Genomic DNA, 57,671 nt, shown 5'->3' on the forward strand with positions numbered 1-57,671 from the left:
GCGGTCACCGTTCCCCCTGCCGGGTTCGTCCTCTGATAGGCATGGCAGGTGTCCTCCATCGTCACGGTCGCCGATTGCGAACGGGTCCAGGCCAGTTGGTACCGGACGCGCACCGAGATCCTGGGTGGCAGCTTGTGGGACGACGGGCCGTTGACCTGGATGAGCGGGGCCGACGGCATGCACCTGATGTTCCCGAGCGAGTTGCCGCGGGCCGCGCTGGCACGAGGTGTCGAACGGGCCCGCGATCTCGGCGTCGACATCGGGGTCTGGCTCAACTCGGCGGTGGACGCGTTCTCGCTGGCGAATGCAGGGTTCGAACGCGGCTGGTCGCCGTGGTGGATGACCGCGCCGATCGCCGACATCGGGCCGGCCGGCGACCCCCGCATCGAGTTGCAGGACGACTCCGCCGACTACACCGGGGAACACGCCGACTACCGCGCCGAACTCGCCCTGGCACGCGCCCGGCCCCGGCACTCCTGGTATGCCGCCGCCTATACCCGCCCTGCCGGCCGGTTCGCCGGGCGAGCTTGGTCGCACCGGTCCGGCAACCTGGCCGGCGTGTTCGACATGGCGGTCTGGCCCCCGTTCCGTCGCCGTGGCCTGGGCACCGGACTGCTGCGTGCCGTGTGCGCCGCGGCCGGCGCGGCCGGGGCCACCCACGCGGTGCTCAACGCGACTCCCGAGGGACGACTGCTCTATCAGCGACACGGCTTCGTCCACATCGGCGAGGGCATCACCTGGTGGCTCCACCCCGAACCCTGAGCCCGGCCATCGGGCCCTTGGCCGCTTCCTGCCCGTAACCGACCCACGCTCCCCGGGGCACGGCCGACATCTGCCCTGGTGGGCGGGTACGGAGGATACGAGATTCGAACTCGTGAGGGGTTGCCCCCGACACGCTTTCCAACTGCTCGCCGCTGCGAACAGGGTGGGGCGAGGCGTTCTGACCTGGGGCGGAGTGGGTGGTGGTGGACGTCTCGGACAGGGCCGGACAGGGCCGGACAGGGCTGAACGAGACCAGAACCGAGACCACGGCGCCGGGTCATACCTTCTTGACGACGATGACGTCGGGGAGGAGTTTCTCCAGGTCGTCCACGTCCGAGGTGAAGACGGTGACCTGCCCCTTCTGCTGGCGTGCGATGACAGCGAGCGTGCCATCGATCGCGTACTCGTGGCCGTCCAGCTTGGCGTCAGCGAGGAGGCGCCGGGCTGCTGCCGCGCGCTCGTCCCCGGTGACCGGGCCGTGTTCCTCCTGCAGCCAGTCGACCAGCTCCAGCAGTCGGTCCCGGTCCCGCTTGAAACGTAGTGCTTCGGCTACATACGCCGAAAGTCCCCGCTCAGCCGCCTCGGCGCGGATCTCGTCCAGGAGATCCTCGGGGATCGTCACTGTCACTTTCTTGGTCGCCATATACAACACCATTCTTTTGGTGCAAGGGCCCGTACCGGCGGGCCGCCGGGCCGACGATTCGGTGGTCAGGCGGCGATGCCGGGGCGGGGGGTGCCGTGGAAGACCTGCGTGGTGTGCCAGGTGCGGTGGGCCGCGGCGACGGGGGCGGCACCCGGCTGGGGGCCGATGAGGGGGCGGCCGGCCAGCGCGACGACGTGCTCGCGGGCAGCGGCACTGTGGCCGACGAAGCGCTGCGACACCAGGACGCGGTCGCCGTCGCCTATGCCGAGGACGCCTTTGTCGAAGAGCTTGTGGTGCAGGGAGCACAGGCACAGGCCGTTGTCGACGTCGTCCGGGCCGCCGAAGGCCCACCAGCGCACGTGCGCGGCCTCAAGCCCGACCGGCACCGCGCCGATCCTGCCGTCGTACCCGCAGAAGGCGCACCGGTACTCGTAGGCGGTCAGGACCAGTTCCCGCATGTGCGGGTCCCGCGGCCTGCGGACGGGCGTGAACTGTCCGGTTTCGGCCGGCTCCAGCTCCAGGCCGACCGCTTCGCACAGTTCCCCGTGGAGCGAGGGCGCGAAGTGCTGGTCCAGCAGGACTCGCGCCATCCGGCCGAGCAGTTCGGGTTCGCGGCGCAGCGCCGCACGCAGTCCGGGAGCCAGCCGCCCCGCCGCGCCCGTGGCCCGCAGTTCCCGTACGCCGCTGCCCGGGCTGCCGGGGCCCCGGTCGGTGCTGACCTCCCAGACCCCGTCACTGACCAGGTGATGAAACGGATAGGCGGGCGTCGTCCTGCGGGGCGGACCGTACTCCGCCAGCAGCCGCTGCAGGTCCGCCTCGACGGCGCTGTACCGCAGTTCGGCCTCGGTGTCCCGCTGGAACCGGCCAAGGGCGTAGAGGAGCAGCAGCGGTTTGTGCGGAGCGCGCGTCCCGCTCCTGCTCCACTGCCGCAACGTCGCCGCCCGCTCCAGCCAGTCCATGGCCGACGAGCGTAACGCCCGGGTACCGGCTCGTACGCGGCGATCGCAGGAACAGCGGCCGGAGCAACCCCCGCTGCTCCGGCTTGGTGCCGCCATCCATCAGGGAACACACGACCGTCTTCAGCGCGGTGGAGCGTCCCCGTCAGGCTGGTCCGACGATGGTGCCTGGGCGTAGAGGGTGGCCAAATCGATCAACCGGATGGCGGGCCGGTTCCCGTATCCCCAAGGACGGCGCCGGCCACCGGAGGCGTTGCCGCCGGCAGAGTTGCGGGCCCCGGCTGCGCAGTGCCGCAGCCGCACGGCTCCGCCTCCGAAAGGCGGGCCGCCCCCTCCGCCGGACCCCGTCCGGCCTGCGACGCCGCGGGCCGCAACGGGGTCCGCGAGGCGTGGACGGATGCGTCCGTGGCCGTATCCGTCCAGCTGATCCCACTTCCGACTCATGTGACCGGTGGCGATGCTGCATGACGTCAGCAGACGCACCTATCAATGGAGTTGTCGATGCGGAAGTTCTCCGGAGTCCGCCGCGCGGTCACCGGCCTGGTGGCCGCCGGCGCCCTCGCGGCCGGCCTGTTCACCGCGAGTACCGGTACCGCCCAGGCGGACACCACCTGCAGCGGGAGCGTCTCCGTCTACGGCGTCCTGTCCGACGGACAGCTGACGTACTCGGCCATCGACCCGTCCAACGGGGACCGGCTCAAGACGCTCATCGGGCCCGCTCTCGGCTTCACACCGAAGGCGATGGCCACCCTGAACTTCAACACCGTTCTGGTCACCTCGACCTCGGGTGACCTCTACCGCGTCGACATCCAGACGAACGTCAACGCCCTCACCCTGGCGGGGGTGACGAAGATCTGGGACGGCGGCTGGACCTTCGACAAGCTCGCCTACGACGGCCGCGGCCACCTCTTCGGCACGGTCAACGGCACCCTGATGCAGTACCTCGTCTCCGAGGACAAGCCGGCCGGCGCCGCCCACATAGGCCAGCGGACCGTCATCGGCGACGGATTCGTCCTCAAGACCCTCACCACCACCGGGCAGGACCGGCTGCTGGCCACCAGCTCCGACGGACGCCTCCTCGACTACGCCGTCGACAGCACGTCCACCACCAAATGGGTGGCCCACACGCTCAAGTCCGACGGCTGGTCCGGCTTCAACCAGCTCCTGTCGCCCGGCGGTGGCCTGTACTACGGCCGGACCTCGGCCGGAGGCATGTACTGGTACAAGGACGCCAACCCGCTCGACGGCAGCGGCAGCGACATCGCCTACCACAACGACGACCCGGTGGACGCGTCCGGCTGGACGCAGACGCTCCTGTCCGCCATGCCCAACAGCTACTCCTGCACCAGCGTCCTCGACCGGGACAACATCACCGAGGTCAAGGCCGTCGGCCGTCAGATGATGAACGACTTCAAGTCGAGCTGGGCCACCACTTCTCAGTGGTCCTGCCTGGAAACCCTCTGGGACCACGAGAGCGGCTGGCGCTGGAACGCCGACAACCCGACCTCCTCCGCGTACGGAATCCCGCAGGCCCTGCCCGGTTCCAAGATGCAGTCCGCGGGAGCGGACTGGCTGACGAACCCCGTCACGCAGATCGCCTGGGGCCTCGACTACATCAACCAGGTCTACGGCTCCCCCTGCGCGGCGTGGAGCGCCTGGCAGAGCCGCGACCCCCACTGGTACTAGGCCGTGTCCGACGGCACGTCACAGCCGGGAAGGCTCCCGGCTGCCCAAAACAAGGAGTTCTTCATGAACCTCAATCGCGTCCGTAAGTCACTGACCGGCGCCCTGGCCGCCGCCGCCATGTCCGCGGGCTTCCTCACGGTCTCCGCCGGCGCGGCCCACGCCCTGGCGTCCTGCGGCGGCGACGTATCGGTGTACGGCGTGCTGTCCGACGGCAGACTCACGTACACGGCCATCGCCCCCGATACAGGCGACCGGGTACGGACCCTGATCGGACCGGCCCTCGGCTTCACGCCGAAGGCGATGGCCACCTTGAACTTCAACACCGTCCTCGTCACCTCCACCACGGGCGACCTGTACCGGGTGGACATCCAGACCAACGTCAGCGCCCTCACCCTGGCGGGGGTGACGAAGATCTGGGACGGCGGCTGGACCTTCGACAAGCTCACCTACGACGGCCACGGGCACCTGTACGGCACGGTCGACGGCCAACTGCACCAGTACGTCGTCTCCGAGGACAAGCCCTCGGGTCCCGCGCACATCGGCCAGCACGCGATCATCGGCACCGGGTTCGTCCTGAAGACGCTGGCGGCCGCGGGGGACGACCAGCTCATCGCCTCCACCAGCGACGGCCGTCTGCTCAGCTACAAGATCAACGGCGTGAACGACTGGGACCGCGGGGTCCTGGCGGCGAGCGGCTGGTCCGCGGTCGACTCCCTCACCTCCCCAGGCGGCGGCCTCTACTACGGCCGGACCAACGGCGGCATGTACTGGTACACCGACGCGGACCCGTTCGACAACGACGGCGGGGACCTGACGTACCACTCCAGCGACCCCGTCGACACCTCCGGCTGGACGCAGACGATTCTCTCGGCGTCGGGCGGCAACTGCGCTTACGTACCCGATACCCCGCCCACCTCGACGCTGGGCGGCTCCATCGCCCGCAGCGAGGTCCTCACCCGGGCCAAGGACTGGTACGACCGGGACGTGCCGTATGACAAGTACTCCTACGCTTGGGACCTGATCCATTCCAGGGAGTACCGGGAGGACTGCTCCGGGTTCGTCTCCATGGCCTGGCACCTCACCGATTCCTACTCGACCTCGACCCTTTACCAGGTCAGCTCCACGATCTCCAAGGGCTCCCTGCGTCCCGGCGACGCCCTGAACTACGCGGGCACGCACACCGTCCTGTTCATCGGGTGGAAGGACCAGGACGCCGGGACCTTCTACTACTACTCCGAGTCCAACCCGTCCGCGGACATGGAGTACGGCACGGCGAACGTCTACAGCGGCAACATCGCCGGCTGGCCCGCGACGTCCTACGCGGCCATCCGGTACGACAAGATCGCCTGACCCCGCGGCAGGCGCACCCCCGGTACGACCTCGGCCCCACCGCCCGCCGCGGGCGATGGGGCCGAGGCGTCGCTCCCGTACGGCGCCCGCTCCCGTACACCGCGGGTGGGCCCCGGGACGTGACCGGCCGTCAGCCGGCCGGCAGCCAGCCCTGCTGCGCGGCGCGGACTCCGGCCTGGAAGCGGCTGCGGGCGCCGAGGCGTTCGATCAGGTCGGTGGTGACGCGGCGGGCCGTACGCGGCGAGACACCGAGGCGGCGGGCGATCGCCTCGTCGGTGTGTCCTTCGGCGAGCAGCGACAGCGCCGCCTGCTCCTGGGGGGTGAGCCCGTGGGCATCGCGCACGGGCGCCTCGCCCAGCGGCCGGCCGGCCGCCCAGGTGCTTTCGAACAGGGCGCACAGCGCGGTCACCGTGCCCTGACCGGTCAGAATGACGGCGCCGGCCGCGGTGTCGTCACTGCGGACCGGGATGACGGCGCTCGCCTGGTCGAGGATGATCATCCGGGTCGGCAGGGTGGGCACGGTACGGACCTGCCCGCCGTGCTCGGCCAGCCATTCGGCATGGGCGACGGTGGGTGCGTTGTTGCGGATGCTGTCGAGGTAGAGCGTGCGGATGCGGACACCGCGCTCCAGTAGCTGCAGGTCCAGCGGGCGGGCGGCGGCCATGCCCTCCTCTGTCTGTGCGCTGCTGGGGTTGAAGCCCATGACCTCCGTCTTGACCTGCCGGGTCAACGTGGCCAGGCGGTCGCGTATCCGGTCCAGGCCCGTGAGCTGCTCGACCCCTGGGCTCGGCGCCCCGGACCGCAGCTCGGCGTATTCCGCGATGAGCTGGGCGGCGCTGGCCCGGGACGCCTCCAGGTGCTGCTGCCGGCGGGCCAGTTCGTGCTGCTGACGGGCCAGCAGCAGTTCCAGGCCCAGGTCGGGTGAGACGGCGCGCAGCGAGCCCTCGCGTTCGTAGGAAGGACGGACCAGCGCCAGACCGCTCAACGTGTCCAGCGCGGCGCGGACCTGGTCCTCGCCCAGGCCCAGGGCCTCGCCGATGGCCGTGACTCCGTCCCGCGGCCGGGCGAGCATCGCCCGGTAGACCGCCTCGGCGTCGGCGTCGAGCCCAAGTGTGGTGAGCATGAGTGGTTTCCCCCCGCGTGAAGACCTTCTGCTGACCTCCTTGCTGTGCGCAGATACTCTCAGGATCGGGGTCCGGATGTGACGACTTCGCACTGCCCGGGCTCTGGCCTGTTCCGTCCACGGCCGGAAATTGCCCGGGGACTGCATTGGCCGCCCGGCGGCGGGATTGCGACGGTGATCGCATGTACCTCGTGCACCTGCACCTGCGCCCCACCGACGATTCCCCGTTCAGCGCCCTGCCCGACCGGATCTGCACCGGGCTCCGTGCGGCGGCAAGAGCGGAGGACGGCGTGGAACACGTGGTCCTCCACGGTGATGCCCGTCCGTACCCGGTACTGGGCGTGTATGTGGTCGCGGACCGCCTTGAGGACGCGGAGGCCAACGCCGCCCGCGCATGGGAACGCGCGCTGACGGCATACCCCGAACTCGGTGGGTGGGACATGGTGGAGGCCCGCACACCGCTCATCGCGTCCTTCTACGAGGAGGGTTCCACGAGGGGTTGTCCGGCGCCCCCGCGGAGCCGGGCCGAAAACGGCCAGGACCGGTTCCGGCCACCGGAGCTTCCTTTCCAGCCGGACGATCGGCAGGGATGGTGAACCTGCCGGAAAGGACCCGGAAAGGACACCGCTCCGACAGCGACCAGAGCAGGGAGCCGCATCGGCGACGATCCGGAGCAGACCGGCCACCCTCCCTCAGATCCCTGCATCCCCTCAGGTTCCCTCAGATCCGCGCAGAACAGGACCCGCCATGCTTCGCATCCGACTCGCTTCGACCGCCGCCCTGCTCCTCGCCCTCTCGGCCGGCACCGGTCTCGCCCTCCAGTCCGCGGTGGCTTCCTCCTCCACCTCGGACACGGTCGCCCAGAGCGCCCAGCCCCGGACCACCAAGACGCCGCCGCCCTCCGGCGGCGACATGTACTGGGACCCGATCCACCCCTGACCCGACGCGAGAACGGTGGCCCCCGCACGTGACCGACCCCACGCCCGAGGAGGCCGCCCGGAAGATCGAAAGGGCGATCCGGGGAGGCCCCGCGACCACCCCTGTGGACAAAGACCAGGACAACGCGGTCTGCGATAGCAAGGAAGGGGCTCCGCTGGTGACCAGCGGAGCCCCTTCGTCGCGCCTGTTCAGGCGGGCTGCGGAGGATACGAGATTCGAACTCGTGAGGGGTTGCCCCCAACACGCTTTCCAAGCGTGCGCCCTAGGCCTCTAGGCGAATCCTCCGCCGCAAAGAGTACAGGTTGTGGAGGGGTGGGTGCGAACTCGATCGGGGGTGGGTGGTGGGGTAGGGTTGGCCGCAGCCCCTCACGTGGCGCTATCTCGCTGAACCCCCCCAGGGCCGGAAGGCAGCAAGGGTAGGTGAGCTCTGGCGGGTGCGTGAGGGGTCTTTGCCGTTCGGGGGGAGTGGCGGCGGCGGGCGGGGCGCGGTGTCGGTGGGCGCGGATAGGCTCGTAGGCGTGTCCCTCGCTCTGTATCGCCGCTACCGGCCCGAGACCTTCGCAGAGGTCATCGGGCAGGAGCACGTCACCGACCCGCTGCAGCAGGCGCTGCGGAACAACCGGGTCAATCACGCGTACCTGTTCAGCGGGCCGCGGGGGTGCGGGAAGACGACCAGCGCCCGGATTCTGGCCCGGTGCTTGAACTGCGAGCAGGGGCCGACCCCGACGCCGTGCGGGGAGTGCCGCTCGTGCCGGGACCTGGCCAGGAACGGACCGGGGTCGATCGACGTCATCGAGATCGACGCGGCCTCGCACGGCGGTGTGGACGATGCCCGTGACCTGCGGGAGAAGGCGTTCTTCGGGCCCGCGGGCAGCCGCTACAAGATCTACATCATCGACGAGGCCCACATGGTCACCTCGGCCGGGTTCAACGCCCTGCTGAAGGTGGTCGAGGAGCCGCCGGAGCATCTGAAGTTCATCTTCGCGACCACCGAGCCCGAGAAGGTCATCGGCACGATCCGGTCGCGCACGCACCACTACCCGTTCCGGCTGGTGCCCCCCGGCACCCTGCGCGAGTACCTGTCCGAGGTGTGCGAGCGCGAGGGGATCCAGGTCGAGGACGGGGTGTACCCGCTGGTGGTGCGGGCCGGCGCCGGCTCGGTGCGCGACTCGATGTCGGTCATGGACCAGCTGCTCGCCGGCGCCGGGGCGGACGGAGTGACGTACGCCATGGCCACCGCCCTGCTCGGCTACACCGACGCGGCGCTGCTCGACGACGTGGTGGACGGCTTCGCCGCCGGAGACGGCGCGGCGGTCTACGAGATCGTCGACCGCGTGATCGAGGGCGGCCACGACCCGCGCCGCTTCGTCGCCGACCTGCTGGAGCGCCTGCGCGACCTGGTGATCCTCGCCGCGGTGCCCGACGCGGTCGACAAGGGGCTCCTCGACGCGCCGCGCGACGTGGTCGAGCGGATGCAGGCCCAGGCGTCGGTATTCGGGGCGGCCGAGCTGAGCCGCGCCGCCGATCTCGTCAATACGGGGCTGACGGAGATGCGCGGCGCGACCTCGCCCCGGTTGCAGCTCGAACTGATCTGTGCCCGCGTGCTGCTGCCCGCCGCGTACGCCGACGAGCGGTCCGTACAGGCCCGGCTCGAACGGCTGGAGCGCGGAGCCGCCTTCCAAGGCGGTCCGGTGCAGGGCGGGTACGCCGGCGCGGGGGCGCCCGGTCCCGCCGGTCCCGCCGCCGCGCGCGCCGCCCTGGGACGTACGGGCCCGGACGCGCCCTCCCCGGACGCCCCGGCACCCGCGCCGGCACCTGTGTCCGCCCCCTCCGCGGCCCCGGCGCAGGAACCGGCGCCCGCCCCTTCCCAGGCCGCCCAACCGTCCGCGGACACTCCCGCACGGCCGTCCCCGCCTCCGTCGCCCGGCGACGGGGGGCCGGCGCGTCCGGGGGCCTGGCCGGTTGCGCAAGGGGGCGCGGGCGGTGCGGGCGCGCCGGGCGGCGGTACGTACGGGGGTGCGCCCGCGGGTGCGCCCGCGGGCGGTGGCGGGGGCGGAGGTGCCGCGCAGGCGCCGCGCCCGGGTGCCTGGCCGACGGCCGCGGTGCCCGGGGCCCCCGGGACCCCCGGGACCGTGAGCCCGCCCGTACCGCCCGCGCAGGGTCGTCCCCAGGCCCCGGCGGCCCCGGCACCGCAGCAGTCCGCCGGGCCGGCGGGCGCGGGGGCCGGTGGCGGCGGATCCATCGGAGACCCCTCGCGGGTGCGGCAGATGTGGCCGCAGATCCTGGAGGCGGTCAAGAGCCGCCGCCGGCTGACCTGGATGCTGCTGTTCAACAACGCGCAGGTCAGCGGCTTCGACGGCGAGACGCTGCAGATCGGGTTCGACAACCCCGGGGCCCGCAACAGCTTCGTCAACAACGGCAGCGAGGACATCCTCAAGCAGGCGATCAGCGACGCGCTGGGCGCCCAGTGGCGCATCGAGGCGATCGTCGATCCGTCCGGTGGCGGCGGCGGGTCGGCCGGCGGCCAAGCGGGCGGCCCCGGCGGCTTCGGCGGCCCCGGCACGGGCTTCGGTCCCGGGCCCGGTACGGGTTCGGGTTCGGGTTCCGGTCCGGGCTCCGGCGGTTTCGGTTACGGCGGGGCCGGCGGCGGCGGATCCCGGCCCCCCGGCTCCCCGCAGTCACCCGCGGGCCCGTCCTCGTACGGGCAGCAGGCGCAGGGCGTGGCGTACGGGCAGGCGGGCGGGCCGGGGCCCGCCGGCGGGCAGGGGCTCGGACAGGGCGTCGTCGCAGGTCAGGAGCGTTCGCTGGCCGGTGCGGCCCAGGCGGCCGTCCGGCAGGGGGATCGCGCGGCCGGCGGCAGCGGCGGCGCGCGTGCCGCCCACCTGACGGCGTCCGCACCTCCCGTCAACGACTATCCGCCGCCGCCGGAAGAGGACATTCCGGAGGACGACGACCCCGACCTGGTCGACTCCGCCCTCAGCGGCCACGATCTGTTCATAAGGGAGCTGGGCGCCACGGTGATCGAGGAGATCAAGCACGACTGACAGGGGCGCGCGGCCCCGGGCGGCGCGTCGCGGACGCGGCCGCGCGCCATCGTCCCTCTCGTACGCGCACGCCTCCTGAGCTGCGTAAACGCCGGGAGGAGGCCCATGGGCTACTCCCGGCGGAGTGCGCGGCGCGCCGATCCTCCGTACGGCGTAGGGCGCTGCGCCGTACGAGCACGTAGGCTCGCCCTGTCAGGCGAAAAAAGTGCGGCAGAGGCAGGAGCGATTCCGTGATCCCCGGTGGTCAGCCGAACATGCAGGCACTGCTCCAGCAGGCTCAGAAGATGCAGCAGGACCTGGCCGCGGCGCAGGAGGAACTCGCCGCGACCGAGGTGGAGGGCACCGCGGGCGGCGGGCTGGTCAAGGCGACGGTGACCGGCGCGGGCGAACTGCGTGCGCTGCAGATCGACCCGAAGGCCGTCGACCCGGACGACACCGAGACGCTGGCCGACCTGATCGTCGCCGCCGTCCACAACGCGAACGAGTCGGCGCAGGCGCTGCAGCAGGCCAAACTCGGCCCGCTTGCCCAGGGGCTGGGTGGAATGCCTGGTATGCCGTTCTAGCGGGTTCTTCTTGTCGCGGTGAGTGGCCGGAACCGTCCGTTCACACCCATGTGGGAGGAAAAACGATTCGGACCGGTCGTCACCCGGCGGCCCCGACGGCCCTGACGGACCCGACGGGCCCGGAAGACGCGGCAGATGCGGAAGACGCGGCAGACCAGCAAGTGAAGGCAGCAGACGAAGGAAGGCGTCCGGCGTGTACGAAGGCGTGGTTCAGGACCTGATCGACGAACTGGGCAGGCTGCCCGGCGTGGGTCCCAAGAGCGCGCAGCGGATCGCCTTCCACATCCTGCAGGCCGATCCGGCGGATGTGCGCAGGCTCGCTCACGCGCTGTCCGAGGTGAAGGCGAAGGTACGTTTCTGCGCGGTCTGCGGCAACGTCGCGCAGGACGAGCAGTGCCGGGTGTGCCGCGACCCGCGCCGCGACCCCTCGGTCATCTGCGTGGTCGAGGAGCCCAAGGACGTGGTGGCGATCGAGCGTACCCGCGAGTTCCGGGGGAAGTACCACGTACTGGGCGGGGCCATCAGCCCCATCGAAGGCGTGGGTCCTGACGATCTGCGGATCCGGGAGCTGCTGACGCGGCTCGCGGACGGGACGGTCACCGAGCTGATCCTGGCGACGGACCCCAACCTGGAGGGAGAGGCCACGGCCACGTACCTGGCCCGGATGGTGAAAGCCATGGGGCTTCGGGTGACGCGGCTGGCCAGCGGGCTCCCCGTGGGTGGCGACTTGGAGTACGCGGACGAGGTCACGCTGGGGCGGGCCTTCGAAGGGAGGCGGTTGCTGGATGTCTGAGACCGAGACGGTGACGAACAGGCCGGGGGGCGGCCGCTGGGGCGGCGGTCCCGGTAACGGTCCCGCTTCCGGTTCGGGTTCGGGTTCGGGTTCGGGTTCCGGTTCCGGGCGGGTCGTGGAGGCGTTGGCAGGGGTGGCGCCCGCGATGGCCGAGGTGGCAGCGGGGGCCGAGCCGGACGAGTTCGCGGTGCAGATCGCCGACCAGATCGAGAGCTTCATCCTCTCGATGCGCGAGATCGCCAAGGGCGACGACCCGGACAGCGCGGTGCCGTACCTGCTGCTCGAGGTATCGCAGTTGCTGCTGGCCGGCGGGCGGCTGGGCGCGCACGAGGACATCGTTCCCGACGAGCGGTACGAGCCGGACGTCGGCCCGGAGCCCGACGAGGACGACCTCCGGCAGCGGCTCGCGGCCCTGCTGGAGCCGATCGACGTCTACTCGGAGGTCTTCGACCCGTATGTGCCGAGGTCCACGCCTGTGGCGTGCCGGATCTCGGACGACATGGCCGACGTGGTGGCCGACCTCACCCATGGGCTCGCGCACTTCAAGGCGGGGCGGGTGTCCGAGGCGCTGTGGTGGTGGCAGTTCTCGTACCTGTCCAACTGGGGTCCGACCGTGAGCGCCTCGCTCCGGGCGCTGCAGTCGCTGGTCGCGCACGTACGGCTGGACAGCCCGCTGGACGAGCTCGACGGGCTCGACACCGGGGCCGACGGGGACGACGACGAGCAGCTCGCCAAGGAGGCGGGGCGCGTGATGGAGGCCGAGCTGGGGACGATCGGGCTGCGGCGGCGCGGGCGGTAGGCGCGTCAGGGGGCCGGGCGGGCGCCGCGGGCGGGGCGGCTGCCCTGGACGAGCCGTAGCCACGGGGGGCCGGGGCCACGGACGAGCCGGGGCCGTGCCGGACGGGGGCGTACGCTGGCGCGTACCGCATGATCACGTGGTGAACCGTACGTCTCAGCATGCGATACGACCGGGGCGGATCGGTCCTGCTCGTTAAACTGGGGTGACCGCACTAACCCTGAGCGAGGAGCGCACGTGGGTCTTGTCGTGCAGAAGTACGGCGGCTCCTCCGTCGCGGATGCCGAGGGCATCAAGCGCGTCGCCCGACGGATCGTGGACACCAAGAAGGCCGGCCACCGGGTGGTCGTCGTGGTGTCGGCGATGGGCGATACGACGGACGAGCTGATCGATCTCGCGGAGCAGGTGTCGCCGATCCCGTCCGGCCGAGAGTTCGACATGCTCTTGACCGCCGGAGAGCGCATTTCCATGGCGTTGCTGGCCATGGCGATCAAAAACCTGGGGCACGAGGCGCAGTCGTTCACGGGCAGCCAGGCCGGGGTGATCACCGACTCGGTGCACAACAAGGCGCGCATCATCGACGTGACGCCGGGCCGGATCCGTACCGCGCTGGACGAGGGCAACATCGCGATCGTGGCCGGGTTCCAGGGGGTGTCGCAGGACAAGAAGGACATCACCACGCTGGGACGGGGCGGTTCCGACACCACGGCGGTGGCGCTCGCCGCGGCGCTGGACGCCGAGGTGTGCGAGATCTACACGGACGTCGACGGTGTGTTCACCGCCGACCCGCGGGTCGTGAAGAAGGCCCGCAAGATGGACTGGATCGCGTTCGAGGACATGCTGGAGCTGGCCAGCTCGGGGTCGAAGGTGCTGCTGCACCGCTGCGTGGAGTACGCGCGCCGGTACAACATCCCGATCCACGTACGGTCCTCGTTCTCCGGACTTCCGGGCACCTGGGTCAGCAACGAACCACCAGAGGGAGACAGGCCGATGGAGCAGGCGATCATCTCCGGCGTGTCGCACGACACGTCCGAGGCGAAGATCACGGTCGTCGGGGTGCCGGACAAGCCGGGCGAGGCGGCCACGATCTTCCGCACCATCGCCGACGCCGAGATCAACATCGACATGGTGGTGCAGAACGTGTCGGCCGCCGCCACCGCCCTCACCGACATTTCCTTCACGCTGCCCAAGTCCGAGGGGCACAAGGCCATGGAGGCGCTGACCAAGGCGCAGCCGGTCATCGGCTTCGACTCGCTGCGCTACGACGACCAGATCGGCAAGATCTCGCTGGTCGGGGCCGGGATGAAGACCAACCCCGGGGTCACGGCGACCTTCTTCGAGGCCCTGTCCAACGCCGGCGTCAACATCGAGCTCATCTCGACGTCCGAGATCCGCATCTCGGTGGTGACCCGGATCGACGACGTGAAGCCGGCCGTGCAGGCGGTCCACTCGGCGTTCGGCCTCGACAGCGACACGGACGAGGCGGTCGTGTACGGGGGGACCGGGCGCTGAGGCATTTCCGCTGAGGCGCTTGTGCTGAGGCGCTTGCGCCGCCGGTGCAGGGACTTCCCGGGACGCCCGCACATCCGGTGCGGGCGTCCCGCAGGTCCGTCGGTGTGTGTGCGTGCGCGTACGTCCGCCGTTCGCTTTGCCTAACGTCCGCCGTGTGTGCCTGCGGGTGCCCGCATGTTGCCTACGGGTGCCGCGCATGTGCCCGCGGGTGCCCGCGTGTGTCTGCGCGTGTGCGCTGCGGCTCGGTGCCGGTGGGTGCGGGAGGCGTCATCAGCCTTGCCCGCGCCGGGAATTCATAGAACTGGTGGTATGGACCACTTGAACCAGCCCGCCCACGCGGTGGACAATCTTCCTTTCCCTCGGCTGCAACCGACGCTTGTGGGGGAGCGTCTTTGTGTCAGCGCACTGCCCTAGGGTGCTCAGGGTGCTGCCGCTCGGCGGCACGTTCCGGGGGAAGCATCGGGCGCAAAAGGGGCGTTGAGGAAGAGCTGGTACGCATGGGGATATCTGACGCTCCGTCGGGCGGTGTGTCATGCGCGTACAACCCTGGCGGGGGGATGCGTGTCCAATTGGCGTGGCGGAGGCACTGGGCATCGAGACATCATTCGGGCGGTCGGGCAGTGTCGTCGTGCCGCCGCGCATCCCGCGCCCTCGCCCGGCGCGCGGTGCCGCGGGCGGTATCCCGGTGATCGCGCCCTGGCCGGTACGCGTGGCCAACGGCCCGGGAAGCCCCGCCGGTCCCGGCGGACCCGGCGGATCGAGCGGCTCCGGCGGCGCCGAGGTTCTGGACGGCTCCGCCCGGCCCGGCGGTCCGGGCGGCTCCACGGACGCCGTCGCCGGGGGCGCTGACTCCGCGATGGCCGTCGGCACCACGGTCGACCACCTCACCGAGACCTACCGCGCGCACTACCGCTCCCTGCTCGGCCTGGCCGCGCTCCTGCTGGACGACACCGCCTCGTGCGAGGACGTGGTCCAGGAGGCCTTCATACGGGTGCACTCGGCCCGCAGCCGGGTCCGGGACCCGGAGAAGACCCTCGCTTACCTCCGCCAGACCGTCGTCAACCTCTCCCGTTCGGCGCTTCGTCGGCGCATCCTCGGCCTCAAGCTGCTGTCCAAGCCCATGCCGGACATGGCCAGCGCCGAAGAGGGCGCGTACGAGCTCTTGGAACGCGATCAGCTCAAGGCCGCCATGCGCTCCCTGCAACGCAGGCAACGCGAGGTGCTCGTGCTGCGCTACTTCGCCGACATGACCGAGGCGCAGGTCGCCGAGACCCTGGGGATATCCCTGGGCTCGGTGAAGGCTTACGGTTCGCGAGGCATCGCGGCGCTGCGCGTCGCGATGGAGGCAACGGCATGACCAGCCCCAACGCTCCCGATGACGCTCACGCCATGGATCAGCCCAACTCACCCGATTCTCCCTTCCGGAGCTTCAAGAGCTACCGCAGCTCCCAGCGCGACGGGTCGCGGCCCGGCCAACCGCACGCACAGCCCTCCCCCGACCCGGACGCGGAACTGGGCCCGGACTCGGGCTCGGGCTCGGACCTGGGGGCGAGCCCGGAGGCGGAACCGCGCCTGGGCCTTGAGCACGGCACCCTTTCCCCCGGACCGGACGGGGAACCCCGCCGGTCGGCCCCGGACGACCGGGGCACGGCGGACGGCCCGGCTGTGGCGGACCGGGGGGAGCCGGACGGGCCGGGTGAGTGGAGCGGGGCCGCGGCGAGCGCGGGCCCGCTGGAGGAGCCGCAGAGTTCGGACGGCCGTGGCGAGCCGGCGGTCGGTGGGCTCGGCGAGACCTCCGACGAGGAACTCCTGCGCATGTGGATGCGCAACGCCGTCCAGGGCATGGAGGGGTCCCCCCATGCGCTGGACCACCTGCGACGCGCCATTCCGGCACGCCGCAGGCACCGGCGCCAGGCCCTGGCGGGCAGCGTCGCCGCCATCCTCCTGGCGGGCATGGCCATCCCCGCGCTGCTGCGGGCCACCGACACCACCCATAGTGACGACGCCGCTTCTCAGAACGTCGCCAGCTCCCACGCGGCCGCCCCCGGCGAGGACGGGCACACCAGCACCTGGCCCGGCTCCGACGGCCCGTCGGGACGAACCAGTACCGTGCCCGGCGCCGAACCGAGCAAGCAGCAGCCGAACGTCGGCCCCGGCGTGCCCTCCGCCCTGGTCAGCACCCCCTCCCAGTCCGAGACCCCGGTGGTTCCGGACTGCTCCAGCGCCCAGCTCGGCCAGGGGACCGGCCAGGCCGGAGCCCCGGACGCCGACGGCCGCGTCTACGGCTGGTTCCGCGTCGCCAACGTCTCCACCACCGCCTGCACCGTGCCGGGCCCGGGCCTGGTGCACGCCGCTGCCGTGGGCGCCGCCGACGCGGAGCGCATCCAGGTCGTGAACCACAGCGCGGGCGATCCGGCCGCGGGCCTCCCGGCCACCACCACAGCCGGCCCCTTCGTCCTCGATCCGGGCGAGGACTACGAGGTCGACTTCGCCTGGGTGCCCGCCTCCGACGGCCCGGGCGGCTGTGCCGCTCCCAGCACGCCGTCCGCCTCACCCACGCCGACGCCCACCCCGACCGACTCCAGCAGCCCGGCCGCCGCCGCTCCCGACGCGGCCTCCGACGGCAACAGCCCGCAGTCCGGCGCCGACGCTTCACCCTCACCGGCGCCGGGAAGCGTCGCCCTCAGCCACACCCCCGCCGCCGGCGCCCCCGTCGTCACCGGCCCGGTCATCCAGAACGCCTGCGCCGGCACCGTCTACACGACCCCCGCGACGCCCGCGCCGACCAGCACGCCCTCGCCGGGCTCCTGAGCCGGAGCTTTGAGCCGGGCTTTTGCGCCAGGGTCCCGAGCCGGGCTCCTGAGCCGGAGCCTTGAGCCGGAGTCCCGGTCCGGGGCACCTGGACCGGCGTCCGGTGTCCTGGGCCGCTCCTGAGCCGGAGTCCTCGCCCGGATCATGGGAGGGCGTCTGGACCGCGGCCTTGAGCGAACAGCGGGGACTCGGCCTCCCGGCAACCGGCTCCCCGAGCACGCGCACCCGCGGGGCCGGGTGCGGGGGCCGGGTGCCGAGCCCGTACCGTTGAAGGCGTGTACCGGTTCCTGTTCAGTCCGCGCTGGCTGGCGGTCAGTGTTCTCGCGCTGCTCGCCGTGCCGTTCTGCGTGTTCATGGGCAGCTGGCAGCTGAGCCGGTTCGAGGTGCGGGTCGATCAGCACAAGTCGGCCAAGCACGACCGCGGCCGACTCGCCGCCGAGGCACCGGTACCGCTGGCGAGCGTACTGGCCAACCCCCGCGCCGCGGTCTCCGGCGACGACTCCGGCCGGGTGGTGAGCGCCACCGGCCGGTATGACACCGGTCACCAATTCCTCGTCCCCGACCGCACACTCGACGGTCACGACGGTTTCTACGTTCTCACCCCTCTCCGGGTCGGCGGCGGCGCCGCGCTCCCCGTCGTCCGTGGCTGGCTGCCCGGCGACGCTTCCGCCGCCGAGCGCTCCCGTTCCGTTCCCGCCGCGCCGACCGGACAGGTCACTGTCACCGGGGCCCTGCAGTACCCCGAGAGCGCCGACAGCAGCGGGGTCTCCGCGGGTGAGGCGCTGCCTTCCGGTCAGCTCGGCTTCATCAATGCGGCTTCCTTGGTCAATGTCCTCCCTTATTCCGTGTACAGCGGCTGGATCACCGCCACCCGTCCGCCCGCCCCGCTGAAGGCGGTGCCCCCGGCGGCACCGCCCAACAGCGGGCTGGACCTGAAGGCGTTCCAGAACCTCGGCTACACCGGGCAGTGGTTCGTCTTCGCCGGCTTCGTGATCTTCATGTGGTTCCGGCTCGTCCGGCGGGAGGCCGAGGCACGGGCGGATGTCGCGCTCGGCCTCGTACCGGACGGGGACGAGGACGGGGACGACCGGGCTGGCCGGACGGCGGACGAGGGCTCAGCCGCCCACGTGGCGTAGGGCGAAGGCCAGCTCCAGCCGGACCTGCTTGATCCGTTCCTCCACGACGAGGGAGCCGTGGCCCGCGTCGTACCGGTACACCTCGTGCGGCTTGTCCAGGACGCGCAGCCGCTCGACGTAGTTGTCGATCTGGCGTATCGGGCAGCGCGGGTCGTTCATGCCCGCGCTGATGTAGACGGGGGCGGCGACCTGGTCGACGTAGGTGAGCGGGGACGACGCCCGGTACCGCTCCGGGACCTCCTGCGGGGAGCCGCCGAAGAAGGTGCGGTCCAGTGACTTCAGCGCCTCCATCTCGTCCTCGTACGCCGTGACGTAGTCCGCGACCGGGACCGCGGCTATGCCCACCGTCCAGGACTCCGGCTGGGTTCCCAGGCCCAGGAGGGTCAGATAGCCGCCCCATGATCCGCCGGTGAGGACGAGTCGGGACGGGTCGGCCAGTCCCGAGGACACGGCCCACTCGCGCACCGCCGCGATGTCCTCGAGCTCTATCAGGCCGACCCGGTGCTTGAGGGCGTCGGTCCACTCCCGGCCGTATCCGGTCGACCCGCGGTAGTTGACCCGTATCACCGCGAAGCCGTGGTCGAGCCAGGCGGCGGGGCCGGCGGCGAAGGAGTCCGAGTCGTGCCAGGTCGGACCGCCGTGGATCTCGAAGACCGTCGGGAAGGGGCCGTTGCCGCCTGCCGGGGGGCGCTGGACGAGCGCGTGGATCCCCCCGCCGGGACCGTCCACCCACACGTCCTCCACCGGCACCGATTCCGGTGCCCGCAATCCCGGGGCCTCCAGGACCACGGTGCCGTCGGTGGACCGGACGGACGGCGGGCACTCGGCCGACGACCACAGGTACTCCACCGTGCCGTCGGGCCGGGCCGTCGCACCGCTGACCGAGCCGGGCGGGGATTCGAGAGGCGCCAGGGAGCCGGTCGCCAGGTCGTACCGGAACATCTGGCTGCGGGCGTGGAAGTCGTGCACCACCAGCAGTGCGGAGCCGTCCGGGTACCACTCGGCGTGGACGTCGCCGGGCAGGTCAATGGCCAGGGGGGTCTCCTCGCCGGTGGCGATGTCCCAAATCATGGGCATCCAGCGGTCGGTGCGCTGGTGGCCGACCAGGAGGCGGGTGTCCCCGGCGACCGGCGCGAAGCCCAGACAGTCAAGGCCGAGCGCGTGACGCCCGCCGTCGGTGTCGTCCAGTTCGGCCACCTTCGATCCGTCCGCGACCCGGACGACCCGAAGGGCGCTGTGCATGGCGTCACCGTGCTCGGTGTGCTCTATGACGACGAGTGTGCCGTCCTCGGACAGGTCGCCGACGCCCGCCGACTCCGCATGCCGGTAGATCTCACGAGGTTCGGCGTCGGGAAGCACCACGTGGACGGAGGTGCCCTCGTCGTCCGTCGAACGGCCGATCACGGCGAGTCCGCCCACGCCCAGCGCGAGGCCGGCCGGGTACGAGGGGGCGAGGCCGGGGGCCGCGGGGATGTCCTCGCCGCCGCCGAACGGCTGCTTCATCCACACGCCGAACTCGTCGCCGTCGGTGTCCGAGAACCACCACACCCACGCGCCGTCGCGGCTCAGTGAGCCGTCCGTCGTGCCGTTCGGCCGGTCGGTGACCTGTCGCCGCCCGCCCGTTGTCCGGTCCCAGGCGTACAACTCGTACGTACCCGTCACGTTGGACACGAACAGGCTGCGGTGCGGGGCGTCCTCCGCCCACTCGGGGAGTCCGACGCGCGGCGCGCGAAACCGCTTCTCCCACTCCGGCATGGAGCCGGCAGTCGGCTTGGACCCGATGGCGGATCCGGTGATCTCGTTCATGCACCCATCATGCTCCGCCGCGACCGGCTCCCGGCAGACGGCCTTCCACGGCCTGTGGAAAACTCCACCGCACTCACAGCCTGTGGATAACTTTTTCGCGAGTCGAGCCGGGCCTGCCATGATCGATCCATGGATTCGACGGATTCGGTTGGGATGGAAGAAATGCTCGAAAAGTTCGGCGAGTGCGGAAAGTGTGACAGATATGAGAAGTATGGAAAGTCGGGAGCGAGTCGGAACCATCAGTCACGCGGGATCGAGCCGTGGACCGGCGGCGAGCGATACGCGCGAGGAGACACAAGGAAAGGAGGAGATGTAGGGACAGGGGGAATGGAAGGGCGAATGGAGAGACCCGAGGATTCAGGCGGCTGGTCCCGCCTGGCCGCGCACCACGACGACCGGGCAGGGGGCGTGCACGGTCACCGAGTGGCTGACGGAGCCGAGCAGGGTCGAGCGGAAAGTGCCGAGGCCGCGAGCGCCCACCACGACGAGGTCGGCACCCTCCGCCCGGTCGAGGACGGCCTGGGCCGCGTTGCCCATCACCACGGTACGGGTGACGCCCCTGGCCTGGTCGGGCGGGAGCGCCGAGTCCACCGCTTCGTCCAGCGCGCGGGTGGCGGGTCCTTCGAAGTCGTAATCGTCCGGGACGGGAAGGCCGGCCCAGCCGTAGGCGCCGGGCAGTTCCCAAGCGATCACGGCTTCGAGGTTCGCCCCGGTCAAGGAAGCCTGGTGAGCCGCCCAGCGCAGTGCCTTGAGCGAGGGTTGGGATCCGTCGACGCCGACGACGATCCTGCCGTGTCCAACGGCGGATTCGCTGGTCGGAGCGGCCGCCGGTTCGCCGGCCGTGTCCACTTGGGGGCCGCCCGCGGGTTCCGGCGTCGGCTCGCCAATCGGTTCGACCATGACCGTCTCCTTACGTGTCGCGTCCCAGGTGCGCGATGAGTAGGGGGTCGGGATGCCCGCCGAGACGCATCGCAAAGCCAAGGCAAGCGGGGGAAAGCGTACTTTTCCCGGCGGCGCGCCGAGGGGTTCCGGCGAACGAGGACCGTCGTTCGCGGGCCCGCCCGGATGCGGTCGGGGACGCTCGGGGCGCTCGGGCCGGACCCCTGCGCCGCACCGTGAGGGGATCCATGCCCCGGTCGCCCTCAAAGCGCTCGGCAATGGCCCGCGGCGGACCGTCGACATGGCGGTGGAGTTCGTGGCATGGATCGGTGCGGTTGCCGGCCTGGTCGGGGTGCTGCTGGGCAGGGTCCTGCACCGCGTCGTCCCCCTGCCGGTCATGCGCCGCGCCGCGGACACCCGGATCCCAGCCGCGGGTATGTCTGCCCTTTGCCTGCCGCGGATGCTCTCCCTGATCGTCGACGGGCTGGTCATCCCCTCGGCCGGGACGCCGCTCCCGGCCAGTTGGGCGGCGCGGATACGGGCGGCGCGGATAGGCGCGGGGTGGATAGGCGCGGATACGGACGGGGTGGATACGGACGGCGGCGGCGCTGCGTACGGAATAGGGTGCGGGGGAGTTCGGGGCGGCGCGGCCCACGGGACGCGCGGGCAGGCGGGTTGACGGCGCGTCGGGTCCGGAAGGCGATGCCGGAGCGCGTGTGCGCGGCATCCGTCCCCGCGCCCGAACGGACATACAAGTCGAACGAGCAGGGGAAGGGAGCGCGGAATGGGCGTGCCCATACGCAGGGCGGGCGAGGCCGACAGGGAGGCGTTGGTCGGGGTGCTGGACGCGGGGTTCTTCCACGACCCCGTGAGCAGTTGGATCTTCCCGCAGGAGGAGTACCGGCGGCGTACGCACAAGGTACTCATGGGCGCCTTCCTCGACATGGCGCTCGGCGAGGGATACGTGGACATGACGGAAGACGCGTCGGCGGTCGCGCTGTGGATGCCCGTGGACGGCCACGATGCCGGCGAGGCGGCGCCGGCCGAGGCCGCGGCGTCCGGAAGCGACGACGCGGCCGCCATGCGGGAGGCGATCGACCCGGCCAACGAACGCATCGAGCAGATCGCCCGTATCACCGGCGCGGCCCATCCCGTGCACGCCCCGCACGACTACCTCATGCTCATCGCGGTCATGCCCGCCCATACCGGCCGCGGCTTGGGCACCGCCCTGCTCACCACCGCCCTCGACCGCCTCGACCGGGCCTCCCGCCCCGCCTATCTCGAAGCCAGTTCCACCCGCAGCCGGGCCCTGTACGAACGCCTCGGCTTCCAACCCATCGGCAGCACCATCCAGCTCCCCGCCGGGCCCCCGATGCACCCCCTTTGGCGGCCCCCGCAGCCGGCCTGACACCGCTGAGGGGAAGCGTCCCTCGGCTCCGGGGCCGACCGTCGCGGCCCCGGGACACGTCACCCGAATCAGGGCCGCGCCGCTCGAATCGGGCGCCGTTACTCCTGGGTGTCCAGATGGCTGTCCTGCTGGCCCGTGTCCTGCTGGCTCGTGTCCTGCTCGTCCGTGTCCTGTCCGTCCGTGCCAGGCGGGGAGGAGTGCCAGCGGAGGGTGACGTCGAGGTGGGTGCCGGCGGTGGTGCTGGCGAGGACACCGCCGAGTTTGGCGTCCAGGACGACGCCGAAGGTGACTTCGATCTCGTCGGGGCGGTGGGCGAGGGCGCGGAAGCCGTCGATCACCTCGGAGGCCGCGGAGGTGACGGGGGACAACGCCTCGCGCAGCGTCTGCTGGGCGGACTCCAGCCGGCCGCCGAGGCCGACCGGCCCGACGCCCGAACGGGCGGGCGGCGCCACGAGGACAGCGGTTCCGTCGGAGAGGGTGAACTGGACGGCATCCGACATGAGGTCCTCCGGGGCGGTGGCGGCAGGGTTCCGTACGTGCGGATCGGGGCGGCCGTCATCCCGGCGAGGCGCACAGGTTGCCGGGCGGCACCGGGGGGCCCTGGCGCTGCGCGTGCTGCACGGCGTCGAGGCCTTTGAGCAGGGCCCCCACCTGGGCGCCGGTGGCGTAGTCGAGGACGGCGCGGTAGAAGGCGGCGGAGACGTCGGGTTGCATCGCGTCGGCGGCACTGAAGCACAGGGTGCGGCCCGAGTGCGGCCGGAGCATCGCCGCGATCTGGCTCTGGGCTGGGGTGCGGTAGTCGGCGGCCGAGACGCGGCTGTCCGCCGAGATGGCGAAGCTCCTGGCCGCGCCCACCCAGGCGCGCTGGCCGTCGGCGCTCGACAGCCAGGCGATGAGCTTGGTGGCGGCCGGGTTGTCCGTGAAGCGCCCGACGAAGTCCGCGGAGACCTCCAGCGGCCGGCCGCGGTCCGGAGCCACGAAGTCGTACGGCTTCTTCGGGTCCGCGGTGGGCGGGAATCCTATGGCGCCCAGGGCGCCATGCGCGAGGGAGCAGGTCGCGGGCGACGTGAACATGCCGGCGGCCGCGCCGGTGAAGTCCTGTTCGGCCGCCGAACGCAGACTGCCCGCCATGAGCGACTGCCATGTCGTCCACGCCTTGCGGATCCGCGGCGACTGCCAGCCCCCCGGCAAGGCCCCGGCGACCCAGTTCGTGTAGTCCGTGCTGTCCTGTTCCAGCAGGATGTCGGCGATCCAGTCGGCCCCCGGCCAGCCGGAGGTCGGACCGGACGCCAGCCCGAGGCACCACGTGCGGGACGACGGACCGGACAGGGCCGCGAGGTCGGTCAGTGTGTCCCGCGGCCTGGAGGTGGTGACCGCGGGGTCGTACCAGAGCAGGCTCTTGACGTCGGCCTTGACGGGGACGGCGTAGACCTTGCCGCCGACGGTGCCGAGGCCGCGGAAGGGCTGTGCGTAGTCCTTCGTCATGGCGGGGTCGAGCGGCCGCAGCCGGGTCTCGGGGGAACCGGTGTTGGCGTAACGGTCGATGGCCCCCACGCTCGGCAGCATCGCCAGGTCCGGCGGGGCGCCGGCGGCGACGGCCGCGTCGAGTTGCTGCGTCTGCGCGCGGGTGATCTCGACGTCGACTGTGATCCCCGTGTCGCCCTCGAACCGCTTGACGGCCGCGTAGAACGCCTGGAACTCGTCGCCGGACCAGGGGACCATGACGGTCACCTCGTCGTGCCCGCCCGACCCGCCGCCGCACGCCCCCACCGCGAGGAGCACACCGAGCGCGACCGCGCACCGGATCAGGCGGCTTACGCGGGCCGTGCGGACCGCCCAGGCCGCCCGGACCGTCCGGGCCGCCCGGGTCAGGCGGGCCACCCGGGCCACCCGGACCGTCCGGGTCAGGCGGACCGTCCGGTCCCACAGCGCCGATCGGGCCCGGCGTGTGCCCGGCCCGGTCGCCGCCGCCGCGGCCGCCCTCCGCGTCGCGCCCCCCGCCGCCCTCATGAGGCCGCCCCCGGCCGGGGGAACCGGTACTCGGCAAGACGCGGGCGGTATGCCAGGTACGCCAGCACCGCGGCGGCGGCGAGCAGCGCCGGCGCGACGGTCAAGGTCACCGGGTGCACCGCACGCGGATGCGCGGCCAGATCGTGGGCGTCGAAACCGACGAGGACAGCCGTGACGACGCCGACACCCGTGCTCACCAGCAGCGCGGACAGCAACCGCCGGCTCGCGGGTCGCCGGAAGTGCCGGGCCAGTACGGAGCCGGTGGCCAGGACGAGCAGCAGCATGACGGCCGACGGCCCGACGAGCAGCGGCCACACGACCGCGGGATCCAGCCACGCCGAGTGGCGCTGCCGGGCCAGCGCATCCTGTTCCAGGGCGTTGAGGTCGGCGAGGGTCTGGATGAGGCCGCCGGTGCGGGCGACCGCTTGGCCGCGGTACGTCTCCTCCGGATGGTTCAGGGCGTCGAGCGTGTCCTTGACGATCTGCCCGCCGAGGTCGGCGGTGGTGGCAGTGCCCGTGCCCGCACGCGTACCCGCATCCGCACCCGTGCCGGTCGGGGCGCTCGTGCCGGTGGACTGCGGCGCGATACGGGAGTAGTCGCGGACCGCGGATTCGGCCAGTTGCAGGCAGGTGGTCAACTGGCCTTGGACGAACTGGAACAGGGTCAGGCCCTGCCGCCCGGCCGCGTTGCCCTCCACGGCCGACGTCAGCTCGGTGTTGATACGGGCGGTGTCGTTGGCGAACTCCGTTCCCGTGCCGATCAGCGCGACCTGGCCGGTGGTGAAGACGGGCTTGAGCGTGGTGTTCGCGGCACGGGCCGCGTCCTGGGCGTTGACGATGTCGTCGATCGCGCGGTCGGTGTGCCGGGCCGCGGCTATCCGGTGGCCGGCCTGCGTCGAGACGACGAGGTACAGCAGCGCCGTGGTCGCCACCATGGCCAGGACGCCCGCCCGCAGCCAGCGCAGCACCCTGGTCGGGTGGGCCTGCCTCACGTCGGCCCACCGGGTGGCGAGCGCGGCGCGCAGGGACCGCCCGACCCCCGAGAAGCCCCTCACGAAGCGTCCACCGGCCCACCGTCACCGGCCCGATCGGAACCCGGAGTCCGGCCGGATCCCTGGGCCCGCCCGGATCCCCCCGCCCGGCTCAACCCCTCGGACTCGCCGGGCCCTTCCGGCGCGGAACCCTCCGCCCCGGCCCCTTGAGCCCCGGCCCCTTGCCCCCCGGCCCCCCCGGCCCCGTCGGCGAACGCGTACCCGCACTCCTCGCAGTGCCGCGGCCTCGCCGCCGTCGTCACGGCATGGCAGCGCGGGCACTCGCGCCGCACCGGGCCGCCGCCCTCCGGCGGGAGCTGGGTCTTGTCGACGGGGTCGGAGTCGGGGGCCCCGGTCCTGGCCGACTCCAGTCCGATGAGCTGGATGTAGCCGCGCGACATGCCCTGGCGTACGCGCGGTCTGCCGTCGGGGCCGATGCTGGACACTTTGCGCAGCAGCGCCAGCCGCTCGGTGTCGCCCAGGATCGCGGCCAGTTCGAGGGCGAGGGCCAGCTCCCGGTCGGCCTCCGGCCACCGCTCGTTCTGGGCGGCGTCGGCGCACGCCCGCATCGCCATGCCCAGTTCGCGAAGGCTCTCGGCCTGGGTGAGGCTCGGCGGCGGGTTGAACCTGAAGTCCGGCGTGGCGCGCCTGCGTACGATCAGTGCCTGCGTGTCGGCGCACGGCTCGCGGCTCGCGTCGGCACGTTCCGCGCGCAGCGTGACGCGGGCGGCGCGCACCTCCTCCTCGACGGGCAGGGCGTCGGGATCGAAACGCAGCGACACGTGGTACTGCCGGTCCTCCGGCGGCCACGCGCCCAGCGGGATGTGGATCTCGCCGTCCCGCTCCTGCCGCTGTCCGGTCAGATCGGCCTCGACGGGCCGGGTCTGGCGGACGAAACCCAGCCGGAACAGGGAGCTCAGGCCCAGCCCCAGGTAGACCCGGGGCACGAGGATACGGCGGGCCTGCTGCATGAGCCGGGTGAAGTCCCCGGTGAGGTCGGAGATCTCCACGACGGCTCGGGCGGTGCCGTGCAACGCCCCTGTGATCCGCAGCAGTTCGTCGTACTGCCAGTCGTCGCCGAGCCCCCGGACGTCGCACACGAACCGGTCGGCGCACGCGGCGAGCGCCTCGTCGAGCTGCTCGGAGGTCTCGTGCTCGTTCTTGCCGTCGGTGTAGAGCACGGCGTGGCGTACGGTGCCGCTCGCGGGCACCGGCGCGGTCGCGAACAGTGCGTCGGCGCGGGTCAGCCACTTCCCGATCGCGGTGCCGCCCCCGGGGAGCTGGACCAGGACGCGGTTCCTGGCCGCCTCCCTGACGGCGGCGTCGACCCGGGCGAGGCCGCCGTCCGGCGGGTAGATCACCTCGGCCTCGTGGTTTCCGGCGACGATCCCCAGGTAGGTGCCGTCCCGCAGGGCGTCGACCGCCGCGCACATCGCGCGTTTCGCCTCGTTCAGCTTGCCGCTGCCCGCCATGGACAGCGACTTGTCCATGATCAGGACCTCGGCGGCCGCCGTTTCGGCCGGCGGGTCCGACGTGGGGCGGGCCCTGATGGTGAGGAGCGCGTCCGCCCGGCTCTCGTCGAACGCCAGGTCCGACGACGCGTCCAACTCGACGGAGAATTCCAGCGGTAATGGTGTCCTGGCCCCCACCTGCACCACCTGACTGTCTTGTCGCACACTCTCTTGCGGCATGCCCCCCTTGCACTTCAGGAGACTAGCGTCCCAGATGTTCCACCGGAACGGGATTGCCCGGTACGGATTGACCGGTAGTGGATTGATCGGTATGGGATCGACCGGTACTGGATCGACCGGTACCGGATTGCCCCGCGGGGGACGGCGACGTACGGGATCCGGCGACCGGCGGACGGCCGGATCCGCCCCGGCGCGCGCCCCAGCGCCGCTTCAGCGGCGGACGCAGCCGGTTGGCCAGGTCGATGAGGGCGACGTAGTCGTGCTCGGTGCGTACGTGGGGGCCGAGCCGGCGAACCGTCTCGGACAGCGCCAGCCGCTCCCGGCCGAGCAGGTGCCCGGGCAGATACCGCGCGTACTGGAGCTCGGCCCGCAGCCCGGCGGCCGAGGCGGGGTCGACGGCCAGCCCGGCCAGCAACTGCTCGGCCCGCGCCAGGTCGTCCGGGGAGGGCGCGGGCGAGCCGGCGGCGACGGTCACCAGCAGGCGTACGGCCGCCACGCGCGCCTCCCGCTCGTACCGGAATTCCTGCGCGAGACGTTCCGCGGTGGCCACCGCCTCCGCGCGGCGGCCGGCCAGCAGGTGGACGCGGGCGAGGCCGAAGCCCGCGGCGCCGAGGGCCGGCGTCGTGCCGAAGACGGTCGCGTAATGCGCCTGGGCGACTTCGAGGTCGCCGGCGAGTTCGGCGCACAGGCCGAGCGCGAGCTGGGGGATCAGCTCGCCCGGCAGGGCGCGGCGCACCTCGGTGAACCTCGCGGTGGCCGTGGCCACGGCGGCGCGCGCCTTCTCACCCGGGTCCGCGCCCCCTGCCCCACTCACGCCCGGGTCCGCGCCCCCTGCCCCACTCACGCCCGCGCCCGGGTCCGCCTCTCCCTCCGCCTCTCCCCCCGTTTCCATGCCGGCCAGCGCGATCAGCCCCGCGTACCACGAACGCAGCCAGTGCCATGTCGGCAACCTGGCGTGGGAGAGGGCGCGTTCGGCCAGCTCAGGGTCCATCCTGCGCAGGGCGAGCCGGCTTTCGGCCAGCGCGCTCTCGGCGGCGTCGCCCAGGTCCGGCTCGTCGGGGTCGCCGAGCGGTGTCGGGAGCGCCACCGCGATGGTCCCTGGTGCCGGTGGGACGAAGGCCGGGGGCAGTACCAGGGCCTCGTCCTCGGTCTGGGTCGCTTCCAGCCAGTGGGACAGGGGGCGCGCGGCCCCCAGCCCGCCGTGCAGCGGCTCCGCCATCGAGCCGAACAGCGCCGACAGCCGGGTCACCTGGCGCAGCGTCGGCGGCGCCGCCACCACCTGCCGTATCACCCCGCTGAGCTGCTCACCGAACTGGCGCGCCGAGGAGAACCTGCGGCTGGGCACCGCCGTGTCGGTGGCGCGCTTGATCAGCAGGTGCAGCGAGTCGATGCCGGGCGCGGTGCGCTCGCGCAGATGCGAGCGGCACACCTCCTCCAGCGTCGTGCCGAGGCAGAACAGGTCGAAGCCGGGCGTGGGGTCGAGGTGCTCCCTGTCCTCGGGCGGAGGCGCGTACAGGGGGGTGTAGGCGGTGACCGGTCCCTTGTCCTTCGTCAGCGACCGCACCGAGCCGAAGTCGATCAGCCGCACCCGGTCGCGGGCACCGGCGGAGTTCTCCTCCTTGAAGCGGATGATGTTCACCGGCTTGACGTCGCAGTGCAGCAGCCCCCTGGAATGCAGGTAGTCCAGCGCCTGGAGGATGCGGAGGCCGTGCGCGAGGAGGTGTTCGAGCCGGTCACCCGGGCGCGCGGCGAGCGGCACTCCGGGGATGTACTCCAGCACCAAGTGCGGGCCCTCCGCCTCGTAACCAAGGATGCGGACGATGCTGTCGTGCCGCAGGCCCACCAGGACGTTCCGCTCGTACAGGGCGGTCCTGGCCACGGAGGTGTTGCCCAGCTTCTTCAGCACCACGTCCGTGGCGAGGTTGCGGTCGTGGGCGAGGTACGCGGCGCCGTACGCGCCGGCGCCGAGGTAGCGCTCGACCTCGTACCGCTCGGCGATGACCAGGCCGAGGAGCTGGGTGAAGTCGAACGGGGTTCCGCAGGTGGGGCAGAAGCCGGAGGTACGGCCGGGCACCCCGTCGTGGCCGCGCCCGACCGGCGCCCCGCAGGCCGGGTTGCCGCAGAAGCGGTGCTCCTCGGCGACCGGGCCTGACTGCTGCGCGGGGGTCTCGGCGCCGGGCGGCCCGGCCGGTCCGGGCGGTTCCGGCGGCCCGGGCGTGTCGGCGAGGTCGAGCCCGTACCACGGGTCGGGGCGTACGTTGGCCACGCCGATGCTGACGTCGTGCCGGCCGGTGGGCGACCCCGTGCCGGAGCCTGTGCCGCGGCCCGTCCTTCGCGTGCCGCCGAGGCCGGGCCCGTTCCCCGGACCGCTCACCGCCCGTCCGTATGTCGAGCCGCTCGCCGAGCCGCTCGTCGAGCCGCTCCCCCTGCCGTTCCCCGCCCCGTTCCCCTTGCCGGGGACCGCCCCGCTCCCCGCGCCGCCACCGGCCCCCTCCCGCGGGCCCGGCACCTGCCGCAGCGGCTTGCGGCCGCACGCGCTGCAGAAACCCCCGTCGATCACACCCCGCCCGCAGTCCGGGCGGTCACACCTGTCGGCGGCCTCAGACGTCGGCATCGGCCTCCCCCTCCTCACCCTCGATGCGGCGGTTGACCGCGTCGCTGAAGCGCCTGATCCGGCGGCGCGCGGCCCGCAGGTCTATCGGCGGGGTCTGCGACTCGCGCGCGGCGGCCGTGTAGAGCTCCCCGAGCTCCGCGTCCTCGTCGCCGAAGTGCCGCGCGGCCCGCACCCGCTGCAGCTCCAGGGTCTTGCGCAGGTCCTCCAGCGCCGTGATCATCTGCCGCAGGTCCTCCTGGAAGGCGGTCGCACGGGCGAGGGCCGAGTCCGCGCGGGAACGGATCGCGGCGAGTTCGTGCTCCTGCCCGGTGCCCCGGGACACGGCCAGGCGCAGGCGTAACCGGGGCGCGACGGCGGTCGGCGCCCGTGGCGCGGTCAGGAACGTCAGGCCGTACTCGGCCTGCAGCAAGGCGGCGGCCTCCTCCTCGGCGGCCAGGTCGCGTACGGCGGCCTCGGCCGCGTCCAGGGTGACGCCGCCTTTCCCGGCGTCCGCCGGAAGCTGCTCGGGATCCAGCGCCACCTCGTACGACAGCCCCGCCGGCGGCCGGCCCTCGAAGCCCAGGACGAGCCGCAGACCGCGCGACCTGGCGCCGCGGGCCAGCCGCGCGAGCATCCTCCGTACGAGCGCGTCCGGGTCCTCGGCCAGGTCGACGCCGCCGACCACCAGGCACGCGGGCGGACGGCGGCGCAGCATCTGGTTGACGACGTCGGTGTCCGTGCCGCCGGCCAGCCCGAACCTGCCGACGAGGTACGAACGCAGGTCCTCGACGCCTTTGCCGCGGGCGTCGTACGCCGCGTCGATCGCGCCCAGGCCGAGGACGGTGTCGCGCGGCTGGGCGGTGAGCTCGGCGTCGGACAGGCCGACCCTGGCCGCGGGGTCGGCGGTCCCCACCAGGCGTACCAGCCACGAACTGCCCGCGCCCGTCGCGCCCCCGGTGCCGACCACCACCGTGCCCGCCCACTTGCCGCCGAGCAGGCGGGTGAGCTCCTGGGTGAGCGCCAGCCGCAGCGAGTCGCCGAGCACGTCCTCGCCGCCGTCGCCGCCCTCGCCCTCACGCGGCGGGCCGCCGCCCGATCCCAGGTCGTTGCCGGGACTGCCGTCGGTGACCCGTTCGATCTCCGGCAGGTAGCGCTCGATGGTCTCGGCCGACAGCATCCAGGCGGCGCGGGCACCCCCGTCCACGAAGTCGGCGACCACGATGCCGATCACGCGGCCCTTGAACTCGCCTTCCGTGAGCGTCACCCCGGCCCCCGAGTAGCCCGGCTCGATCCAGGGGCCGCCCGGCCGCACCTGGTTGAGCAGCACCCACTCCCCTTCGCGGCCCCCGGCCGGCCCCAGCTCCGCCTCCGCCCCCATGCCGATGTCCCGGGAGGCGTACGGAAAGCCGTACGCGCTCACCCGCCCGCCGGACACGGGTGCCCGCCGCAGTGTCGTGCGGGTACCGCAGTCGGCCGGGTCGTCGAGCCGCAGCAGCGCCACGTCACCGCGCTGCGTGCCCATCTCGTGCACCCAGGAGTCGGGCGAGACCCGCGCCGTGCGCGTCCACTCCGGCCTGCACGCGACGCTGGTGATCCGCAGGTGCGGCGCCCGCCCCCCGGGCTCGGCCCCCGCGTCCCGCACCACGTGCGCACACGTCAGGACATGCCGGTCGTCCAGCAGGACGCCCGCCCCGCACACGGTCCCGTCCGCGTCGTCCACCCTGACCCGCCAGGGGTCCTCCGTGTGGTGATGCCCCATCCCGCCACCGTATTACGGTATGCGGCCAACCTCTCCCGGCCTGTGGAAAACCCGCCCTGCGGGTTGCCCGGGGCGATCTACAGTTGATGTCAGTACTCGTCACCTGGTGACCCGAGAAGGAGCAGAGGACTCAACGGAAATGGCGACCGAGACGTTCGAGTTCCAGGTGGAAGCCCGTCAGCTTCTGCAGATGATGATTCACTCGATCTACTCCAACAAGGACGTGTTCCTTCGCGAGCTGATCTCCAACGCCTCCGACGCGCTGGACAAGCTGCGGCTGGAGGCACTGCGGGACGATGCGCCGGGCGCGGACGTGTCCGACCTCCACATCGCCCTGGAGGCGGACCCGCGGGCCCGTACGCTCACGGTCCGCGACAACGGGATCGGCATGTCCCGCGACGAGGTGGTCGAACTCATCGGCACCATCGCCAACTCCGGTACGGCGGCCTTCCTGCGGGAGCTGAAGGAGGCCGGGGACGGCGCGGCCGCGGAGGGGCTGATCGGGCAGTTCGGTGTCGGCTTCTACTCCAGCTTCATGGTCGCCGAGGAGGTCACGCTGCTGACCCGGCGCGCGGGCGAGAAGCAGGGCACCCGCTGGACGTCCAGCGGCGAGGGCACGTACACGGTGGAGACCGTCGACGACGCGCCGCAGGGCACCTCGATCCTGCTGCGCCTGAAGCCCGAGGACGCCGAGGACCAGCTCCACGACTACACCTCGCCGTGGAAGCTGCGGGAGATCGTCAAGCGGTACTCGGACTTCATCACCTGGCCGATCCGGATGGTGCCGCGGCCGGCGGACAGCGCCGGCGCGGGGGAGACCGGGGAAGCCGCGGACGACGCGGAGACCGCGGAGGACGGGGAGAGCGGTGCCGCGCCCGCCGAACCCGAGACCCTCAACTCGATGAAGGCCCTGTGGGCCCGCTCGCGCGACGAGGTCACCGACGACGAGTACCACGAGCTGTACAAGCACATCAGCCACGACTGGAGCGACCCGCTGGAGACCATCCGCCTGCAGGCGGAAGGCACCTTCGAGTACCAGGCGCTGCTGTTCATCCCTTCCCACGCGCCCCAGGACCTGTTCCTGCAGGGCTACAAGCGCGGTGTCCAGCTCTATGTGAAGCGCGTCTTCATCATGGACGACTGCGAAGCACTGATGCCGCCCTACCTGCGGTTCGTCAAGGGTGTCGTGGACGCGGCGGACCTGTCGCTCAACGTGTCCCGCGAGATCCTGCAGCAGGACCGTCAGATCCAGCTGATGCACCGCCGGCTGGCGAAGAAGGTGCTCTCGACGGTGAAGGACATGATGTCCGCGCACCCCGAGCGGTACGCCACCTTCTGGCACGAGTTCGGCCGTGTCGTGAAGGAGGGACTGCTGAGCGACGCGGAGAACCGCGACGCCATCCTGGGCGTGTCCTCCTTCGCCACGACCCACGATGCCGAGCAGCCGACCACGCTCGCGCAGTACGTGGAGCGCATGAAGGAGGGCCAGGAGCACATCTACTACCTGACGGGCGAGTCCCGGCAGGCCATCGAGAACTCGCCGCACATGGAGGCGTTCCGGGACCGCGGCGTCGAGGTGCTGCTGCTGACCGACCCGGTCGACGAGGTGTGGGTCGACACGGCCCCCGCGTTCGACGGCAAGGAGTTCCGTTCCGTCGCCAAGGGCGACGTCGACCTCGGCACCAAGGAGGAGAAGGAGGCGGCGGACACCGAGCGGGAGAAGCAGCGCGAGGAGTTCGCGGGCGTGCTGGCCTGGATGACCGAGCGGCTGAGCGACCACGTCAAGGAGGTCAGGCTCTCCTCGCGCCTCACCGTCTCGCCCGCGTGCGTCGTCTCGGACACGTACGACGCGACCCCGGCGCTGGAGAACCTCTACCGGGCCATGGGCCAGGAGATCCCCCGCGCCAAGCGGATCCTCGAACTGAACCCGAAGCACCCCCTGGTGACCGCCCTCAACCGCACTCACGGCGAGCGCCCGGACGACCCCGCCCTGGCCGAGACGGCCGAACTCGTCCACAATCTCGCCCTCCTCGCGGAAGGCAGCGAGCCGACCGACCCGGCCCGCTTCGTCAAGCTGATGTCCGACCGCCTCGAACGCACCCTGTGACCCGCCCCCCGCGGGCGCCGGCCATCCCCGGCCCGGCGCCCGCGGGGCTCAGGCCTCTCGGCCGCGGGCCGTCACGCGCATGCGCAGTCCGTAGGGAGCCAGCATCGTCTTCACGACCGGACGCAGCGGCTGGTCGTCGGCCGGGCGCAGGGTCCAGCGGGAAGCGATCGCCGCCAGGGTGAGGACGGCCGTCGCGGTGCCGAAGCGGTTGCCGATGCACTTGCGGGCGCCCGCGCCGAAGGGGAAGTACGCCTCTTTGTCGGTCCGGGAGCCGAGCCACCGGTCCGGGTCGAAGCGGTCGGGGTCGTCGTAGAGGTCGGGGCGGCGGTGGATGAGGTAGGGGCTCCAGCCGATCATGGTCTTGGCGGGGAGTTCGTACCCGCCCAGGTCGGTGTCGGCGGTGACGATGCGGCTGCCGAGCCACGTGGGGGTGTAGAGCCGCAGCGCCTCGGAGATCACGCGATCGGCCAGCTTCAGCTCCGGCAGGTGCGCGAAGGTGAGCGGGCCGCCGGCCAGGACCTCGTCGACCTCGGCGTGCAGGCGCTCCTCGATCTCCGGGTGCGTGGCGATCAGGTACAGCGCCCAGGCCAGTGCCGGGCCGGCGGCGTCGGATCCGGCGAAGATGTTGACGACCTGTTCGGCCACCTCCTCGTCGCTCAACGCCCGTTCCTCGGGATCGCTCTCGGGATCCTGCGCGTCCAGCAGCGAGGCGAGCAGGTCGGCGTGGTCGCCGCCGTCGAGGCGGCGCGCGGCGATGATGTCGCGGACCGTGTCCCACATTCCGTCGCGGGCCTGCCGGAAGCGGCGGTTCGCGGGGAGCGGCAGCCGGCCCAGGACCGGGGGCATGACCATCAGCCAGAACGCGGGTTGCGCCACGGCCCTGAAGTCCTGTGCGAGGTCTCGTGAGACCCGGGGGAGTGAGGTGCCGAACATGGTCTGTGCGACGACTCGCATGACCAGCGTCGACATCGCGCCGGTCACGTCGATCACCTGGCCGTCGTGCCAGGAGTCGGCCACCGCGGTGCAGGAGGCCGCCATCGGCTCCCCGTAGACGGGCATGCGGTCGCGGTGGAAGGCCGGCTGGCACAGCCGGCGCTGGCGCCTGTGCTTGCTGCGCGGGCAGGTGCCGAGCCCCTCGCCGACGAGCTTGCGGGCCCGGTCCATGACCGGTCCGCCCATGTCGAAGGTGCGGTCGTCCAGCAGCACCTGGCGGGTGAGCCCGGGGTCGCACACCATGACGACCGGCAGCGGGCCCAGGCGCAGCTTCACCAGGCTGCCGTACGCGGGCAGCGACGACAGGAACCCCAGGGGGTCGCGCAGAAGCGGTACCGCGTGTCCCAGAAAGGGCACGGAGTTCCCCGCGACCGGAATCGTCGCGGGCGTCTTTGTCGCAGTACCCATTCCGCTTCCTTTCGGGTGCCGTGCGGTGGGCCGTCGTGACCCGGCCCCGGCGGGTGGCCTTTTGACGAGTGTGGCGCTTGGCCGGGCCCGCCGTATCACGCGACGAACCGCGCGAACGGCACTGGTTTTCGGGGCGGTTTCCGCCCCCGTTCGCCCCCGTTCCCACCGGGCGGCGCGTTCGATCCCGCGTGAACGCGTAGTATTCGACAGCGGGCCGCGGTCCGCAGAATTCGAATTCTTCCGCGGTGACGAGTGCGAGTTTGAACGCCGCGGACCGTGCGCAGCATGGCGGGTATGAATGGAATCGACTGCACCAGGAATTCGCGTGGGACGGCGTCGATGCCCGCCGATACCACCGGCGTCGGGCCCGAAAGCCCCTGCGCCCCGCCATTGATCGCGCCATTGATCGCGCCGCTGCTCCCGCCGCCGTCCGTGCCGCCGGTCCAGCCGCCGTCCGCGCCCCGCTCCGTGCTCCGCGGCCGGCGCCAGGACACGGGCCGCCGGTCATGAGCGCCGACGCCGTGGCGGTGCTGGGCACCGGACGCATGGGCGGCGCGATCGCCGGGGCGCTGCTGGCGGCGGGCCACCGGACCACCGTGTGGAACCGCTCACGCGACAGGACGGGACCGCCGGCCGAAGCGGGGGCGACCGTGGCCGACACCCCGGCCACGGCAGCGGCCGCCGCGCCTCTGGTGATCCTCTGCGTGAAGGACGACCGGGCCGCCCGGGAAGTCATGGCGGGCGTGGGATCCGCCATCGCGGGCCGCACCCTGGTCAACATGACCACCAGCACTCCCGAAGCGGCCCACGCGGCCGCCGCCTGGGCCGCGGGGCACGGCGCGGAGTACCTGGGTGGTGCCGCGATGACCGACTACCGCCTGATCGGCGGGCCGCAGACGCATCTCCTGTACTCGGGCCCGTCCGAGGTGTTCGACCGGCACAAGGCGACCCTGCTCACGCTGGGCGGGGGTGCCCGCTACGTGGGGGCCGATCCGGCCGTGGCGGCGCTGTTCGACATGGCGATGAACAGCTTGTACTTCGAATTCTGGATCGGCTACCTGCACACGTTGGCCATGGTGCGCCGCGAGGGGGTCGCCGCATCGCAATTCGCTCCGGTGGTGGCGCGCACGATCGGTGAGATCCCGCCCCTGATGCCGATGATCGCCGAACAGGCCGACCACGGCGACTACGATCCGGCGACCCAGGGAACCGTGGCCGAACTCGCCGCGCTGACGCGAACGGTGATCGAGGTGCGCGGATCGCGCGCCGTCGACACCGAACGGCTGGAGCACCTCGCCTCGCTGCTCGACCGCCGCATCCGCGACGGCCACGGCGAGCAGGGGCCGACGAGCCTCATCGAAACGATCGAGGAGATCACGGCGGGTGGCGGCGCCGCGCGGCAGGAGGTCCACGGATGAGCACACCGGGTTCCACCACCGCCGGCGTCCCCCCGCAGGGCCCCGCCCCCGCCCCGGAGTCGATCGGGGCCCTGTTCGACGACGTGGCGGCTCCCTACCACCGGATCGCCGAGTGGATGAGCCGGGCCCCCGGGCTCCACGAGTGGCTCGGCTCCGCACTCGCTCCCGGCGGCCGCCGGGCGATCGACGTCGGATGCGGCACCGGACGCTTCTGCCCGCTGCTGGCCGAGCACTACGAGGAGGTGCTCGGCGTCGACGTGGCCGACGTCATGCTCGACATCGGCCGGCGCGACCACTCCCGCCCCAACGTCCGCTACGAGAAGCGCGGCGCCCATGACGTCACCGCCGAGCGGGACGGGCGGTTCGACCTCGTCTTCTCCTACAGCGCCGTCTTCCACATGCGGCCGTACGACCGGATTCTTCCGCATCTGCGGTCGCTGCTGGCTCCCGGCGGGCGGCTGATCGTCTTCGAGCCCGAGCGGAACGCGGGGCACGAGCGCAAGGGCGAGGACGCGGACTGGCTGACCGACGTGGCGTTCCGGAACGCCCGGACGGCGTACACGATGACCGGCAGCGTCGAGGCGGCGACCGACGTGCTGAACCTGTTCTTCCACCCGAGCTGGCAGGAGTTGTGCCGGCACAGCTCGGTGCCGAGCCGCGAGGAGTTCCGCGAGGCGTTCTCCTCCTGGTTTCCCGGGGTCGAGTTCGTCGACGGGGTCGTTCCCGCGATGGTGGTGGCACGCTGGCAGGCCCCGCGGACCCCGGCCCCGCCGCACACGCCGACCCCGGGTCCGACCCCGGCTCCGGCTTCGACGCCGCCATCGCCTCCGCCCCCGACCTCCTGACAGTCGCCGACACGGCCGCGGGCGGCTTCGACGCCGCCCGCGGCCGTGGTCCGTGTCAGCGCCCCGAACCGGGTGTCCACCGGGAGAACTGCCGCAGCCCGTACAGCAGTGGCACGTCGGCGCGGCAGTCGGCGCTGGTCACCGTCCCGAGGACGAGGGTGTGGCTGCCGAACGGGGACATGGCGGTGACGCGGCACTCGGCCACCGCGAAGGCGTCCCGCACGAGCCAGGGCAGTCCGGCCGGGCCCAGCGGCTCCCAGCGGACCCGGGCGAACCGGTCCTCGACCGGAGCGGAGAAGGTCCGCGCGGCGCGCCGGGCGCGGGAGTGCAGCAGGTTCACCGCGAAACGGCCGCCGGTGCGTATCGCCGCCAGGGTGCCGCTGCCGGTCGTCAGGCATACCAGCAGCGTGGGCGGAGTGAGCGTCACGCTGCACAGGGACGAGCAGGTGGCACCGCGCGGCTGCCCGAGCCGGTCCACGGCGGTCACCACGGCGACGCCCGTCGGGAAGGCGCTCATCAGCGCCCTGTAGTCGTCCACGGGCACCGAGCCGGCGTCCCCGGCGTCGCCGTAACCGGCGTCCACAGCACCGGGTTCCGCGGAGTCCGCGGAGTCCGCGGAACCCGCCTCAGCGGAGCCGGAACCCGCCTCAGGGGAGCCGGAACCCGCCGACGCCGTGGACGCCGAACCGATGCCCGCCAGAGGTGTTCCGGGCGTCATGTGCGGTGGAGGAGCCGCAGGGACTCGTAGGCGGAGGGGAGGGCGCCGGGCAGTTCCCGCTGCTCCCGCTTCACCCGCTCGAACAGGTGCCGGGCGCTCTCGGCCGCGTCGTCGCGGTGCATCAGGACCGGCAGCGGGTGGTCCGGTTCCAGGCCGAGGCCGGCGAAGATGGAGTAGTAGCTCCCGTTGTTCCAGAAGTTGCGGAACTCGACCTCGAAGCTCCCGTAGTACTGGCTCGCCGTACTGAACGGGGGGTTGACCGGCAGGCCCGCGCGGTACATCGCGATCTTCTCGCTGATCCGGTCGCCGAGGCGCAGCTCCTTGTTGGCCCGCCAGAACGCGGTGTCCTCACGCGGCGCCAGCGCGAAGTGCGCCTGGATGAAGTCGCGTGTGTCGTCGAACATCGTCTCGATCTCCGCGTTGAAGCGGTCGGCCAGAATGCTGTCGAACCGCTTGTCCGGGAAGTGTTTGACCAGTTGGTACAGCGCGGCGTAGACGAAGTAGATCCCGGTCGACTCCAGGGGTTCGAGGAAGCAGGACGAAAGGCCGATGCCGACCACGTTCTTGACCCACGCCCGGCGGTTGCGGCCGACGCGGAAGCGGACGTGGTTGAGGTGCCCGGACACTTCCTCGGGGTCGATTCCCCAGAGCCGGCAGAAGTCCACGGTGGCCTCGTCCTGGGTGGCGAACCGGTCGGAGTAGACGTATCCCGTGCCGAAGCGGCCGAGCATCGGGATCTTCCAGGTCCAGCCCGCCTTCATCGCGATGGCGGAGGTGTACGGCTCGACGCCGTTCTTCTCGTCGTCATGGGGCAGGGCGTAGGCCACCGCGCTGTTGCACAGCAGGTGGTCGTTCATGTCGATGAAGGGCTCCGCGAGGGCTTTGTTGATGAGCAGTCCGCGAAAGCCCGAGCAGTCGATGAACAGGTCGGCGTCGAGGCAGGCGCCGCTCCTGGTGGCGAGCGAGGTGACGAACCCCCGCTCGTCCCGGTGCGCCGCCACCATCTCGTCCTGGACGTGGCGGACCCCCAGCGCGCGGGTCGCGTGGCGGCGCAGGAAGTCCGCGACCAGGTGCGCGTCGAAGTGCCAGGCGTAGTTGGTGACGGGCCGGCCGTCGTGGTCCCGCGGGGCCTTGTGCCCGTCCATCAGAGCGATGACGGGGAAGCACGCGTAGTCGAAGGGTTCGTCGGTGAGGCCGCGGTGGCGGTCGCGGACCCAGTAGTGCGACAGCGGCAGGCCCTCGTGCTCCGGCAGGATGCCGAAGGGGTGGTGAAAGTGGTCGGGGCGGCCGTTCAGGTCGCGGGCGTGCGGCTCTCCGGGACCGGGGGTGCGCCAGTTGATGAACTTCACGGCCATCTTGTACGACGCGTTGCATTCGGGCATCCATTCCTCCTCGGAGAGCCCGAGGAAGTCGAAGAACACCTTTTGCAGGTTGGGGATCGTGGCCTCTCCGACTCCGATTCTGGGAATGGACGGCGCTTCCAGTACGGTGACGGTGACGGTGTCGCCCAACGCCTTCGCCAGATAGGCGGCGGACATCCAGCCCGCGGTCCCGCCCCCGAGGATGACGATTTTTTTGATCCGCTGGTCCATGACGGAAACCCCCTGAGGTCCTCTGATTCTCGGATCCCGGCCAACGGTAGAACCCGGCCGCGGTTCCCGGCGGAGAAAGCCGGCGCAATCTACGCGATCGCGCGGGATGCGCTCGGCGGCGGATACGGGAACGCGGCCAAAAACCCTCCCGTCACCCGTTCACCCGCTCCCGACCGGGGGATGTGGTGGCCCCTGGCGGCAGCGCACAGTCGTTTCCATGCGGGAATCGACGAAAGCCGAAAGCGGCGCGGCGGTGCAGGCGGTCGAGGCTGTGCGGGGGGCGGGAGCGGTGGACATGGTGGACGCGGCGGACGCGGTGGACGCGGCGGACGCGGTCGAGGCGGTCCCCGGCGACCGCGGCGCGGGCATCGCGATCCTGGGCGCCGGAACAGCCGGTCTGGTGGCGGCGTGGGAACTGGAGTCGCTGGGCCACCGGGTGGTCGTCCTGGAGGGCAGCGAGCGGATCGGGGGCCGGGTCTACACCCACCGCTTCGGCACCGGCGAGGGCGCCCCCCACGCGGAACTCGGCGCCATGCGCATCCCCTCCGGCCACGAGCTGACCATGCGGTACATCGACAGGCTCGGCCTGCGCCCGGCGCTGCGCCCGTTCCGCACGATCCTCAGCGACGAGAACAACTACCTGACCACCGAGAGCGGTTACGTCCGCGTCAAGGACGCCTCCGGTCCCCTCCTGGCGGATCTGCGGCGCCGGCTGCCGACGGCGTCGTACGCGCCCGCCACCATGCTGCTCGGCGCCTGGCTGGGCGCGGTGGTGCGGGCGATGGGCCCGGCCGAGCTGCGCGACAACCTGACCGCGGACCTGGCCTCGCTGCTGCCGCCGGCCGACCGCGTCGACCTGACTCCTTACGTCCACGGTCCCGCGGCGGACCGGATCGATCTCGGGGCCGTCTTCCGGGCACACCCCGAACTGCGGATGGGATGCGGCCCGCGCCTCTACAGCTTCCTCGACGACCTCCTGCTGGAGACCGGCACCGGCCTGATGTGCCTCAGCGGTGGCATGAGCCGGCTCACCGAGCGCCTCGCCGACCGCGTCCGCGGGCCGATCCTGCGCCGCCGGGAGGTGGTCGCGCTGCACACCCGCGACGGCGGCGTCGGCCTCACGCTGCGGCACAGCGGGCGCCGCCTGTCCGCGCGGTACCCGGCCGCGCTGTGCACGCTGCCGTTCTCGGTGCTGCGCCACATGGCGATGACCGGCGTCGACGACGACAAGCGCGAGGTGATCAGCAGCGTGGAGTACGGGGCCGCGACGAAGGTGGCGCTGCACTGCCGGGAGGCGTTCTGGGAACGTGACGGCATCACCGGGGGAGGGTCGGCGACCGGCGGCCGCACCCGGCAGACGTACTACCCGCCGCGCGAGGGCGACCCGGCCCTGGGCGCGGTCCTGCTCGGCTCGTACGCGATCGCCGAGGACGCCGACCTGCTCGGCCGCATTCCCGCGCAGGCCAGGCACGAGGCCGTCATCGGCGAACTCGCCCGGCTGTACCCGGAGCTCGGCGAGCCGGGCACCGTCCTGGGCGCGGCCAGCATGGCCTGGGCCGGCCACCGGTGGAGCAACGGGTGCACCTCGCGGCGCTGGCGCCACGGCAAGGACGCCGAGGGCCGCGCCGAGGAGATGCGGCGCGCCGCCCGTCCCCAAGGGCGGCTGTTCTTCGCCGGCGAGCACTGCTCCTCCACCCCGGCGTGGATCAACGGCGCCATCGAGTCGGCGCTGGCCGCCGTGACGGCCGTCGACGCGGCGCTCAGGGGGTCCGGGTGAGCGTCTTCGACACCCCGCGCCTGCACTTCGCCGGGACCGCGGTCACCCGCCTCCCCACGGGTCCGCGCTGCGGTCTTTACGACCTCGCCCGCAACAAGGCGCTGACCGCCGACGGCCTTCCCTTCCCGGCGGACCGCCCGGCCCGGGAGTACCACGAGCACCTCGGCGGTCTCGGCGAGCGCTTCGACGCGGCCGGCAAGGCGACCGCGGACGGCCCGTTCAGCACGGTCAAGGGCTGGAACTTCGGGGGCAACGGCCACTTCTGGATCGACGCGGCGATCACCGGCTGGGAACGGACCCCGGGCGAGGCCGCCACGGGTGACCCGGTGGTCGGCCGCCGCGTCGACATGTGGGGCCACTACAACGACTACCTGGGGACCACCGCCAACCGCGCCCGCGTGTTCGACGTCGACCCGGCGTCCGAGTGGACCACCACCGTGATGGTCGGCCACTTCTGCTTCGGCAGGCAGGGCCGCTCGCACGACGTCGGCTACATGGCGTCGGGCACCGTCACCGGACTCCAGCCGCCGCGCTGGCAGAACTCGCGGTACGTCCTCGACGCCGGCGACCACCCGCTGGCGGCCCGCTTCTCCCGCTCCGTGGTCCACCAGTTCGCGGTGGAGGCCGATCAGGGACTGGAGTGGTTCGGCGGGACGGAGGTGTCCGAGGCCGCGCGGCTGCTGCGCGCGCGGCTCGCGGGGGACGGCTTCGGTGGCCTCGTCGTCCGCTTCGCCTTCGGCAACATGGCCACGCCGCAGGCCAACGACGCCCCCGACGTCTGGCAGGTCCGCGGCACGATCGCACCGTGGCGCCGCGACGAGGAGCGGACCTGCCCGGCCGGGCGGCTGCTCAGCGCCCGCGGGCCGCGCAGCCTCGGCCTGGACACCGCGTTCCACAACGCGGCGGTGGCCGTGACCGCCGGACACACCACCTTCGACCTGATCACCGCCGTGCCTGTCCTCCACCGGAGCGCCGAGCCCGGTCCCGGGCCGCTGCACCGGCTCGGCCCGCGCCTGGACGCCGGGGAACTCCAGTTGCGCACCCGCGACTCGGGGCGCGTGGTCGCCCGGGTCCCCCGGGAGGCGTACCTCGGGGACACCGATGCGACCGGCGGGCTCGTCACCGTCGCCACGTGCCCCGGCTTCACCGGGCCCGCGGACCACGCGGAGCCGCTGGTGCTCGTGGGAGCCGTACCGGGCCGCCCGCCCCAAGTGCTGCTGACCGAGGAGGAGACGGTGGTGCGCGTCGACGGGAGCGCGCTGTTCCTGGAGGACTCCACCGCCCGCACCGGCGAGAACAGCACCGCGGAAGTGGCGGTGCGCAGCTACCGCCTCGGCCGCCCCGCCCCGGTGTCGGGCCTTCGCGTCCTGCAGTTCTTCAACCCCCGGGCGCTGCCCGGCGACCCGCGGCTTACTGGCGGCGGCGCGCGGTGCGGCGACGTCCGGATCGTGGACGTCCGCCCCGGCGGCGCGGGGGAGGCGGACGGCGGCTGGGCGCCGTCCTGCGCCCTCACGACCGACGCGGACGGGCGGGGCCGGCTGGCCGTCCGCTGCGCCGCCGCGGGCACCACCCGGCTGCTGTTCCTACCGGAAGGCGACCGGCCGCCGTGCGACCCGGCCGAGACGGGCTCGGCCGCCCGCGCGTACGACAACGACGACCGCCTCGGGTACTGGCCCGCCATGGCCACCGTGGACGTGCGGGCCCTGCCCGACACCGGCCACCTCGACGACATCCCCCGCGACCAAGTGGACTTCGAGGTCCTCTACCAGGAGGTGTTCGCCCCGTACGAACTGCTCTACTCGTTCATGCGCGAGGGCGTCTTCAGCCTGGCCGACCGGTCCCTGGTGGCCACGTACGGGCGGCTGACCTGGCAGATGTGCGATCCCCGCAACAGGGACAGGACGTACGCCATGCCGCCCTCCCGCGACCTGACCGCGCCGCAGGCGAGACTGCTGCTGGCCTACGTACGGCAGGCCGAGGCGGGTCGCCGCCCCCCGCCCCTGACCGTCCGCCGCCGCCCGCGCGAGGGCGCCATCACCACCCGCTCCCAGCTCTACGAGGGCCTGCGCGAGGCCGCGGGCGTGGAACTCGCCGGCATGATGCAGTACTTGTACGCCGCCTGGTCGATCCCGCCGCACGCGGCGGGCCGGGAGCTGGTCGGGCGCGGCGAGTGGACCGGTGAGCAGCTGCGCCTCGCGTGCGGCGAGGGCGCGCACGGACGCGACGACGGAATGCGCGGGGCCCTGCTGGGCGTGGCCCGGGAGGAGATGATGCACTTCCTGGTGATCAACAACATCATCACCGCCATGGGGCTCCCCTTCCACCTGCCGCGGATCGACTTCGGCACCGTCAACCAGCGGCTGCGCGTACCGGTGGACCTGTGCCTGGAAGGGTTCGGCCTGGGCAGCGTGCAGCGGTTCATCGCCCTGGAGCGCCCCCGGTCGCACACCCCGGATCTCGCCGACGACCCCGCGCCCGGTCCGCCCGGCGGCGGCCCGTACCGCTACCAGTCGCTGAGCGACCTCTACGCGGCGATCCGCGACGGCATCCGCACGGTGCCCGACCTGTTCCTGGTCGAGCGGGGACGAGGCGGCGGCGAGCACCACCTGTTCATGCGCGAGTCGGTCAACCGGGTGCACCCGGACTACGAGTTGGAGGTGGACGACGTCTCCAGCGCCCTGTTCGCGATCGACTTCGTCACCGAACACGGCGAAGGGGGCGTGCTGAGGACCGTGGAGCACGACGAGCCCTCGCACTACGACACCTTCCTGCGGATGTCGGACCTGCTGATGGCCGAGCACCTGAAGCGGCCGGGCCGGCGGCGGCCCGGCTGGACACCCGCCTACCCGGTGCTGCGCAACCCCTCCCTGCACTCGGGGAACCCCGCCCGCGAGGAGGTGACGGATCCGCGGGCGCGAGCGGCCCTGGTGGTGTTCAACCGCTCCTACTTCGTCATGAACCAGCTCCTGATCCAGCACTTCGGCGGCGCGGCCGACACCAGCCTGCGCCGCTCCCCCCTGATGAACACGGCGATCGACCTCATGACCGGCGTCATGCGGCCCGTCGCCGAGCACCTGGTGACCCTTCCGTCCGGACAACCGGGGCGAACGGCGGGGCCGTCGTTCGAACTCGAGGAGGTGCCCGGCTTCATCGCCCGCCCGGACGTCGCGACCCGCTCCATCGGCATGCGCTTCGCGCACCTGGCCGTCCAGGCCGCCGACCTGCCCGGCCTCCCCCCGCACGTACCGGAACTCCTGCGCCTGTACGCCGACCGCTTCCGCGCGGGCGGGCCGAGCGGCGGGTGACACCGTTTCGGCCCAAGTGCCGCATAAACAGCTTATTGACAGTGAACATCCCGCTACCCGACGATTGGGGCGACTGGTCGGCACTGTGAGTAGCGAGGGGTCACAGTATGTCATCGTCGCGTCGAGTGCCCGCCGCGGCAGCGGCAGTTCACCCGCCGTGGGGCCGGGAACGGCAGTGGGCACAGGTGCTCGCCCTCCTGGCGGCTGCCGCGTCCGGGTCGCGGCAAGGAGGCGTCCTCCTCGTCGAAGGCCCTCCCGGCGCGGGCCGCAGCAGGCTGCTGACCGACGCGACGGCCCACGCGGCGCGGTCAGGTTTCTGGGCGGTGTACGCGGCGGCCGACGAGGTACGCCGGGCAGTTCCCCTGGCGCCGCTCTCGGCGGCCCTGGGCGGCGGCAGCGCCCACGCCCCACCGGCCGGCGAAGGCGGCACGGCGGGCCCCGCCGGGCCGATCGACGCCAGGCCGATGGACGCCGGGCCGATCGGCACCGGGCCGATCGACACCGGGCCGATCGACCGGTTCCGCGTCCGGCTGGACAGACGGCTGCGGTCCGGCCCGGTGGCCGTCGTACTGGACGACCTGCACTGGGCCGACCCGCTCACCCTGGCGGCCCTGCACAGCCTGGTGACCAGGTTCGCCGCCCGGCCGGTGGTGTGGATCCTCGCCCGGTGCCAGGACAGGGGCGGGCCAACGGTCGACCGGCTCTTCGCGGTGCTGCGCGAGGGCGCGGGCGCCGAGTACGCGCTCCTGGAGCCGCTTCCCGGAGCCGCGGTGGCGCGGCTGGCCGCCGAGCGGCTGGGCGCCCACCCCTCCCACGAACTGCTCGGCTGCCTGGAAGCGGCCGACGGCAACCCGGCGGCGCTCGTCGCACTGCTCGACGGCCTCGCCGAGGAGGACCGGTTGCGCACCGCCGACGGCCAGGCGCGGTTGACCGTACCCGCCGGGCGGGCCGGCACCGGGGAGCCGGCCGTATCCGCCGGGCGGGCCGAGACAGGGGAGTCGGCCGTACCCGCCGACCGGGCCGAGACAGGGGAAGGGGCCGGTGACGCGCCCGCCCCGCCACGCCGGTTCAGCACGCTGGTGCGTCACCGCACGAAGACGTTCTCGCCCGCCGCGCGGCTGCTGCTCGACGTGGCCGCCGTGCTGGGGCGGCAGTTCCGGCCCGACGACGTGTCGCACATACTGGGCGAGACGGCCGCCGCCACGCTCCCCGCACTCCAGGAGGCGCTGGAGTCGCGGATCGTGGTCGCCACGCACGACACCATCGCCTTCCGGCACGAGCTCGTCAGGCAGGCGCTGCTCGCGACACTTCCCCGCCCCCTGCGCGGCGCCCTGCACCGCCAGGCGGCGGAGATGCTCCTCGGCCGGGACGGCGACGTGCTGCGGGCCGCGGCGCACCTCGCGCGCGGCGCGCGCCCCGGCGACAGCCAGGCGGCCGAGGTCCTGCACGCCGCGGCCGGCGCCGTCCGCGCGGCCGACCCGCGCGCCGCGGCCGAACTGGCCCTGCGCGCACTGGAGATCAGCGGCCCGGGCGCAGCCGCGCGGCCCCGGCTGCTGCGCACCGTGGTGGACACGCTCACCCGCGTCGGCCCCCTGCCGCGCGCGGTGGCGCTGGCCCGCGAGGCGCTGAACACCCCCTTGCCCCCGGACCAGGCCGCGGACTTGAAGTGCGGGCTCTCCTCCGCCCTGCTGCTGTCGGGGCGCGCCGCGGAAGCGGCCGCGGCCTGCGACGACGCCGAGAGCGACGGGAGGGCCCGGGAGGAGGCCGCCCGCAACAGGCTCTACGCCCTCACCGCGCTCGACGTGCCGGCCGCCCTGCACGAGGCGCGGCGGGCGACCGGGCCCCCGCACGGCGTCCGCGCGGGCGAGCCCGCCGTCCTCGCCCTGGCCCTGTGGCGCTCGGGCCGGCTCGGTGACGCGCTGCGCGTCGCCCGTACGGCGGTCGACAGCCCCCAGGACGGCTCGGCCGGCCCCCGGCACATCCCACCGCGCCTGATCCTGGCCGCCATGCTCACACGTATGCGGCGCACCGGTGAGGCAGCGGCCGCCGTCCGGCTGCTCGCCGCCGACATCGAAGCCGACGGCCAGGCGGTTCTGCGCGCGGCCCCCGTCATCCTCGGCGCCTCCATCGCCCTGGCACAGGGCGCCCTCGACGCGGCGACGGCGAAGGCCACCGCCGGACTGGCCGAGGCGCGGCAGGCCGGGATGCCGCTGTTCTCCCCGCTCGGCCACCACGTCCTGGCCGAGGTGGGGCTGCGCCGCGGCGACCTCACCATGGCGGAGGACCACGTCGGGCGACTGGCGGAATCGGCGGAGCGGACGTACGCGCAGGGCGACGAGGCCCGCGCGCTCGCGGCGTTCGGCGCTTGGACGGCCGCACAGCTCGCCGCCGCACGTGGCGACCGCGCGGCCCTGGACGACGCGCTGCGCACGGTCCACCGGGACCCGCGCGCCCTGCGCCGCCTTCTCGCCGGCGAACCGGCCGCCGCCGCCTGGCTGGTGCGCGTGGCGATCGCCGCCGGCGAACCGGAGCGGGCCGCGCCGGCCGTACGGCTGGCGGTGCGCCTCGCCGCCGACAACGCCGACGTGCCGACACTGGTGGCGGCCGCGGCGCACGCCCGCGGCCTGTTCGAGCGCGACCCGGCCGCGCTGCGGCACGCGGTGGAGCAACACCAGGACGCGTGGGCCCTCGCCTCCGCCGCCGAAGATCTCGGGAGCGTCCTGGCGGCCGACCGGGACGCCGCCGTTGAGGCGTTCGACCGGGCGATGGCGGGCTACGCCCGGCTGGGCGCCGAACGGGACGAGGCCCGCGTGCGGCGCAGGCTGCGGCGCCTCGGAGTGCGGCGGCGCCACTGGACGCACGCGGACCGGCCCCCGTTCGGCTGGGCGAGCCTGACCGACACCGAACGCAGAGTCGCGGAACTGGTGGCCCAGGGACTGACCAACCGCCAGGTGGCCGCGCGGATGTTCCTGTCACCGCACACCGTCGGCTTCCACCTGCGGCAGATCTTCCGCAAACTGCGGATCAACTCCCGCGTCGGCCTGGCCCGGGCCCACCACGAGAACGACACCTCCCTCCGGCCCGACGCCGCCCCCCGCCCCGCACGCCCCGCCCCGCCCGCCGTATGACGCTCGGGCCCCGCACGGCCCGCCCCGCTCACCGCGGGACGCGATGTGCCGACGAAGGGCCCCGAGATCCCGCCCTGCATGCCGCCGCAGGGGCGTCGAGGGGACGCGCTCGGCGAGGTCGTCGTACCCGTCCTGGGGGCCGTGGCCGACCGTCACACACAGGTGCAGCGCCTCGCTGGGTTTCCGGGCCGCGGAATCCGTGCCCTGACCCGCGGCCGACGCGCCTTCGTGTCGTTCGTCGGCCTTCGGCGGCTCAGCTCGTCGGGGTCTCGCGCTCCTCCACGCGCGAGAGGACAGCCTCGGCCAAGAGGCGGAACTCCCGGAAGCAGGTCTGGACGTATTTCTGCGTACTTCCCAAGGCTCCGTCCGCCGGCCTGAGATCGAACATGGGCTTCCGGGCATCGTGGGCCAGCGGCATGAGGCTCCGGTAGTTCCGCAACGTCGCGATCTCGTACGTGCGGTCGCTGGACGAAGCCGTCTCCTGGCCCAGTACGGCCGTACCGAAGACCCACGGAATGCGCTCCAGCCAGCGGGCATAGGCCTTCACGGGGCGATCGAGGCGCATCTCCGGCTGCATGATCACGTAGCCGAGAGGTCGCATCACGGCTCTGGGCGCGGGGATGTTGCCCGGCACGCGCGGCAGGATGAGCTGCTGCCAGTCCCGACGCCAGTTCCGAAGTGTCGGGCCGAGGTTGCGCAGCCCCTTGAGGGAGAAGAGGTCGGCGGCCAGCGGCATGAGCACGGCGTCCGCGGCGAGCAACGACGCGCGGTTGATCGCCCCGAGGTTGGGTCCGATGTCGATGAGGACGATGTCCGCGTCCACCTCCCCGGCGGCGCCCTGGATGACGCGGTGGAAGGCGGTTGTCGTACGGATGGCCGCGAGGTCTCCGGCGTAGGTCTTGAACCACTCGTTGGAGAGTTTGTCCTCGAACCGGCTGAGTTCGAGGCTGCCCGGGAGCAGCCAGAGACCGGGCGCCACGGCGGCGGGGTGGACGGGCCGGATGTCTCCGGTGCCCTCCAGGATCGGGCGGACGGCGTCGGCGATGGTCTGGCCCGGGCCGACTCGTCCGGTGGCAGGCAGCGCGCGGTGTGCGACCCCCTGCTCGATGAGTTCGGAGGAGTCCTCCCACAGTTCTTCGAGTTCGGTTTCGTCGAGACACATGGCCGTGAGATTCGACTGGGGGTCGAGGTCCACTGCCAGCACTCGAAGGCCGAGCCGCTGGAACATGTGAGCGAGGTGGTACGCCAGGGTGGTCTTCCCGACCCCGCCCTTGTTGTTGAAGAGAGCGATGGATGTCATGTCGCCGCCCGCAGGGTGACGGACCACGAGGATTCGTCGACCTGGAACTCGGGTGGGGGGTTTCCGTTGCGTTTGAGCGCGGCCCGGACCCGGCCGATACCCCGGCCGAACCGGTTGACGTAGCCGAGTGACTTCATGGCGGCGGCCAGGGACGGGTTCCGGTAGTCGTTGACCCGGTCGAAGTTGTCGCTTCGCACCTGCCCGTACGGCCCGCCCGGGTTGGTGACCTCGATCCTGTCGTCGAACCAGGCGATGCGGGTCGGCGCGTAGGAGGTTTCGTAATTGCGGTGCATCAGTGCGTTCATGCACACCTCCCGCAGCGCTTCGAAGGGATATTCGGGATGCTGTTCCTCACGGAACCCCTTCTCGACCAGCCGGGTCCGCAGATGCCCGCGGAGGACGGGTTCGAGGCGCGCTGCCGTGTCGACGATGTTCTGCCGCAGCTCCTGATCGTCGGCGACCGGTGCGTCCAGGTCGGCGCCCTGATAGCGAACGAACTGCACGTACGCCCCCGGGACGAATGCGCTGGGGTCGAAACCCGCGACCAGGAGACCGAGAACGGTCGGAACGGGGTGGTCCATGGAACGTGTCAGGTGAAGCGAGGCCAATTGCTGGGACAGCGGCCGCCCGTTCTCCTCGATGACGTCCGGGTCGACCACGGACGGCAGGTAGGTGCTGCGGAAGACCTCCAGGTCCAGGTCCTCAAGGGTGCTCGCAGGCACCAGCCGGGTGTCGTAGGGGCCGTCCGCCGCGCGCCTGCGTTCGGTCAGTACCCGTTCGTCGTCGCGCGTCGCCCGTCGCGTCGTGGGGCCTGGACGCACCCAGACCACGCCCTCGAATCGCACAGGTGGCGTTCCCGATGCCTCCACGCGGATGTGCACCACCGGTTTGCCCTGGTAAACGGCCGCTTGGACGGTAAACGAGGGGCGGTCGAGGATCCGGCCGTCGTCCCGGAGGTCGGTCAGTGCGAGGAGCGCCTGGTCGCTGGTGTCGGCACCTTCGACAGGCTCGCCCTTGTCGTCGACCCCGACGAGGATGTCACCGCCCCCACGTCCCGCGAGGTCGTTGGCCATGGCGCACACCGCGTTGCCGATCGCGTCACCGCGCTTGCCGGCGCGCTTCGCCGTGCTCTTGAACTCGAGCCACGGCGTCTCGCGGGTCCCCAGGGATTGGGCCAGGTCTTGGGTGCTCACGGTGCTCATTCTTCATCATGGCTCGTCGTCGGCACCGACATCCTTCTTGTGCGACGCGGTCGCCGCAGACCTTGCGCATGCCGGTGGCCCGGCGTTCGGCGTTCCCGCTCGCGCCGGCGCTCGACGGCCCGGGCGACGTAGCGGCTGAAGCTCCGCCCCTTCGGAGGAGATCGAGCGCAGCGTAACCGGACCGGGTGACGGCCGCTGCTCCGGTCACCGTGCGTGCGCGCCATTGGCTAGCCTTGGTGCGCCGAAAGGGGTACGGGGACGGCCCCGAAGGTGCAGCGCGAGCGACTTCCGGGAGTGGGTGCGATGGCGAGGGCGTTTGCGTCGGCGGAGGTGGACGAGAACACCTCCGCCGGGGCCGCGGCCGGTCGACCGCCCGCGCCCGGGCCGGGCTCCCTGGACCGGAACCGGCTGCTCGCCCTGCTGCCGGAGGTGGCATCCGGCGAGGCGGTGTTCCTGCCGGCGGATCCGCCCCGGCTGGGGCGGATCGCCTTCTGGAGGCCCGGCGGCGGGCCCCCGGATCTCGGCGTGGGAACGGAAGAGGTGACGGTGGTCCGCCCGCACGGGTCGACCGTGCGCAGGGCCAGAGTGCCGGCCGCGGTGCTGCCGGTGGAGCAGGCACTGCCGCTGCTGACCCGCTGCCGTGCGCTGGGCGCCGACGGCAGCGGGCGGGCGTCGGCCGCGACGGCGTTCTGGGGTGCGGCAGCCACACTGGCGCTGAGCCTGCTGGCCCGCGGCCAGGTGCTGCCCGGGGTGTCGGCCGATGGCTTCGACGCCTGGCGGATCGGGCCCTACGACGCCCAGGACCTCGAACGGCTGCGCGCGCTCGCGGCCGCCATGCCGCCGCAAGCTCGCGCCGTTCCGATTCCCGGTGTCTCCCCGCTCACGCTTCCACCGGCCGAGCCGCTGCTGCGGGCGTTCCTGGACGCGGTCGCCGACTCGCTGACCCGTACGCCCGCCTCTCGCCACCTGACCGGCGGGCCCGCCTTCGCGGACCGTGCGCCGCAGGCGGTGCCCGAGCAGCGGGCCTGGGCGGCCGAGGTCGCCGCCGGCCGTGACGCGGGGCTCCAGGTGTCGTTGCGGCTGGAGATGCCGATGCCGATGCCGGGCACGGACGAGGCCGGCGGACCGTGGGCCGCCGAGGAGGCCGGAGCGGCCGAAGAGGCCCGCCACGGCTCCTTCCGGGCCGTCGTCCAGCTGCGCAGCCTGGCCGATCCGACGGTGCTCGCCGACGCCGCGGACCTGTGGGCCGGATCGGCCGCCGCGCCCGAGGTGTTCGGCCCGCGGGCCCGCGTGGACACGTTGCTGACCCTGCGCCGCGCCGCACGGGTGTGGCCGCCCGCGGCGCGACTGCTGGAGGCGGCTGTTCCGGCCGGCCTGGACCTGTCGGACGACGAGGCCCTGGCGCTGCTGGGCGATGCGGCGGAGGCTCTCGCCGGTGCAGGGGTGGCCGTGCACTGGCCGAAGGAGCTGGTACGCGGGCTGACCGCGTCCGGCGTCCTGGAACCGGCCCGCAGGAGCACGACGTCCTCGGCCGCGTCCTTCCTGTCATCGGGCGGCTTGCTGGACTTCCGCTGGCGCGTCGCGCTCGGGGACCAGGAACTGACCGACGAGGAGCTGGAGCGTCTGGTCCGGGCCCACCAGCCGGTGGTGCGGTTGCGCGACCAGTGGGTGGTCGTCGACCCGGAGCTGGTGCGCCGCCTGCGGCGGTCGGCCTCGTCCCAGGCGCCCTCGCTGACCGCGATGGACGCCCTGGGGGCCGCGCTGACCGGCAGCGTCGAGGTGGACGGCGAACGTGTCGCGGTCACCGCGAGCGGTGTGCTGGAGGAGCTGCGTGCCCGGATCGCGGACCCCGAGGCCCGCGCCGCACGCGAACCGCGGGAACAGCCGAAGGCACTCGCGGCGACCCTGCGCGACTACCAGCTGCGCGGCCTGAACTGGCTGCACCGGATGACGTCGCTCGGTCTGGGCGGCTGCCTCGCGGACGACATGGGCCTGGGCAAGACCGTGACGCTGATCGCCCTCCACCTGCGCCGGCAGGAGCGGAAGGCCACCGCCGGCCCGACACTGGTGGTCTGCCCGGCATCCCTGCTCGGCAACTGGGAGCGCGAGATCCGCCGTTTCGCACCGGCCACGCCCGTCCATCGCTTCCACGGCCCCGGCCGTGACCTCTCGGCGGCGGCGTGCGACGGCTTCGTGCTGACCACCTACGGGACGATGCGCCGCGACGCCGTACGCCTGGGGGCGCAGCCTTGGGGGCTGCTCGTCGCCGACGAGGCCCAGCACGTGAAGAACCCGCATGCGCACACCGCGAAGGCGCTGCGCACGATCCCCTCGCGCGGTCGCGTCGCGCTGACCGGCACCCCGGTGGAGAACAACCTCTCCGAGCTGTGGGCGCTGCTCGACTGGACCACCCCCGGGCTCCTGGGCACGCTGTCCGGCTTCCGGGACCGCTACGCCAAGGCCGTCGAGGGCGACCGCGACGAGCAGGCGGCCCGCCACCTCGCCGCACTGGTCCGCCCGTTCCTGCTCAGGCGGCGCAAGTCCGACCCGGGCATCGCCCCCGAACTGCCGCCCAAGACCGAGACCGACCGGCCGGTGTCGCTGACGAAGGAGCAGGTCTCCCTCTACGAGGCGCTGGTCCGCGAGCTCATGGCGGAGATCGAGGGCTCCGAGGGCATGGCGCGGCGCGGGCTGGTGATGAAGCTCCTGACCGGTCTGAAACAGGTGTGCAACCACCCCGCGCAGTACCTGAAGGAGCCGGACGGTGCGAAGCTGCCGGGACGGTCGGGGAAGCTGGAGCTGCTGGACGAACTCCTGGACACCGTCCTCGCCGAGGAGGGGGCCGCGCTGGTCTTCACCCAGTACGTCTCGATGGGCCGGCTGATCGAGCGCCACCTGGCGGACTGCGGGGTGGAAACCCTGTTCCTGCACGGCGGGACCACGGTGGGACGCCGGGAGGAGATGGTCGACGCCTTCCAGGCCGGGGAGAAGAGAGTCTTCCTGCTGTCCTTGAAGGCGGCCGGGACCGGCCTGAACCTCACCCGCGCCGGACACGTCGTGCACTACGACCGCTGGTGGAACCCGGCTGTGGAGGACCAGGCCACCGACCGCGCCTACCGCATCGGGCAGACGCAGCCCGTCCAGGTGCACAAGCTGATCGCCGAGGGGACGGTGGAGGAGAAGGTCGCCGAGATGCTCCGCCGGAAGCGGGAGCTGGCCGATGCCGTACTCGGTTCGGGCGAGGCGGCGTTCAGCGAGCTGAGCGACGCCGAACTCGCCGAACTGGTCGCTCTGCGCGGGAGGCGGCGATGACGGAGCCGACCGGGCGACGTGTCCCCGCTCGGCAGAAGGCGGCCCGCACCTTCGACGCGCTCCCTCCCGCCAAGGGCAGTCGCGCCCCGTTCGCGCAGTCCTGGTGGGGCCGGGCGTGGCTGGCCGCACTGGAGGAGTCGTCGCTGGACGCCGGCCGCCTGGGACGGGGCCGCACCTATGCGCGGCGCGGCGCGGTCGGACGGGTCACCGTCGACGCGGGATCGGCGACCGCCGTGGTGCGGGGCAGCCGCCCGTCCCCGTACCGCTCCCGGGTCCGGGTGCGGCAGCTCACCGATCGGCAGTGGGACCATCTCCTCGACGTGATCGCCGAACGGGCCGCGCACATCGCCGCGCTCCTTGACGGCGAGATGCCGCCCGGGCTCGCGGACGACGCCGAGGCCGCGGGCGTGACCCTGCTGCCCGGGCCGCGGGACCTCGACCCGGCGTGCGACTGCCCCGACTGGGGCGTCCCCTGCAAGCACGCGGCGGCTCTCTGCTACCAGGTCGCCCGGCTGCTGGACCGGGATCCTTTCGTCCTGCTGCTCCTGCGGGGCCGCGGTGAGCACGAGCTGACGGACGAACTCGCCCGCCGGAACCTCTCCCGCGCCGCGGCCGAGTCCGCCGCGTCACCCGTGAGGGGCCCGCGCGTACCTCCGGCCCGCCCCGGCGAGCCCGCGGCGGCGGCGTTCACCGCCGGGGCCGAACTGCCGCCGCTGCCTGCCGCCCCGCCGGTGCCGGGACGGGCCTCGCGCGGCCCCGCGCTGGCGGGCTCCGGCGCGCCCGGGCCCGGCGTGGACCCGGCCGGGCTCGAACTGCTCGCCGCCGACGCCGCGGTGCGCGCCCACCACCTGCTCGCGGCAGCCATGGACGTTCACCGGCACGCCGCCACCGTGCCGCCCGCCCCGCTCACCGAGTGGCAGGACGCCGTCCGCCTCGCCGCGACCCACCCCACGATGGAGGTCTTCACCCGTATCGCGGCGAACTGCGGCCGTGCCCCCACCGAACTCGCCGCCGCCACCCGTGCCTGGCGCCACGGCGGAGTCGCGGCCCTCGACGTGCTGGAGACCGACTGGGTCCCGCCCGCCGGCCACATGGAACGCGCCCGCGAGGCCCTGCGCGCGGACTGGTCCGACGGCACACCGCCCCGGCTGCGCGCCTGGCGCAACCGCTGGACCGTCAAGGGCCGCGGCGCCCAACTCCGGCTCGGCCGGGACGGGCTGTGGTACCCGTACGTCAAGGAGCGGGGCGCGTGGTGGCCGGCCGGCCCACCGGACACCGACCCCGCCATTGTCCTGGCCGCGCTTCTTCAGAGGTGACACGCGCGTCACCCCTCACCGCTCCCGCACGGGCACGAAGTCCCCGCACGACAGGATGTCGCCGCCCACTCCGGCGGCAGCCGGGCCCGTCATCGGCGGTCAGCGACAGCACCGGCGCGATGGCCGTGAGCTGCGGGGCGGACAGCGCCCCGTCGACACCCGGTTCGGCTCGCAGCGCCTCCCGCGTGTCGGCTCGTCGAGCCGGCCCCGACAAGAGTTGCGGAATGGATAGTATCGTTTTCGATACTATCTTCCGTGCCAGGGAATGAAGCACTCCAGCTGGCGGGGACGTGCCGTCGAACCACTGGTCCGGGAGTCCCTCGCCCGGATCCTGCCGGACGGCGGACTGCCCGCCGCCCCCGCGGTCGGCGGCTACTGGACGCGCAGCAACGACGTCGAGATCGACCTGGTGGGTGCGGACCGGCAGCCCGTGGCGAAGCAGCTGCTGTTCCTGGGCTCGGTCAAGTGGCTTGAGAAAGCCCCGTTCGACGCCCACGATCTGGCTGCCCTGCACAAGCACAGGGCGTCACTCACCGATGAACCGATCCCTCTTGTCGCCGTCTCCCGCAGCGGCGTCACCTGCTCGGGCCTTCAGGCGGCTTTCGGGCCGGAGGAACTCCTCAGAGCGTGGCGCGCCCGATGATCCGACGGCCGTGCCGGGTGGTCCACCCGCGCGGTCGGTCAGCCGTCCGTCCCTTGCGAGGTGCTCTCAGCGCAGGTCGTCCACCAGCAGGTCGAGCGCGGCCTCTTCGTGCAGGGCGATGCCCAGGGCGGCCATGGCCGGTGCGAGGGCGGAATCCCAATCGGCCTCGGCGGGCCGGCCCGACAGCGGAAGCTGCGGGGTGCCCCGGGCCTGGGCACGGGCGGCGAGCCGTTCGTAATCCTCGGCGTGGAAGCGCCAGGGCGCGGCGTCGTAGCGGCGCATGACGCGGTTGGCCAGGGTGGTGCCGGGCCGGTCGAAGCCGACCCCGGCACGCTCGACAAACTCGGCTTGCACCGCAGGGGCCTCTTGTGGCGGTTCCTCCGGACTGACGAGGCTGGGCACCACCACTGGCACGGGTGGCCGCTTCGAACGAAATCTTGTCGCTTCCTGGGCGGTGCGACTGCGGCAGACAGGCCCCCGTCACAGGTGGGGAATCGGCCGGCACATTGACGCGCAGGCGACACTCCACCCGGTCGGACCGAGGCCGTCACCAGCAGCGTGCCGGCGCTGCGCGGTCCGTCGGCACGTCGTAGGCGCCGGGCGCGGTGCGCAGGTGGTCGAGCTCCCGCAGGACCGCCGCCACGTCGTCCCGCCATCCGCGCAGTTCGGCGGGGGTCGGAGGAAGGACCGAACCGTGGTAGTGGCATACCAGGCTGAGGCGGTGCCAGGTGGCGGCGTAGCGTCCCGCCAGGGCGGACCCGGCGTGCTGGGCCAGCCATGCGGTCTTGGTGCGGGCGCTGCAGCGTACAAGCGCCGGGCGGCGGGCTCGCAGGTAGGCGTCCAGCCGGTCGTCCAGCGCACGCCGCAGGAGGAAGGCGGCGGCGCGGGTGTGCACCGTGCGGGCGGGCGCGGCCGCCCCGGCAACCGCGGACGTATCGGCGGGACCGGACGCCCTGCCGCCACCGCCACCGGCGCCCGGACCCGCACCGCCCCCCGCACCGCGCCCCGCACCGGCCGCACCGCCACCCCCACCGGCGCCCAGGAGTGCGTCGACCGTCGAGAGCCGCTCCGCGGGGGTCACAGCCGCCTCAACCCCTTCGCCACCCGCGCGGTCCGGTCGATCCGGGCCGACGGGTCGCTGACGTCGACCGCCGCATGGGAGCCCCGGTTGCACCAGCCGATGACCTGGGACGTCTCCGCCCCGAGCCGCCGGGTGAGTTCGGCGTGGACCACGCCGTCGGCGCGCCGCTCGCCGAACAGCGCCAGCGAGGCGAGCTGCACGAGCTTCCCGCCCCTGCCGCGCAGCTCCTCGATCTCCGCCGCCTTCCACGACGGCGTACCCGGGTCGAACACCCGCCGCATGACGACCTCATGGAGCGCGGCCTCCAGCGCGATACGGCACAGCCCGGGCAGGACCTCGGCAAGGACTTCCGGCGTACCGGCGAGGTCCTTGGCGACCTCGCGTGCCTCGGCCAGTGCGAGCTTGACCGGATCGTCCGCGGTCCGCACGGACACCTGCGAGTGGTCCTGCCGGCTGATCTCCAGGACCGTCGCCGGGATGCGGTGGTAGCGCAGGGCGTCGGGAAGCCTGGTGTCGTGGGAGAAGACCACGACCTGCCGGGTCTCCGCCACGAGTGCCAGCACCCGGGCGAGTCCTTCGACCTTGCGCGGGTCCATCGACTGCACGGGGTCGTCGATGACGACGAACCCGAACGGGCTTTCCGGTGCCGTCGCGCGAGGCAGGAACAGCGCCAGCGCCAGCGAGAACAGCTCACCCTGGCTGACCACGCTCAGGGCGGGAGCGCCGGCGTCGTCGACGGTGACGTCGAGTTCGAGGCTGCGCCCGTTGTAGCCCTCGGAGCCCTTCAGCTCGATGCTGCTGAGCGACACGCTGCTCTCGGGGCACAGGTGCCGCCAGACCATCGTCGCGGTCTCCGCGACGCCCCGCATCCGCGCTTCCCGCAGTTCCGCCTGCACGCCCTTCAGCCACTCGCGCGCCTTCTTCACCGCCGCGACGAGCGGCTTGGCCGCGGCGGCCTCGTCGTGGTCCCGCAGCCAGCCGGCGAGTCGCGGCACGACACGCAGCCACTGCTCGTCGTGCGCGGCCAGCTCCCGCTCCGCCTGCTCGCGCACCTGATGGCAGGCGTCCGCAAGGGCTGCGGCGGTCTTCTCCGCGGACGAGGCGAGAACGTCGTCCTCGATGATCTCCCGGCACGCCGTCCACGCGTCCCAGACCGGGCGCATCGCGTCCGGGAGCCAGGAGGGCGGACCCGCGATCAGCGCGAGCAAGTGCTGCCGGGCGGAACGCAGTTCGCG

Annotated in this window: 42 protein-coding genes, 1 tRNA gene, 1 other RNA gene and 1 pseudogene (1 of these 45 running past the window's edge); 25 read left to right on the plus strand and 20 right to left on the minus strand. The window is 72.6% G+C overall.

Annotated elements, in window-relative coordinates; all coding sequences use genetic code 11:
* The first annotated feature begins 48 nt into the window (after positions 1-48).
* Complete coding sequence (locus K7G61_RS36940) at positions 49-762, plus strand: N-acetyltransferase (protein ID WP_225846814.1); 714 nt, start codon at positions 49-51, stop codon at positions 760-762.
* Between the two features lie 277 nt (positions 763-1,039).
* Here the strand turns inward: K7G61_RS36940 and K7G61_RS12345 are convergent, their stop codons facing one another.
* The gene (locus K7G61_RS12345) at positions 1,040-1,405 is read right to left on the minus strand and encodes a ribbon-helix-helix domain-containing protein (RefSeq protein ID WP_225846815.1); all 366 of its coding nucleotides are present in this window, start codon (positions 1,403-1,405) and stop codon (positions 1,040-1,042) included.
* Between the two features lie 65 nt (positions 1,406-1,470).
* Positions 1,471-2,364, minus strand: coding sequence for a phosphorothioated DNA-binding restriction endonuclease (locus K7G61_RS12350; protein ID WP_225846816.1), 894 nt, complete (start codon positions 2,362-2,364; stop codon positions 1,471-1,473).
* Positions 2,365-2,862: 498 nt separating this feature from the next.
* On the opposite strand from K7G61_RS12350, the gene K7G61_RS12355 reads away from it, so the two are divergent.
* Together K7G61_RS12355 and K7G61_RS12360 are read left to right on the plus strand one after the other, a co-directional pair.
* Positions 2,863-4,047, plus strand: coding sequence for a tachylectin-related carbohydrate-binding protein (locus K7G61_RS12355; RefSeq protein ID WP_225846817.1), 1,185 nt, complete (start codon positions 2,863-2,865; stop codon positions 4,045-4,047).
* 63 nt (positions 4,048-4,110) lie between these two features.
* Complete coding sequence (locus K7G61_RS12360) at positions 4,111-5,397, plus strand: tachylectin-related carbohydrate-binding protein (protein WP_225846818.1); 1,287 nt, start codon at positions 4,111-4,113, stop codon at positions 5,395-5,397.
* 130 nt (positions 5,398-5,527) lie between these two features.
* Here the strand turns inward: K7G61_RS12360 and K7G61_RS12365 are convergent, their stop codons facing one another.
* A complete protein-coding gene (locus tag K7G61_RS12365) occupies positions 5,528-6,520 on the minus strand; it encodes a LuxR family transcriptional regulator (protein WP_225846819.1) in 993 nt (330 codons plus the stop codon).
* Between the two features lie 182 nt (positions 6,521-6,702).
* On the opposite strand from K7G61_RS12365, the gene K7G61_RS12370 reads away from it, so the two are divergent.
* Both K7G61_RS12370 and K7G61_RS12375 read left to right on the plus strand, forming a co-directional pair.
* Positions 6,703-7,116 (plus strand): hypothetical protein, encoded by a 414-nt coding sequence (locus K7G61_RS12370; protein ID WP_225846820.1) that lies wholly within the window; start codon positions 6,703-6,705, stop codon positions 7,114-7,116.
* 151 nt (positions 7,117-7,267) lie between these two features.
* Positions 7,268-7,459 (plus strand): hypothetical protein, encoded by a 192-nt coding sequence (locus K7G61_RS12375; protein WP_225846821.1) that lies wholly within the window; start codon positions 7,268-7,270, stop codon positions 7,457-7,459.
* A 200-nt stretch (positions 7,460-7,659) separates the two neighbouring features.
* Here K7G61_RS12375 and K7G61_RS12380 read toward each other — a convergent pair.
* Positions 7,660-7,744: transfer RNA gene (locus K7G61_RS12380), tRNA-Ser, on the minus strand.
* A gap of 75 nt (positions 7,745-7,819) precedes the next feature.
* On the opposite strand from K7G61_RS12380, the gene ffs reads away from it, so the two are divergent.
* The 9 genes from ffs to K7G61_RS12425 all read left to right on the plus strand — a co-directional run bounded on the left by ffs (position 7,820) and on the right by K7G61_RS12425 (position 18,114).
* Positions 7,820-7,910: signal recognition particle sRNA small type (ffs, locus tag K7G61_RS12385), an RNA gene on the plus strand.
* Between the two features lie 67 nt (positions 7,911-7,977).
* Positions 7,978-10,503 (plus strand): DNA polymerase III subunit gamma and tau, encoded by a 2,526-nt coding sequence (locus K7G61_RS12390; protein ID WP_225846822.1) that lies wholly within the window; start codon positions 7,978-7,980, stop codon positions 10,501-10,503.
* 230 nt (positions 10,504-10,733) lie between these two features.
* Positions 10,734-11,066, plus strand: a complete 333-nt coding sequence (locus K7G61_RS12395; protein ID WP_225846823.1) for a YbaB/EbfC family nucleoid-associated protein — start codon at positions 10,734-10,736, stop codon at positions 11,064-11,066.
* 193 nt (positions 11,067-11,259) lie between these two features.
* Positions 11,260-11,859 (plus strand): recombination mediator RecR, encoded by a 600-nt coding sequence (gene recR, locus K7G61_RS12400; protein WP_225846824.1) that lies wholly within the window; start codon positions 11,260-11,262, stop codon positions 11,857-11,859.
* Between the two features lie 145 nt (positions 11,860-12,004).
* Positions 12,005-12,658, plus strand: coding sequence for a DUF5063 domain-containing protein (locus tag K7G61_RS12405; RefSeq protein WP_225847026.1), 654 nt, complete (start codon positions 12,005-12,007; stop codon positions 12,656-12,658).
* A gap of 234 nt (positions 12,659-12,892) precedes the next feature.
* Positions 12,893-14,167, plus strand: coding sequence for an aspartate kinase (locus K7G61_RS12410; RefSeq protein WP_225846825.1), 1,275 nt, complete (start codon positions 12,893-12,895; stop codon positions 14,165-14,167).
* A gap of 574 nt (positions 14,168-14,741) precedes the next feature.
* Positions 14,742-15,524 carry a SigE family RNA polymerase sigma factor gene (locus tag K7G61_RS12415; protein WP_308190629.1) on the plus strand — a complete coding sequence of 261 codons (783 nt, stop codon included), beginning with the start codon at positions 14,742-14,744 and terminating at the stop codon, positions 15,522-15,524.
* Complete coding sequence (locus K7G61_RS36405) at positions 15,521-16,978, plus strand: hypothetical protein (protein ID WP_263984283.1); 1,458 nt, start codon at positions 15,521-15,523, stop codon at positions 16,976-16,978. The genes K7G61_RS12415 and K7G61_RS36405 overlap by 4 nt, the downstream gene beginning before the upstream one ends.
* Positions 16,979-17,253: 275 nt before the next feature.
* Positions 17,254-18,114 carry an SURF1 family protein gene (locus K7G61_RS12425; protein WP_225846826.1) on the plus strand — a complete coding sequence of 287 codons (861 nt, stop codon included), beginning with the start codon at positions 17,254-17,256 and terminating at the stop codon, positions 18,112-18,114.
* Here the strand turns inward: K7G61_RS12425 and K7G61_RS12430 are convergent.
* Entirely contained in the window at positions 18,094-19,920 is a 1,827-nt protein-coding gene (locus tag K7G61_RS12430; protein ID WP_225846827.1) for a prolyl oligopeptidase family serine peptidase, read from the minus strand. The two genes, K7G61_RS12425 and K7G61_RS12430, sit on opposite strands and share 21 nt — an antisense overlap.
* A gap of 357 nt (positions 19,921-20,277) precedes the next feature.
* Positions 20,278-20,820, minus strand: coding sequence for a universal stress protein (locus tag K7G61_RS12435; RefSeq protein ID WP_263984284.1), 543 nt, complete (start codon positions 20,818-20,820; stop codon positions 20,278-20,280).
* A 280-nt stretch (positions 20,821-21,100) separates the two neighbouring features.
* On the opposite strand from K7G61_RS12435, the gene K7G61_RS12440 reads away from it, so the two are divergent.
* Together K7G61_RS12440 and K7G61_RS12445 are read left to right on the plus strand one after the other, a co-directional pair.
* Positions 21,101-21,478 (plus strand): hypothetical protein, encoded by a 378-nt coding sequence (locus K7G61_RS12440; protein ID WP_225846828.1) that lies wholly within the window; start codon positions 21,101-21,103, stop codon positions 21,476-21,478.
* A 105-nt stretch (positions 21,479-21,583) separates the two neighbouring features.
* A complete protein-coding gene (locus K7G61_RS12445; protein ID WP_225846829.1) occupies positions 21,584-22,207 on the plus strand; it encodes an N-acetyltransferase in 624 nt (207 codons plus the stop codon).
* A 98-nt stretch (positions 22,208-22,305) separates the two neighbouring features.
* On the opposite strand, the gene K7G61_RS12450 is transcribed toward K7G61_RS12445, so the two are convergent.
* The 6 genes from K7G61_RS12450 to K7G61_RS12480 form a co-directional block, all read right to left on the minus strand.
* Positions 22,306-22,707: a CU044_2847 family protein gene (locus K7G61_RS12450; protein WP_225846830.1), complete on the minus strand. Its 402-nt coding sequence runs from the start codon at positions 22,705-22,707 to the stop codon at positions 22,306-22,308.
* A 55-nt stretch (positions 22,708-22,762) separates the two neighbouring features.
* A complete protein-coding gene (locus tag K7G61_RS12455) occupies positions 22,763-24,088 on the minus strand; it encodes an ABC transporter substrate-binding protein (RefSeq protein ID WP_225846831.1) in 1,326 nt (441 codons plus the stop codon).
* Between the two features lie 125 nt (positions 24,089-24,213).
* Complete coding sequence (locus K7G61_RS12460; protein WP_225846832.1) at positions 24,214-25,272, minus strand: hypothetical protein; 1,059 nt, start codon at positions 25,270-25,272, stop codon at positions 24,214-24,216.
* Positions 25,269-26,924 (minus strand): VWA domain-containing protein, encoded by a 1,656-nt coding sequence (locus K7G61_RS12465; protein ID WP_225846833.1) that lies wholly within the window; start codon positions 26,922-26,924, stop codon positions 25,269-25,271. The genes K7G61_RS12460 and K7G61_RS12465 overlap by 4 nt, the downstream gene beginning before the upstream one ends.
* Before the next feature lie 37 nt (positions 26,925-26,961).
* On the minus strand, positions 26,962-29,313 hold the full coding sequence (locus tag K7G61_RS12470; RefSeq protein WP_225846834.1) for a tetratricopeptide repeat protein: 2,352 nt from the start codon (positions 29,311-29,313) through the stop codon (positions 26,962-26,964).
* A 226-nt stretch (positions 29,314-29,539) separates the two neighbouring features.
* Positions 29,540-31,291 (minus strand): serine protease, encoded by a 1,752-nt coding sequence (locus tag K7G61_RS12480; protein WP_225846835.1) that lies wholly within the window; start codon positions 31,289-31,291, stop codon positions 29,540-29,542.
* 139 nt (positions 31,292-31,430) lie between these two features.
* Here K7G61_RS12480 and htpG point away from each other — a divergent pair, with 139 nt between their 5' ends.
* Positions 31,431-33,398: a molecular chaperone HtpG gene (gene htpG / locus K7G61_RS12485; RefSeq protein WP_225846836.1), complete on the plus strand. Its 1,968-nt coding sequence runs from the start codon at positions 31,431-31,433 to the stop codon at positions 33,396-33,398.
* A 48-nt stretch (positions 33,399-33,446) separates the two neighbouring features.
* Here htpG and K7G61_RS12490 read toward each other — a convergent pair whose 3' ends face one another.
* Positions 33,447-34,799: a cytochrome P450 gene (locus K7G61_RS12490; RefSeq protein ID WP_225846837.1), complete on the minus strand. Its 1,353-nt coding sequence runs from the start codon at positions 34,797-34,799 to the stop codon at positions 33,447-33,449.
* A gap of 506 nt (positions 34,800-35,305) precedes the next feature.
* On the opposite strand from K7G61_RS12490, the gene K7G61_RS12495 reads away from it, so the two are divergent.
* Positions 35,306-36,217 (plus strand): NAD(P)-binding domain-containing protein, encoded by a 912-nt coding sequence (locus tag K7G61_RS12495; protein WP_225846838.1) that lies wholly within the window; start codon positions 35,306-35,308, stop codon positions 36,215-36,217.
* On the plus strand, positions 36,214-37,062 hold the full coding sequence (locus K7G61_RS12500) for a bifunctional 2-polyprenyl-6-hydroxyphenol methylase/3-demethylubiquinol 3-O-methyltransferase UbiG (protein WP_225846839.1): 849 nt from the start codon (positions 36,214-36,216) through the stop codon (positions 37,060-37,062). The genes K7G61_RS12495 and K7G61_RS12500 overlap by 4 nt, the downstream gene beginning before the upstream one ends.
* 55 nt (positions 37,063-37,117) lie before the next feature.
* On the opposite strand, the gene K7G61_RS12505 is transcribed toward K7G61_RS12500, so the two are convergent.
* Positions 37,118-37,645, minus strand: coding sequence for a flavin reductase family protein (locus tag K7G61_RS12505; protein ID WP_225846840.1), 528 nt, complete (start codon positions 37,643-37,645; stop codon positions 37,118-37,120).
* Positions 37,646-37,776: 131 nt separating this feature from the next.
* Positions 37,777-39,372 (minus strand): tryptophan halogenase family protein, encoded by a 1,596-nt coding sequence (locus K7G61_RS12510; RefSeq protein WP_225846841.1) that lies wholly within the window; start codon positions 39,370-39,372, stop codon positions 37,777-37,779.
* 217 nt (positions 39,373-39,589) lie between these two features.
* On the opposite strand from K7G61_RS12510, the gene K7G61_RS12515 reads away from it, so the two are divergent.
* The 3 genes from K7G61_RS12515 (at position 39,590) to K7G61_RS12525 (ending at position 47,582) form a co-directional block, all read left to right on the plus strand.
* Complete coding sequence (locus K7G61_RS12515) at positions 39,590-41,149, plus strand: NAD(P)/FAD-dependent oxidoreductase (RefSeq protein ID WP_225846842.1); 1,560 nt, start codon at positions 39,590-39,592, stop codon at positions 41,147-41,149.
* A complete protein-coding gene (locus K7G61_RS12520; RefSeq protein ID WP_225846843.1) occupies positions 41,146-44,454 on the plus strand; it encodes a ferritin-like domain-containing protein in 3,309 nt (1,102 codons plus the stop codon). Before K7G61_RS12515 ends, K7G61_RS12520 begins: the two co-directional genes overlap by 4 nt.
* 107 nt (positions 44,455-44,561) lie before the next feature.
* Entirely contained in the window at positions 44,562-47,582 is a 3,021-nt protein-coding gene (locus K7G61_RS12525; RefSeq protein ID WP_225846844.1) for an AAA family ATPase, read from the plus strand.
* 253 nt (positions 47,583-47,835) lie between these two features.
* Here K7G61_RS12525 and K7G61_RS12530 read toward each other — a convergent pair whose 3' ends face one another.
* Together K7G61_RS12530 and K7G61_RS12535 are read right to left on the minus strand one after the other, a co-directional pair.
* On the minus strand, positions 47,836-48,882 hold the full coding sequence (locus K7G61_RS12530; RefSeq protein ID WP_225846845.1) for a ParA family protein: 1,047 nt from the start codon (positions 48,880-48,882) through the stop codon (positions 47,836-47,838).
* On the minus strand, positions 48,879-50,084 hold the full coding sequence (locus K7G61_RS12535) for an ATP-binding protein (RefSeq protein WP_225846846.1): 1,206 nt from the start codon (positions 50,082-50,084) through the stop codon (positions 48,879-48,881). The genes K7G61_RS12530 and K7G61_RS12535 overlap by 4 nt, the downstream gene beginning before the upstream one ends.
* Positions 50,085-50,387: 303 nt before the next feature.
* On the opposite strand from K7G61_RS12535, the gene K7G61_RS12540 reads away from it, so the two are divergent.
* The 3 genes and pseudogenes from K7G61_RS12540 to K7G61_RS12550 all read left to right on the plus strand — a co-directional run.
* A complete protein-coding gene (locus K7G61_RS12540; protein WP_225846847.1) occupies positions 50,388-53,396 on the plus strand; it encodes a DEAD/DEAH box helicase in 3,009 nt (1,002 codons plus the stop codon).
* Entirely contained in the window at positions 53,393-54,712 is a 1,320-nt protein-coding gene (locus K7G61_RS12545) for an SWIM zinc finger family protein (RefSeq protein ID WP_225846848.1), read from the plus strand. Before K7G61_RS12540 ends, K7G61_RS12545 begins: the two co-directional genes overlap by 4 nt.
* A 274-nt stretch (positions 54,713-54,986) precedes the next feature.
* Positions 54,987-55,355: pseudogene (locus tag K7G61_RS12550) on the plus strand (DUF234 domain-containing protein); the annotation flags it as partial.
* Positions 55,356-55,421: 66 nt separating this feature from the next.
* Here K7G61_RS12550 and K7G61_RS12555 read toward each other — a convergent pair.
* The 3 genes from K7G61_RS12555 to K7G61_RS12565 all read right to left on the minus strand — a co-directional run.
* Entirely contained in the window at positions 55,422-55,709 is a 288-nt protein-coding gene (locus K7G61_RS12555; protein WP_225846849.1) for a DUF2399 domain-containing protein, read from the minus strand.
* A 193-nt stretch (positions 55,710-55,902) separates the two neighbouring features.
* Positions 55,903-56,250 carry a hypothetical protein gene (locus tag K7G61_RS12560; protein WP_225846850.1) on the minus strand — a complete coding sequence of 116 codons (348 nt, stop codon included), beginning with the start codon at positions 56,248-56,250 and terminating at the stop codon, positions 55,903-55,905.
* 182 nt (positions 56,251-56,432) lie between these two features.
* Positions 56,433-57,671: the final stretch of an AAA family ATPase gene (locus K7G61_RS12565; RefSeq protein WP_225846851.1), read on the minus strand. 1,275 nt of this gene lie beyond the right edge of the window; 1,239 of the gene's 2,514 nt are visible here — the last part of the coding sequence; the start codon falls outside the window, past its right edge; its stop codon occupies positions 56,433-56,435.

The organism is Streptomyces sp. HPF1205, from assembly GCF_020400825.1.
Taxonomy (GTDB): domain Bacteria; phylum Actinomycetota; class Actinomycetes; order Streptomycetales; family Streptomycetaceae; genus Actinacidiphila.

What these genes read in the sequence shown, in the direction of transcription:
- K7G61_RS12345 (WP_225846815.1), bottom strand. Translation starts at nt 1,405, where the DNA reads ATGGCGACCAAGAAAGTGACAGTGACGATCCCCGAGGATCTCCTGGAC.
- K7G61_RS12350 (WP_225846816.1), bottom strand. Translation starts at nt 2,364, where the DNA reads ATGGACTGGCTGGAGCGGGCGGCGACGTTGCGGCAGTGGAGCAGGAGC.
- K7G61_RS12355 (WP_225846817.1), top strand. Translation starts at nt 2,863, where the DNA reads ATGCGGAAGTTCTCCGGAGTCCGCCGCGCGGTCACCGGCCTGGTGGCC.
- K7G61_RS12360 (WP_225846818.1), top strand. Translation starts at nt 4,111, where the DNA reads ATGAACCTCAATCGCGTCCGTAAGTCACTGACCGGCGCCCTGGCCGCC.
- K7G61_RS12365 (WP_225846819.1), bottom strand. Translation starts at nt 6,520, where the DNA reads ATGCTCACCACACTTGGGCTCGACGCCGACGCCGAGGCGGTCTACCGG.
- K7G61_RS12370 (WP_225846820.1), top strand. Translation starts at nt 6,703, where the DNA reads ATGTACCTCGTGCACCTGCACCTGCGCCCCACCGACGATTCCCCGTTC.
- K7G61_RS12375 (WP_225846821.1), top strand. Translation starts at nt 7,268, where the DNA reads ATGCTTCGCATCCGACTCGCTTCGACCGCCGCCCTGCTCCTCGCCCTC.
- K7G61_RS12405 (WP_225847026.1), top strand. Translation starts at nt 12,005, where the DNA reads ATGGCCGAGGTGGCAGCGGGGGCCGAGCCGGACGAGTTCGCGGTGCAG.
- K7G61_RS36405 (WP_263984283.1), top strand. Translation starts at nt 15,521, where the DNA reads ATGACCAGCCCCAACGCTCCCGATGACGCTCACGCCATGGATCAGCCC.
- K7G61_RS12430 (WP_225846827.1), bottom strand. Translation starts at nt 19,920, where the DNA reads ATGAACGAGATCACCGGATCCGCCATCGGGTCCAAGCCGACTGCCGGC.
- K7G61_RS12435 (WP_263984284.1), bottom strand. Translation starts at nt 20,820, where the DNA reads ATGGTCGAACCGATTGGCGAGCCGACGCCGGAACCCGCGGGCGGCCCC.
- K7G61_RS12440 (WP_225846828.1), top strand. Translation starts at nt 21,101, where the DNA reads ATGGCGGTGGAGTTCGTGGCATGGATCGGTGCGGTTGCCGGCCTGGTC.
- K7G61_RS12445 (WP_225846829.1), top strand. Translation starts at nt 21,584, where the DNA reads ATGGGCGTGCCCATACGCAGGGCGGGCGAGGCCGACAGGGAGGCGTTG.
- K7G61_RS12450 (WP_225846830.1), bottom strand. Translation starts at nt 22,707, where the DNA reads ATGTCGGATGCCGTCCAGTTCACCCTCTCCGACGGAACCGCTGTCCTC.
- K7G61_RS12480 (WP_225846835.1), bottom strand. Translation starts at nt 31,291, where the DNA reads ATGGGGCATCACCACACGGAGGACCCCTGGCGGGTCAGGGTGGACGAC.
- htpG (WP_225846836.1), top strand. Translation starts at nt 31,431, where the DNA reads ATGGCGACCGAGACGTTCGAGTTCCAGGTGGAAGCCCGTCAGCTTCTG.
- K7G61_RS12490 (WP_225846837.1), bottom strand. Translation starts at nt 34,799, where the DNA reads ATGGGTACTGCGACAAAGACGCCCGCGACGATTCCGGTCGCGGGGAAC.
- K7G61_RS12495 (WP_225846838.1), top strand. Translation starts at nt 35,306, where the DNA reads ATGAGCGCCGACGCCGTGGCGGTGCTGGGCACCGGACGCATGGGCGGC.
- K7G61_RS12500 (WP_225846839.1), top strand. Translation starts at nt 36,214, where the DNA reads ATGAGCACACCGGGTTCCACCACCGCCGGCGTCCCCCCGCAGGGCCCC.
- K7G61_RS12510 (WP_225846841.1), bottom strand. Translation starts at nt 39,372, where the DNA reads ATGGACCAGCGGATCAAAAAAATCGTCATCCTCGGGGGCGGGACCGCG.
- K7G61_RS12515 (WP_225846842.1), top strand. Translation starts at nt 39,590, where the DNA reads ATGCGGGAATCGACGAAAGCCGAAAGCGGCGCGGCGGTGCAGGCGGTC.
- K7G61_RS12525 (WP_225846844.1), top strand. Translation starts at nt 44,562, where the DNA reads ATGTCATCGTCGCGTCGAGTGCCCGCCGCGGCAGCGGCAGTTCACCCG.
- K7G61_RS12530 (WP_225846845.1), bottom strand. Translation starts at nt 48,882, where the DNA reads ATGACATCCATCGCTCTCTTCAACAACAAGGGCGGGGTCGGGAAGACC.
- K7G61_RS12535 (WP_225846846.1), bottom strand. Translation starts at nt 50,084, where the DNA reads ATGAGCACCGTGAGCACCCAAGACCTGGCCCAATCCCTGGGGACCCGC.
- K7G61_RS12540 (WP_225846847.1), top strand. Translation starts at nt 50,388, where the DNA reads ATGGCGAGGGCGTTTGCGTCGGCGGAGGTGGACGAGAACACCTCCGCC.
- K7G61_RS12545 (WP_225846848.1), top strand. Translation starts at nt 53,393, where the DNA reads ATGACGGAGCCGACCGGGCGACGTGTCCCCGCTCGGCAGAAGGCGGCC.